Genomic DNA, 56,440 nt, shown 5'->3' with positions numbered 1-56,440 from the left:
CGCCGCTCCGGGCACATCATCAACGTCGCCTCGACCGCCGGGCACCGCGTGGACCCGACCGGGGTCGTGTACTGCGCGACGAAGTTCGCCGTACGGGCGGTGTCCGACGGGCTGCGCCAGGAGACCACCGACCTCCGCGTCACCGTCGTCAGCCCGGGCCTGACCAAGACCGAGCTCACCCACTCCGGTGGCAATGACGAGCAGCAGGGCGCGGTGCGCTCCGCGCTCGAAGCGGTCGGTATCGACGCCTCGGCCATCGCCCACGCCATCGGCTACGCCATCGCCCAGCCGGACGACGTCAACGTCAACGAGGTCATCGTCCAGGGCACGGGACAGGCCTGACGCCGCGTCGGGCGGACTGGCCGCTCGTGCGGCCACCGGCCTTGGCCCAAGCGCCACCGCTGAACCAAACCACCTCACCACAGGTCGCCGGCTGAACGGACTCGCTCCCGTCGCCATCGGCGGCACCTCGCCTCCCTCCGGTGCGAGGTGCCGCCGGTGCCCCGGCCGCCGGACCCGTGTCTGCGGGTGACCGGCGTGCTGCGGCGCTCCCGGCCGACCGCCACGCACAAAACGACATTCCACAGCGACAGCCCAGCCCGCGCCGCCCGGCGTGAGGCCGGCAGGGTGAACGCGCGTGAGCGCGGCCGACCGGGGAGGAAGCCGGGGCCGCGCTCACGTGTCACACGGGGAACCGGCAGGGCTCCCCGGGTGCGCTGCTGGGGCTGGATCAGGCGTTGACGCAGGTGTTGCCGAAGGACGGGTTGAGCAGAGCGATGATGTTGACGGTGTTGCCACAGACGTTGACGGGAACGTGGACCGGGACCTGGAGGAGGTTCCCGGACAGAACACCCGGCGAGCCGATGGCCGCACCGTGGGCACCGGCGTCGGCGGAGGCCATGCCCGCAGCGCCGAGGAGGATGGCTCCGGTCGCGGTGATGACGGCCGTGGTCTTCTTCACTGGGGGTCTCCTTCAGGATGTGCGTCGAAACGGTGAGCTGAGCGGGCGCCGGCCGTGGGCCGGGCAGACAGGCCCATGCCGGGCGCTTGTCCCCTCCAACCGCGCCATCGGGTGTATGGACACGGTGGTCGACCCGTTCGGGTGCCGCATTTACGCCGGGCTGCGCAAACCCGACCCGAAAGCCTTCCCCCAAGCCCTTCCCCCAAGCCCTTCCCGCAAGTCCTTCCCCCGCCCGGCTGACGCGACCGCAGCGTCGGCCGAAGCCGCCTGCCAACTTCTGTGGGCCCATGGCAGTGGTCTTCGGCTTCCCGGATAAAGGATTCGTCCGCGGAGAACGGTGTCTCTACCCTGAGTCGCAGCGGGAGTGCGCGCATTCCCGCAGGTTGCGGTGCCGTGGCAGAGCGGCCCATTGCGATCGCCGTGGGCGAGGTCCCTCCCACGGCGACTGACGGAGACGGAGCGGACCTGCTCCCATCTGTCCGCGGGTTCAAATCCCGTCGGCACTGCGGCCGGCCTGGACTTGGTCCAGCGCACCGACCTGCCGCATCGCGCCAGGTCCACAGAAGTCGGGCCAGAGCCGCCGCTACTCGCGCAGAGAGCCAGTGGGATCGCCGGCAAGAACCAGCGGGACCGGCCGTGGCTCCGTGTGAGGCCGCGCGGCTGTTCACGGCGCTCGTCGACGAGCGCGTGCCCCTGGGGCATGGGCCAGGTCACCCGGAGTTCTGCACCGCTGTGGTCGTAGCGGGTGAACTCGCGTGGCCCGTCGGGCTGGGTGTCCGGCGGGCGTACTGGTGGTGCTGGGCGCGGCCCGGGTACTTCGCGAAGAACGCGTTCGCTGTCTCCCGGCTGCCGTTGTCGATGACCCGGCCGGGACGGTCTCCGCCTCGGTCGCTTCAGGCGTCCCCGGCGCAAGGACGCGCAGACACTGACGGTGCTGGGCGATGCTCCGCTCAGCACCGCCAGGCTCGTACGGCATCGTCTCCCGTTGCCGCGTGGGCCGCATCGGGTCCGGCCGGTCATCCGCTCCGCCAGGGGGACTAATTGCCGGAAGCATATGCGCGTTGTGGCCGGTTCCGCCGCTGAGGGTCCCTACCGTGGCCTGCGCAACGCAGGCATGGCTCAAACGCCCGTCCTGCTCTCCGTGTACCGACCACGAGAGGAGTGAGCGTGAAAGCTCGCTTCGGCATGAAGCGGAAAGTCGTGTTGGGGGTGACGGCGCTGATCGCGATCGCCGCCGGCGCTGTCCCGGCCTCCGCCCTGACCGGCGGAGGTCAGGGAAGCTCGCACCACTGGGGCGTCATCACCCGCAACACCATCGGCTCTCCCGTCGCTGCGCTGAGGGACGGCCCGTACGGATCGTTCGGTGTGACGGGGACCGCCGCGAGGCCGCCCTACGGCCGAGGCAGTCTCGGAATCGAGGTTGCGGACCGCTCCACTTCCCTCAATCCGCCCAGTGAGAAGGTCAGCTTCGGCAACGAGGTCGACTTCTACGGCAAGCCGGTCCTTGGCGCCCAGGGTCTGAACCAGGTCGGTTTCCACGTCTTCCAGACCGGCGAGAACATCTCCTACGGCGGTCCGACGAACATGCCGAACGTTACGTTCGAGATCAATCCGAACCTCGCCGCCACGGCCACCACCTACTCGTCGATGGTGTGGCTGCCGCCGGCCTCCCCGGTGACGAACGCCTGGAGTGGCTACCTGGACGCCACCACGACCGGTACGTGGTTCCTCACGGGCAGCGCGGGCACCGCGACCGGCTGCAGCCTGGCGACCCCGTGCCCCTTCCCGCAGCTGAAGATCGCGCTCAACGACGGCGGCGCACAGCCGGCCATCTACACCGCTGCGGTAGGCAAGGGCCGCGACAACATGTGGATCGGCGCTGTCGACGGCCTGCGGATCAACAAGACCATCTACGACTTCGAGGCTTCCGGAGTCAAGACGCGTCGCGCCGGCTGAGTCCTGACCGGCAGGGCGTTGTCGGCCGCAGCCGTGAGGCTGCGGCCGACGTTGCGTGTCCTGCGCGCTCAGGAGCAGGACCAGGGCCTTGGAGCAGGCGGTCCCGAGCCCGGTGGCCACCTCTTCGGCGGACACGCCGCCGTCGCACAGCGCGCCGGCCGCCTCCCGCCCGGCACAGGCGATTCCGTGATGCGTGCGCGGTGAGTGATCTCCGCTGGGGAGCCGGTGGGGCCGGATGTGGGTCTCAGGTGCAAACGGTGGGGCAGCCACGTCGGATCGAGTGCTGGGCAGCGCAGGAACAGTGCGACGAGCCGGCGCCCCCCAGGTACTACCGCTCGAGGGGATCGACGATGTGGATGTCGAGGCGGTGACGGCCGCGTTCGGCACGGTCGAGGTGGTGGCGAGAGGCCGCGCGGCGGGGGCTGAATGTCCGGACTGCGGCCGCGGCTCGGACCGAGTCCACGACCGGTACCAGCGCAGGCTGAACGATCTTCCGCTCGCTGAACAGGGCTCCGTGATCCGGCCGACGGTCCGGCGCTTCATCTGCGGAGGGGCGGACTGCCCGCGCCGGACGTTCGCCGAGCCGTTCTCGCGGCTGGCCGCCCCGCACGCACGGTTCACCACGCGGCTCAACCACGCCCTGGAGCGAGTGGGGCCCGCGCTGGCCGGGCGGGCCGGCGCTCGGCTGGCTGCCCAGCTGGGCTTCGGCGCGGGACGGATGACCTTGTTCCGCAGGGTCATGGCATTGCCTGATCCGCAGTTCAGCACGCCGCGCGTGCTGGGCGTGGACGACTTCGCGATCCGCCGCGGTCAGACCTACTCCACGGTCTTGACCAGCGTCGAAGACCATCGCGTGGTCGATGTGCTCCCGACCCGTGAAGCCGGGCCGCTGGCCGCCTGGCTGATCCGCCACCCCGGCGTGGAGATCATCTGCCGGGACCGGGCCGGCGCCTACGCCGAGGGCGCCCGGCGCGGTGCCCCCGACGCTCTGCAGGTCGCCGACCGGTTTCATTTGTGGCAGGGCCTCGGCCGGGCCGTTGAAACCTGCGTCGCCGCCCATCGCGACTGCCTGCGCAGTCCTTCGCCCAGCGGCATGCTGCCGGAGGCCACCCGACTGGCTTCCGGCCGGCCGCAGGACGACTCGGCGCCCGTCGGCCGCCGGGCCGAGCGAAAGAAGGCAGCACACGCCCTGGTTCACGAGCTCCTTGCCCAGGGCCACTCACGCCGCGCGATCGCCCGGCACCTGGGCTGGGGCCTCAACACCGTCCTCCGGTACGCGAACGCCGCACGCTGGCAGGACACCTTCCGCGAGAACCGGCCCCGGCCCAGCAGACTGGACCCCTACAAGCCCTACTTGGAGCGGCGATTCGCCGCAGGATGCACCAGCGTCACCCGACTGCACGGCGAGCTGGTTGCCGAGCACGCTCCTGTCACCTACGGCATGGTCCGCGCGCACATCGCCACTTTGCGCGGGGCTCCGTCCGAGGCGCCGCCCCGGCCGCCGACGGTGCGACAGCTGACCGGCTGGCTCACCCGGCACCCCACGACCCTGACAGAGGAAGACCGGGCCGGCCTGAAGGAGGTCTTGGCCCGCTGCCCCGAACTGGACAAGGCCGCCGGACACGTCCGCGACTTCGGCGAGATACTCACCGACCGCCTCGGCTCCACACTCCCCACCTGGATCGACGCAGTCGACGCCAGCCAACTACCCGGCCTCACCGGCTTCGCACTCCACCTGCACCGAGACCTCAACGCCGCGACAGCCGGCCTCACTCTCAACTGGAGCTCCGCCAGCATCGAGGGCGCCGTCAACCGCATCAAGAAGATCAAGCGGCAGCTCTACGGGCGAGCCGGATTCGACCTACTCCGCAAGATGATCCTGCTCCAGTAACACTCCGCGACGACTCCCCGAGATCTGTGCCAGAACCGAGTTGCGAGAGCGTCTGTGCCCGGGGACGAGAGCACCCGCTGCCCAGCAGAACGGTATTGCCGAGTTTCAGCAGCACCTGATCGCCTGACTCGGAACGCTGTCGTGTGCCGTTCCGCCGGGGGTGGGCGCCGCGCCTGGCAGTGCGCCGCGTACGGTCGGCGAATGCACGATGAGCGAGAGCACCGGCAGGCCACCCTGCCTGCTGACATCACCGACGGGGCTACGGAGGCCGAAGCGGTGGTGTTCGTGTGCGCAACATGCAGCGCCCCCCCCTGACGGGGCCACTCACACGGCTGCCCGAAGTGCCCGAGGCTCCCTCCTACGCCTGGTGGGACGCAGATGAGCAAGGCCCGTCGCCGGCGACCGTGCCGTCAGGCTGCTTCGCAATCGAGACGGAGCCGTACGGTGGGCCCTTGGTCGTCGCCCAGGCGCCCGGGCCGGTGATGCCGCGCCACGGAGGCCACTGGAACGTGGACGGGAAGCCCTTGGTGTCGCAGGGCCCGCGAGGCAACATCGTCATCAACCCGGACGACGCCTGCGGCCTGGAGCTGCGGCATGCATCCCCCGCCTGCTGCGGAGCGACCCCGGATGGCGGAATGAACCAGCTGTGCGCCTGTGGAACCCTCGTCGCGACGCTCTGCTCCGACTGCTGCCTGCCGTACGAGCTCCATCTCTCAGCCGACCACGTCCGAGCGGTTCGCCCCTGAGTCGGGCACGGGCCGCCGCTCCTTCTCACCGGCATTCCAACGTCGGCCGGGGAACGGTCACCACCCGCCTCACCGAGCTGGCCGGCGTGCCGCCCGGGGCCTTCCTTCCGGTGCCAGGTGGCGGATGCGGTGGCCGACCATGGCCGATGCTGCGGGTACGGCGCGCGATGCGGGGGCGGCGATCCAGGTGGAGGGGATCCCGACGTGCGCGGCGAAGCAGGTCTCAAGACCGGTCAGGAATCGAGAAGCCCCGGCCGCCGCGCAGCCCCTAGCGTGATGGTCATGGCAACCACCAGTTCCACCGCAGCCAACACGTCCCTCGCGTCCGTCACCCTTGAGGTGGCCGACCCCGAGGCCGCTCGCCGCTTCTACAGCGCCTTCGGCGTGGACGCGTACATACGCCTGCGGGCGTCCGAGGCGCACACCACCGGATTCCGCGGCTTCACCCTGGCGCTCACAGTGGCCGGGCCGGCCACCGTCGACGGCTTCGTCGGCGCTGCCGTGGACGCCGGCGCCACGGTGCTGAAGCCCGCCGCGAAGTCGCTGTGGGGCTACGGCGGCGTCGTCCAGGCCCCGGACGGGACGATCTGGAAGATCGCGACGTCGGCGAAGAAGGACACCGGCCCCGCCACCCGCGAGATCGACGAGGTCGTCCTGCTGATCGGCGTCGAGGACGTGAAGGCCACCAAGCAGTTCTACGTCGGCCGGGGCATGGCCGTGGCCAAGAGCTTCGGTGGCAAGTACGCCGAGTTCGCCCCCGGTCAGTCCAGCCCCGTCAAGCTGGCCCTGTACAAGCGCCGTGCCCTTGCCAAGGACCTCGGCGTCCCCGCCGACGGCACCGGCTCGCACCGCATCGTCCTCGGCAGCACCGCCGACGCCTTCACCGACCTGGACGGGTTCGCCTGGAAGGCTGCCGCGTCGCTCGCCCCCACACAGTCCTGACTTCCGGCTCTGTCCTACCGGTTGACCGGCGGCACGCGCCGATGTGACAGCCGGGCCCTGGCCCGGATGTCCGGCACACATACCTCACCAGTGCAAGGAGTCAGGCATGAAAGCGCACGTCAGCTCGATCCTCCTCGGTGTCCGGGACATGGACCGGGCCAGGCGGTTCTACACCGAGGGGCTCGGATGGAAGATCAGGAACGACTACGGCATCTCGGTGTTCTTCGACTCGGACGGCGCCTCGCCGGTCGGCTTCTACGGTCGCGAGGGTCTGGCCGAACAGGTGGGCACGGACCCGGAAGGCAGCGGCTTCAGCGGGCTGGTTCTGACCTACGTCGTCCGCAGTGAGGCACGGGTCGAGGAGATCATGGCGGAGGCCCGGAAGGCCGGTGCCACGATCCTCAAGCCCGCCGGCGCTCTGCCGTGGGGCGGGTACGGCGGCACCTTCGCCGACCCGGATGGCTATGTCTGGAGTCTTGGCTACAGCGCCCCGGGAACCGACCAGCCCTACGCCGAGTAGCCGCGATCCCTTGCCTCGCAGCCGTCCAGGACACGGCGATGGTCCGGGCGGGAAGTGGGAGCGGCTAGCGGGGCCGGACGGGCCGGATCCGCGGCGGACCGGATCCGCGGCGGACCGGATCCGCGGCGGGCCGACAGAACGACAGGAGAAAGATCATGAAGTTTTGGGCCCATGTCGAGCCACCCGAGCCCATGCGGGGCCTGGAGGTTCCGCCCGGGGTGGTAGCAGCGCTCGGCGGGGGCGCGCGGCCGCCAGTGACGATCACGGTCAACGGGCATTCCTGGAAGAGCCGGATCGCCATCATGCGAGGCCGCCACCTGCTCGGCCTCAGCAACGCCAACCGGCAGGCCGCGGGGGCCACGATCGGCGAGGAGGTCGAGGTCGAGGTCGAGCTGGAGCTCGACACCGAGCCGCGCGTCCTGGTCGAGCCTCCGGACTTCGCCCGGGCCCTGGACGACGACCCGGTCGCCCGCTCCGCGTACGACAACCTTGCCCACAGCCGCAGGCACGAGCATGTGCGCGCCATCGAGAGCGCGAAGAGGCCCGAGACGCGCCGACGGCGTATCGAGAAGGCCATCGACACCCTGCGGGGCTGACCCCCGAAAGCAAGGACTCCGGCGGCACTGCAATCGCCGTGCGGAGGCCTGACCCTGCCCAGTTCCCCCTGAAGGGACACGTATGTCGAAGCGATTCATGACCGGTCTGTACTGGTTCCTGGCCTTTGAGTTCGCGCTGGGCGCCGTGACCAAGTACTGGCCGGGCGACACGATGTTCAGCTCGGCGTACTCCGCGAAGTTCGCCGATTGGGGTTACCCGTCCTGGATGCGCTTCGTGGTCGGTGCCCTGGAAGGTGCGGCCGCCGTCCTGCTGGTGATCCGCAGTAGGAGAACACGCTTCCTGGGTGCCACGACGCTGATGTTCGTGCTCACCGGCGCGGTCACCACCCACATCGTCAACCACGACCCGGCGGTGGAGAGCTGGGCCGCGCCGACCCACCTTCTGATCATGGGCATGCTCGCGCTGGCCAATTGGCCTGCCGACTGGCGAGACCTCCTGCGGGCTCCTGCCGCGCCGGCAGTCCGAACACCACGTCCGTCCGACGAAGTGACAAGGGCGCAGCACCTTGGACGGAATCCCTGACCGGCGACCAGGCGGGGCTGCACCCCGGCTAACCTGCCTTGTGGGGGGCGAGGGAGGAGTGTCTGGTGGGGTGGGTCAGAGGATTAGCGGTCGGGGCGGCCGTGGTGCTGACGGTGGCAGGAGCCGCCGGGTGTACGGGCGGCAGCGCCAGTGGCGGGCCGTCGGATGCGGGGGCCGAGCCATCGGTCGCTGCGCCGCCCCCGCTGGTGATCACGCAGGCGGAAGCCGAGAAGGTCTTCAGCCGGTTTGAGTGGGAGCGCCGCACCCCGTCGGGGTGGAAGGATGCCGATGCCGTGGCCAAGGTCGCGACCGGTCCACTGGCGACGGAGTGGAGAGCGAGCGCCGCCGTACGCGCGGTGTGGAAGGCCCCGAACCCGTGGTGGCCGGGCTGGTGGATCCGGCGTTCGTGATTCCCGCGGAGCGGGACCAGTCGGCCTACCCGAGGTTTTTCGTCACGCTCAGCAAGGCGAACGGACGGGAGGACGGGCCGGCCACGGCGCTCCACTACTTCATGCAGGAAGCGCCCGGCGGCGAGTGGAAGGCAGCTGTGGAGACGTGGGTGGCCACAGCGGCGTCGGTGCCGCTGGACAGCGAGAACGTCTGGTTCTCGGCGACGACGGTGCAGCTGCGGAAGATTCCGGTGGCAGCCGTCAGTCGCGATGCGGGGGCGGCGGTACTGTCACCGACCGCGGCAACGGACCGGGAAGTGTGCGGGCGTTTCGCGGAGTACATGAGCTTCACGACCCCGGACAAGCCGACGAGTGAACCGTTCGCACCGGGGCCCCTGACCGACGAACTGGTCGGGAGACTAAGTGAAAAGGCGAAGCAGCCGACGTTCAATGGGAAGATCACGTACGAGCACGAGGTGACCGGTCCGCAGCTGCCCGTGCTGAAACTGGACGACGGGAGCTCACTGGTCGCCTGCCCGCTCGTGCGTGCAGAGGAGGTGAGAGGCAGGAACGCGGCAGTCTCGTTCACGTTCGACAACACCTCTGCCCGGGGTGCGTTGCTGGATGCCGACGGCACGTGGTGGCGCAGCACGGACGCGCGACTCAGTCTGACCGCCCTGATCGAACTCCCGCCCGCCGGCGCCCCCGGCCCGGCCCAGGTGGCGGCCTGCAACTGCGTTGACCCGCAGCTGCTGGGGGTGACGGGGAAACGCGCCGACTGAACCGTGCCGACCCCCACTGGGCGCCGCGGCGCGGGCCTGGCGCCGGTGGGCGGTGTCCTTCGCGTGCGATGCGGATGGATCGATCCGGCGGGCAGCTCGTCGGCGAAGGCTCCCGCCCGGCCGCGAGCGTCCCCGGAGTGACCCGGCACGGCGAGGACGTCGGACGGTGGCTCGGGCTTGTGCGCCGCGGTGGGTCGACGCCGGTGCGCGGAGGGGGTCGAGCGGCGTAGCGTGGCGCGGTATGAGCGAGGTCGTGGAAGCCAAGGGTCCGATGGTTCCGCCGAGTTTCCCCCCGAAGTCGCCGCCGCCGCAGAAGAAGCCGGTGGAGCCGCCGCGGCCGCAGCCGGCGACGAAGCCGAAATCGCTCACCGGGTCGCCTGCGCGGCTGGTCGTCACCAGTCGGCGGGCAAGGGTGCTGGCCTTCCGCGCGGACCAGTGGGCGGCCAAGAAGGCCGCCGGACAGGCCGCGCTCGCCATCGCCGAGTGGAACTACCCGCTGCTCGACGAGCACGACTTCCTCAAGACAGTCCACGGCCTGGTCCACACGGCCGTGGCAGCCGGAGGCAAACGCGTCAGCGTCCACCTCGCCGACCAGGACTCGAAAATCCTCGTCATGGTCCTCAACCACCAGACCGACGACCAGAAGGACGCGGGGCCGGTGCCGGCGGACGTGGTGGTACTGCGCACCGTCGACGCCTGCGGCACCCACACCGACCACGACGGCCACGCCTGGTGGGCACTCCTGGACGCCGCACCCCGGCCGAAGAAGCGCCTGGCATAGCACCACAGGCCGAGCTCAGGGGAGAACCCGGCCCGCCCCCGCCTGTCATGGGGACCAGTCGGCGACGCGACGGGACGCCGCCCCGCCAGGGTGCAGCCCGAGTACCGGGCGGAACCCGCTTGCCGGCCACAGCCGCCCTGGCGGACGAGCACACTCAGCGCACTCCCAGTGGCGCCAGGGCGTGTCTTCCGGATCTTGCCGGGCCCCGCGCTGCCCGGCAGGCACCGCACGTCGCTGCGTTGTCGGGCGCGCCGCCGATCCGGAGGGTACCCGTCAGTAGGGTCTCAAATGAGCCTGGCTACAGTGGTTTTGACTGACCGCCGGCGGCGTTCGAGGCTGGCGGAGAGCGTGCGTGCGGCGGTGTGCTGTCATGCGCGGGAACGAAGGAAATCACGAGTCCGATACACAAGCGCATCGGTGCGGTCCTCGGTTCGTCCGCCCTGTTCGGGTGACCTCGCGCCCGACATCGACGTCTCGGTGTCCACGACCGGGGTCTCGGGTCATGCTGCGATGTCGGCGGACGGATCGCTCACAGTCCACATCACCAGCCCCCGGGACGGCCACGACATGGGCTTCGTCCGGTGGAACGCGGACCCGCAGCCCGCGCCGGACATCCCGGGCGACTCCCTTGTCGCCAAGGACATCAGCCCCGACGGCTGGGCGGTCGAGGCCGAGCTGAGCAACGGCCGCATCGCCTCCACGCGCGGCCACAAGGCGATCTGCATGAAGGTCGTATCCGGCAACTTGCCCGAGGGTCACCCCTACAAGCTGCGTGGGTGCGTCGTGAAGGGCAGCGAGCGCCAGCGCACCCCTTGGCGCCCGGTGCACGCCTGATCTCCTGATCCGCCGAAGGGCCGGGCCGGGCCGCTCAGCGGCCCGGCCCGCACCCCGGGCAAAGGCTTCCGACGAGGGGCCTTGGGGACCATGCAGATCGTTGCCCTCGACACCTCGGCCCCGTACGGCCTCCGGCCGACCACGCGCGCAGTCCTGGCGGAACGCCGGGGCGGGCCGTCGTCGCGCGGCTTGCCCCACAGCACCGAACACCGCACCGGGATCTGGATCGGCAACCAGAAAGCCCGCCGCGACCGGCCCGACCGGGCGCAGCTCGCCGAGCTCGGCCGGGCCAGGGTCGGGTTCCGCGGCAGCGGTCAGGCGACAACGGATCAGATGGGGCGGACCTGCTGCGCCTGGGGACCCTTGGGGCCCTGGCCAGTGGTGAACTCCACCCGCTGGTTCTCCTCAAGCGACCGGAACCCGGACGCATCGATCTCGGAGAAATGCACGAACACGTCCGGAGTACCGTCATCCGGCGAAATGAACCCGAACCCCTTCTCCGCGTTGAACCACTTCACAGTCCCCTGAGCCATGACACGCCTTTCCGATCCGCCCCAGCCCGCGAACACCGCGGCCGGCAGCAACCCGTTACTCCCCCACCCCGCACAGGCGAAACACCACCGGAGAGTGAAAGAGACGGGACCGGGCACGACACGGCCGGGCCAGCTCCGCAGGCACTGCGCGGGTCCTGCTCGCGTTCCTTCGCCCTGCCGTTGACGCACTTGACCGCCGCGGCACGGAAAGCCTGCTCGGCAGCCGGGTCCCGGGTGGGCCTCACGCGCCTCCGAAAAAACTGCGTACTCCGAGGGAACGTTTCGCTCGGAAGGCTCCTCACCAGGGCGACGGAATCCCCTCGCCGACGTAGGAGAACCCATGCCGTACCGGCCCGCTGCCCCCGCCCCGACCCGCGCCGCCGCGCTCGTCGCCTCGGTGCTCACCATGGACGCCGTACTCCACCTGTACTGGACGACGGGAGCCACATGGCCCGCGGCCGACGACAAGAGCCTGTCCCACGCAGTTCTCGGGACGGAAGTTCCGTTCACCCCACCGATCCTGCTTCCTCTGGTCGCCCTGCTCCTCACCGCCGCCGCCTTCGTCCTCGCCCTCGCCCACTCGCGCCGGCCCCGCCCTCTGATACTCCGCGTCGGTACCCTGGCCGTGGCCGCGGGCCTCTCACTGCGGGCTTTGGCGGGCATCTACTGGCTGTTCGCCAAGGAGACCGGCACCGCCTTCCACTGGCTCAACCTCGTTCTCTACACCCCGCTGTGTGCCGTCCTGGCCGTCGCCGCTCTGCGCGTGGCGCGGTGGAAGGATACGGCCCGTGTCTGATCAACAACCCGATGACCGGACGGTCCGGCTCGTGCGAGCCGCCCAGCGTGGCGACACTCTCGCCATGGCCGAACTCCTCGACGTCCTCGCCCCGTACGTGAGCCGCGTCTGCGCGCCCATAGCCCTGGGCCAGGGCGCGGACGCTGCGCAGGAAGCCCTGGTGGCGGTCTTCAAGTCGCTGCGCACACTGAAGGAGCCGGCCGCACTGCACGGCTGGGTCCGTGCCATCGCGGTACGGGAGGCGATTCGCACCGCGCACCGCGCCGCCCGCACCGTACCGGCCGATCTCAGCGCGCTCCCCGCCCGCGGCGACCCGCAACTCTCCGCCGACATCAGGGACGTACTGGGCCGGCTCTCCCCCGAACACCGCGCGGTACTGATGCTGCGTGACATCGAGGGCCTCGACGAGCGCACCGCCGCCGCCCTGCTGGGCGTGCGCACCGGCACCCTCAAGTCGCGGCTGCACCGGGCCCGCAACACCTTTCGGAAGGCGTGGACGTCATGAACGAGCCCTGGCTCATCACCGACCTTGACCCCGTACGCCGCCTGCACGCCTTGGCCGGCGGTATTCGCGGCGCCTACGTCACCGAGGCGCACATCGAGGCCCCCTTCGAACGGGTCTGGTCCCTGCTGGGCGACCTGGAAGGCACCTTCGGGCAGGTCGTGCCCGACATGGAGCGGCTGCGCGTCGTCCGTCGGCAGGGCAAGCATGTAGAGGCGCTGGCGCGCAGCAGGTACGGAATGCGGGCACGACTGCGCGGGGTGCAGCAGCCCGGCTGGTGCTGGTTGCAGAGCCGGTTCCTGCTGCTCGGCGTGGCGGCGGCGCCGGAAGGCCCGGGCACGCGGGTGGCGTTCACCGGCGGCGTGCGCCTGCCGGCCCACGCCGCTCTGATCCCCCTGGGCGTACGCCGTGAGGGCAGCCGCAGCGTTCAGCGCCTGACGGCCTTGCTGTGACTGTGGAGCCACCGAGTCGGCGGTGATGCGGTCGAGGCGGCTTGTCCATGGCCCGCGCCCGCAACGGCACCCTGTACGCGGCCCCGCGCCCGACTCCCCGGACCCTTCACCGCAAGGCGGTCAGAGCAGGGCGACCACGCCGTGCCCGGAGGCTCGGAGCGTCGGGGTCGCCGTAGTACCGGTCGCCGCCCGGACAGCTGCGGGTGACGGGGGTCCTGTCGTCGGCAGGGGCGGCGGGCGCGGCGGGCACGGCGAGCGCGGACGTGTGATGTGTGGTGCGGATGGGCACGATCAGGACCGGCCGCACACCGCGGCCCGTGCGGCACGTCGACAAGGGACACCGATGGCAACAGGCATTGTGAAGTGGTTCAACGCGGAGAAGGGGTTCGGCTTCATTCAGCAGGACGACGGCGGACCCGACGTGTTCGTCCACTTCTCCGCCATCCAGACCACCGGGTTCAAGGAACTCGCCGAAGGCGCCAAGGTCGAATACGACGTCACCCAGGGACCCAAGGGACCCCAGGCCGAAAACGTGGTGCCGCTCCGCTGACCGACACCGCACCCCACCCGCCCCGCCCCGCCCCGCTCATGACAGGAGCCCCCGGCCGGAACACATCCGGCCGGGGGCTCCCGCACGAGGACCCCACCCCGGCGATGGCTGTCGCGGAACGCGGCCTCCGGATCGCCGGATCGCCGGATCGCCCGGCAGCCTGTGGTCGGACGCCCGCCGTCGGGCCGTCTCAGGCCAGGACGTTCACGGCCCTGGCGACGACGAGTCCGAGGATCATGAGGGAGAGGACGGACTGGAGGGTCATGACGCTCTTGGCCCAGGGGGCGAGTGGCATGACGTCGGTGGGGCTCAGCGCGGTGGAGTTGGTGAACCCGAGGTAGAGGTAGTCGACGTAGTGGGGGCGCCAGTGCGGGGCGTTCAGTTCGGGGCTGAGCTGTTGGGGGAAGGCGAGCGCCGGAGTGGGGAGCATGTGGTGGGCCCGCGCGGCCGGTCCGCCGCTGTCCAGTTCGAAGTACAGCAGGGAGAAGGCGAGAACGGTGGAGGCCCAGACGCTGCCGCCGGCCAGCAGGAGGGCGTTGGCGGAGCTGGTCTCGTGCCCGCCGTGGATGAGATCGTCGATCAGCCGGACGGTCGACCAGATGGCGCTGCCCACGAGCACGACGACCAGAGCGACCGCCACCGAGCGCAGGACGGTGGAGCGCCGGCTGATCCGCCCGGGGTCTCCCGAGATCAGCGCCACCAGCAGGAGGCCTTCGGCCAGGGGAAGCGCCCATCGCGGTCCAAGACGCAGGTCGTCGGGCAGAAGCAGGGTGAGGACCGCAGAAGCGATGACCGCCGCGGCCATCGGCCAGCGGCTCTCGGTGCGGACAGCAGATCTCGGCCCCGGCTCGCGCGGGCTCATACGGTCCGTTTCGGAGGGGTTCTGTCGGGTCACGGCCGATTGCCTCCCGGGCCCGGCGGCAGCTCAGATCGCATGTGCCGCCGAGCTCATACGGCGTCGGCGTTGGGGATGCTGCCGGTCGTCCTCGGTGTCGGATCCATGTGCCGCTCCTCGCAGGTGAAGGCGTACGGGGCGGGCGCCCCGACGGCCTCGACGACCGCTCCTGGGACGCTCGCCCGAAATGACGCGGCGCCGGACCTCGGTTCCACCGTAGACCGGGGTGATCAAGGCCTGCGGCCGACACGCTCCGCAACGCCCCGCTCCTGCCGACGAGGCGGACTCCGTGGTGCGTGCGGTTACCCGTCCTGCGCGGTCAGGAGCAGGAGCAGGACCAGGGCCTTGGAGTAGGTGCTGCCGAGCGCGGTGGCCACCGTCTCGGCGGACATGCCGTCGTCGCGCAGCGCACCGGCTGTCTCCCGGCCGACGCGGCCGGCGATCCGCTCCGGCACACCGGCGGCGCGCAGCGCGGCCAGTGGCGAGGCCGCGGCGGTGGCGGCCAGGAGCGCGGCCAGTGGCTCGGGCAGCGGTACGGCGGTGCCGCGCCATCCGCACGTGCACACCGCCCGGAGGGCCTCGGCGCGCGGGCGGCGGGCCCGGCCGTCGTAGGCGCCACGGTGATCAGAGTGCTGGTGAGAGCGTTGTCGCCGAGCGGGGAGCCGGTCACGACGGCCGTGGCCAACAGGACGGCGGCGGTGCCCTCAAGGGTGGTCGCGGCGCGACACCGAAACCCCGCTCCAGCGCCTGGTCAACAGCAGCACGAACTGCTCGGTGGTGCCCACCGTCCTCGCCGCGCCCGGCGAACAGGAGCGGCGGCCCATCCATCGGCCGGGGTTCAGCGAGGGCGGCTTCGAGGCCCTCGACGTGCTCGCCCGGCACCCCGCGTGTCCGCCGCCGCCCGTGTCCGGGACCCGTTCCTCCTCAGCGACCGGCCACCCCACCCGAAGCTCGCCGAAGTCGTGGGCAGCGCCGCGCGCCTGTGGGACACCGCGTGGCCGGCTCCCGCCGTGCGGTACCTGCTCGCCCTCGAATCCCGCCTCCACCCGGCCCGGAACGCCCGGGAAGGGTGAAGGCGGGAAGGACGGATCAGTCCTTCAGCAGCTCGTCGCGCACCGCAATCCAGTCCAGGGCGGACCGGATGCCCTCTTCCACGGACAGCTTCGGCGTCCACCCCAGCAGCTCGGCCGCCCGGTCGCTCTTGGTGTAGCCGCCGGCGACGTCACCGGGGCGGGGCTCGGTGTCGACGGTGGCCAGGGGGGTGCTGACGACGTTGTTGAACGCCGCGCACAGCTCCCGGACGGTGGTACCGGAGCCGGTGCCCAGGTTGATCGCGATCGAGCGCTTCGACTCCGTGAGGATGGAGTCGAAGCGCTCGATCGCCGCGACGTGGGCGGCGGCGAGGTCCCAGACGTGTACGTAGTCCCGGATGCCCGTACCGTCGCGCGTCGGGTAGTTCGTACCGGTGATCGGGAACGGGCGACCTTCCCGGTGCGCCTGGATGAGCACGCCCAGGGCGTGGCTGGGACGCCTGAGCTGCAGGCCCGTGCGCAGCTCCGGGTCGGCCCCGACCGGGTTGAAGTACCGCAACGACAGCACACGCGGCCCGGCCACAGCGATGTCGGCGAACATGCCCTCGCACACGGCCTTGGTCCGCGCGTAGGGGCTCTGCGGCGCCAGCGGCGAGTCCTCGTTGACGGGCGAGCCGTCCTCGGCCTGGTAGATGGAGGCCGAGGAGCTGAAGATGATGCGGTCGCAGCCGTTGCGGTGCAGGTGGCTGACGAAGGACAAGCTCTTGCTGACGTTCGCTTCGTAGTAGCCGATCGGGTCCGCGACGGACTCGGGCACCACGATGAGTGCCGCGCAGTGCACCACGGTGGAGATGTCCGGGTGTTCCGAGAAGATCCGGTCGATCAGCGTGCCGTCCGCGATGTCGCCCTCGTAGAAGGTGCGGCCCTCGGTGAACTCTCTGCGGCCTCGGACCAAGTTGTCGAGGATCACGGGGGTCATGCCCGCGTCCAGGCAAGCCGAGGCGACCGTGCTGCCGATGTAGCCGGCACCTCCGGCAATGAGGACGGTTGTCACGATGATCTCTTCCCGATCGTTCGGACCTGACTGGCCAGGCTAACCGATCGTTTCAGGATGAGTTGAGTGTGGATCTTGTGCCCGATCTTGGTCGGCAGGGTGTTCGGAGCGGCTTACGTCACCGGCACGGCAGCGAAGTCGGGTTCCTGCCCTTGGGGGCTGCACTCAGGTGAGGTCGAAGGTGCCGTTCGCGGAGCCGTCTCGGTCCGGTGCCTCCGTGAGCGAGAGGGTGCCGTTCTCCGCCTCGACGACTCGCACCATGATCCCGCCGCGATCCTCGCCGGGAAACGCGATGGAGAAGTAGGGATCCATCTCCATGAGGAAGTCCCAGCCCTCGCGCTGGGTCGTGTCGAGGGCGTTGGCATGCCGACCGGTTGCCCGCAACGTGCCGACCGCGTCGACAGTGACGGTGATGTCGATGTCGTACATCTCAAGGCAAGTCGACTGATTGGCCCACCATTCGAGGCGGGCCTGACCCACGAATCGATCCATGAGCACACTATGCACGGTGCCTGGTGCTGTGACCGGACGGGCGAATCTGTGAAGCTGCCCGCCGTCCTGGGTCAGGCCCACCCGTTCGTAGCCCAGGCGCTCGTACCATGCGGCGGCCGGTGCCCCGGGGCAGACGGCGCGTTCCATCACGGCGAAGGTGCGGTGCCCGTCCTCGCGGGTGGACTCTTCCGGCAGGTCGGTGTCCAGGAATCCGGACCACCATCCGGTGGTGGACGCGAGGGGAAGGCCGTAGGCGGCTTCCTGCCGTTCCGGGGAACGGCGCAGCCGCGACGCGGCGGCGCGGTGATGCCCGGCTGCCGTGAGCGGCTCGGCCTGTGCCGAGGCGCGTTCGGCGGCCCGCCGGGCACGGTCCGGCCTGGACCGGGGAACGGGTTCACGGGGAGGCTCTACTTCAGCACCTCGTCGGCGCGCATCCAGTGCCCGTCGGCGCTCCACCCGAGCAGCCGACGGGCACGGCCGTGCTCTCCCGTGCCGTCCGCTCCGAAGGAGGCGCCCGCCGCCACCAGGCGCAGCCCGGCGAGGGCCGGGGCCAGCCGCGCCTGGACGAGCGGTGGCCGGCGCACGATGTCCGTCTCGATCCACGCCAGCACGGCCGCCCGCTCGGTCTCCTCGCACAGGGAGAGGTGGAACAGCATCTGTCGCCATGCGTACGCGGTGTCCTTGATGGTGGACAGCATCGGTTGGCCCGCCATCCGGTTCACCAGGCGGCACACCATGTCGAAGCAGTCCCGGGCCAGTGCCGCCCAGCCTGTCGGCGGGGCGATCCTCACCCGGGCGGCCAGGGTGGCCAGGTTGTGGGTCGTGAGGATCTGGGCCTGTTCGATCACCATGCCGTTCACGGCCGGCCACCAGCTCAGCCCGTCGGTCCCGGCACGCTCGGCGCACAGCTTCGCGAACTCCTCGGCGCTGCGGGACGGCCGGCCGCGCTGCGCGGTGTCGGCGGCATGCGCGACCGCCATCCGGCGCAGCCGCGCGTAGTCGATGGCGTAGTACCGCTCGTACAGGCTCCCTTCGAGGAGGTCGGCCGCGATCCGTGCGGCCACGAGGAACTTCGGGCTGAAGGTCCCCATGAAGATGTCGGCGGCGAGCTCCTCCACGAACGGCGTGCCCAGCTCGGCCTGTCGGCCCAGGTGTGACAGCTCCCGCACCAGCGGATTGGGCAGCACGGTCGCGGGGAAGGCGGACACGGCCAGCTCGCCGAGCCGGCGCAGTGCCTCCTCGGCCTGCTCGTGGGCGCCCGCGTCGGCGTTCCGGTGCGCGGAGACCGCCCGCAGCCACGGGAGTTCCTCGATCCGCACCTGGTGCTGGAGGTTCAGCAGCAGCAGGGAGCGGCGGTTGCGGAAGGCGCAGTAGGTGCCCGCCATCAGGTTCCGTAGCGGCTTGTCGGCGTACTGGTCGGCGGTGACAGCGGCGACGAGCTGCGGCACGAGCTCCGCGAGTACCTCGGCGGACGGCACCACTCCGCGCGCCACCAGCTCCTCCAGCGGGGCGCTGAGCGCGGTGCGGACGCAGTTCCCGATCGCCGGGGGCACGGCCGCGCCCACGGGCAGGCCGGTCTCCAGGGACTCCTGCTCGCTCACCGGGGCCAGCGGCGTGTCCACGTCGGCAGTTCCACCGGCCTGGTCGAGCCGGGAAATACGGCGCAGCACCAGCGCGGCCAGCGCGTGGTGCGAGGGCAGCGCCGCCTGATGGGCCTGGATCCGGCGCAGCCGGGTATGCCCGGGAGAGCCGGGTGCGCCGCGCTTGGTGACCATCGAGGTCACGGCCACGCGCAGCAGTCCGGCGAGCCGGGGTGCCAGGACGCGGCCCGCGAGCTCCTCTTCCAGGGCCCGGCGCAGGATGGCGGCGTTCGACTTCGGGTCCAGGTGCTTGGTGCAGCGGGTGTGCGCGGCGGCGAGGGACCCGTAGCGGGCCAGCAGAGCGGCGCCGTCCGCCTGCCAGCGCGGGCGGGGCGTACCCGAAGCGGCCTCCAGCCGGTGGGCGAGCAGCTCGTCCTCGAAGGGCGCCCAGACGGTGAGTGCCTCCCGCTGGGTCTCCACGGCCGCGTTGGGCCGGCGGCGGGCGAGCGCAGCCGCGGCGTCGCCGACGGTCCGGCGGTGCACGGCGCCCGCACCGGGGGTGGGCCGGTCGGTGGGGCGCGGCAGGAAGCGCAGCCGGTCGGCGAACGGGCGCAGCACGGTGACGAGTTCGGTGGCGGCGTCGAAGTCCCCGGCGCGGACCAGCCAGGCCACGGTGGCCAGCGCGGCCTCCTCCGGCACGTGGATCTCGTAGTGCCCGCTGTCCAGCAGGGACCAGAGGCGGACCAGGCCGTCGTCGGTCAGGAAGTGGGCGAAGAGCTCCGACCGGGTCGCCGGTACGCCGGCCAGCCGGGCGGCTTCCTCCTCGTACGGCAGCAGTGGTCCGCCGGCCGTGGCGGAGCCGGTGGCGAAACCGCCGGTGACCACGTCCGGGGTCACCCAGGCGGGCAGGGCAGCCACCGGGGTGCGCGATCCGATGGCCAGGGAGCCCGAGCTGATGCCGGACAGGACCTGACGCCACTGCTGAGCCCGGAAGCGGGCGCGCTCGCGCGTGGCGGTGTCCTCGTGGAGGACGGAGGTCCGCACGGCCTGGGCCAGCCGGCCCGCGGCGTAGGAGGCGGACACGGACACCGGTGCGGCCTCGGACACCGCCTCGGCGGTTGCCTTCGAAGCGGACCGGTTCGGGAGCTGCTTGTCAGCGTGTGCGTTCATGGCCGACGCGGCAGGTTCTGCCCCTGCGCCCTCCGGGTAGGAAGCCCGGCGCTCTGCTGCTGAGCTACACGTCGTGGTCGTGGTGTGAACCTATGCGGTGGACCGGCGCCTGCACAAAGGCTTTGTCGTGTGTCCCGCCGGGGGTCCCGGTCGGCCCCGGCGTCCCCGCACGTTCCGTTGGCGCGGGCGGGCCCACGCGGACTCGCTGCCGTGACGGCCGTGCCCCCCTCAGCGTGTACATGGTGTCCGGGATGGCGGGTGTGGTCGGGGAAGTTGCGAGCCCGCGGATCTCAGCGGGCGACAACATGGGGCGGCCCGCTGCGGTCCGGAAGCCGGGACAGCCGTGGGCGCGGGGGAGCCGGGGGGGGTGCCCACAGGTCGGGGGACGGGGCCACGAGCGGCTCGATCGCCGCCCCGGCCTGATCAGCCGCCCAGCTCTTGGCCAATCTGCCGACCTGTCGGACTGTTCCAGCCCATGGGGACTAGCGTCTGGGTATGGCTCTCACTGCGGCTCGCCTGAACCAGTCACGTGTCGTACTTCAGCACATAGTCGAGACAACCGGGCTTTCGGCGGCAGGCGCGAAACCCTTGCGGTTGGAGGAGAACGATGTCTGGCTCCTGCCATCGGTGGGAGTCGTACGGATCGCCCGGCCTGGCCGTGAACGGGCTGCCGCTCGTGAGGTTGCCGTCGCACGCTGGTTGGCCGATCAGGGCTTTCCGGCGGTTCGCCCGCTATCGCTTGAGCAGCCCGTCCACGCAGGAGGGCGCGCGGCGACGTTCTGGGAGGTCCTTCCACCTCACCGCCCGGATACTGCAGGTGAACTGGCACCCCTCCTGCGCGATCTCCACCGGCTTCCGGTACCGGACATTGAACTTGGGACCCTCGACCCCTTCTTCCGTATCGCTGAGCGGCTGGAAGCGACACAGCTGCCGACCCCGGCCGAACGTGCCTTTCTCCATGACCGTCTCGACAAGCTCCGCGCAGATTGGCGCCGGCTCCCCGAAGGTCTACCCAGGTCTGTCATTCACGGCGATGCCTGGGGCGGCAACTGCGCGATCACCGCTGACGGGCCGGTCCTCTTGGATTTCGAGTGGACCTGCATAGGCCCCCCGGAGTGGGACTTGACGTACACGGCCGCCGCGCAAGACACCTTCGGCAGCGTCATCGAGGCAACCTACAGGCGATTTGTGACGGCGTACGGCCACGATGTCCGGTCTTGGGAGGGCTACTCCACCCTCCGCGCCATCCGTGAGTTGCAGCTGGTTTCCTTCGCCCTGCAGATCGCCGAGCAGGACCCGGCCGCCCGCACTGAGGCCAGGCATCGAATCGACTGCGTAAGGGGCCGGGGAGGGGCCCGGCCATGGGGGTGGACAGCAGTCGGCTGACGACCTCGCACATGGTTTCCAGGGAGACTCCGAGAGCCCCGGGAGCTGGGCATCCATCACCAGAGATCGTTCTTCGCTCACCAGGCCGCCTCGTCCTCTGCACCGTTCAAACCTCAATCTCAACCTCAGCCTCACGATCCGTGACCTTTTCGACGACACCCCCTGGCGATACTTGGGCATCGTCGGTCTCGTGAACTCGACGCCCGTCTCGCGCTGTCGGTCAGACCCGCTGCATGGCCTTGAGGTCGTGCAGCGTCAGCTCATTCGTGGCACGGTGGGCCGGGCCGCTCTGTGTCCAGGACAGGATCGCGGGATGCGCCTTCTCGTAGAGGGCACCGGCTGCCGTGTTCCGTCCGTCAGTCTCGGCGACCTGGCTGAGGTAGGCAGCCAGGGCGTGCGGCCCTCCGCCGCGGTATCCGATGCCGTAACCAAGAGCGCGGCGTTGCGGCAGGATCGACAGGAGTCCCTTCGCGGTTCGGGCCCAGAACAGGCCGCGGCTGACGATGAAACGGCTGAAGGTGTCATCGGGGCGGAGATCAAGGGGGGCGTACGTCCGGTAGGTCCACTGGTCCACGCCATCTTCGCCCGGGCGTTCGAAATGCTCGCCCACGACGGGCAGTCCGAACGCGGGGTCGTAGAGGGTCCGACGGCACGCGCAGCCCGGGTCGCGGACGGCAGACGGGCTGTTCTTGTCCTCTTCGACGCACGGGTGGAAGAGGGCCGGGATTTTCTCTGGCTCCACGAGCATGCAGTGCATTGCGTTGGGCTCACAGCGGACCAGCCTGCTCACCCACTCCTCAGCATGAGGTGTCCGGGGCTCGATGGACACCTCGCCATTCTGCGATGCCGAGGCGATGCCCAGCCGTGCCTCGGTGATGAGGACGAAGTTCAGATAGCCATTCGTCGGATCGGTCAGGTTCAAGTCGGGAGCCTGGTAGGTCAACGTGGCGCTCCAATGCAAAGTGTTCCTGATGGTTCGGGAATGGATACGGGGTCAGATCGTGTCGTGCTCCAAGCGTGGGGTGAAGCAGGATCCAGGAACTGTTCGCTGTCGGCCGGCTCAAGCCCGATCTCTTGCAAGACGGCGGCCGGGTCCCGGTTCGACCCGGTAGTGGGCGGAGGCCCCGGCTACGGGTGTGGGGCCTGGTCCGGTGGTGCCGGTCCCGCACTGCGGTGTCAGGTCCGCCGTACGGGACCGGCGGCTTTGGGGGGTGTCTTGCCGATCGGGCCGGGCTCGCGGGGGCTGGTGGAGGGCGGCCCGCTGGGAGTACCAGGTGGCCGTGGAAGCAACAACCACACTGGCCGGCGCCACGTCGTTCAGGACTGCCATGCCGGCTCCTCACGGACGAAGAAGGAAAGCGAAGACACCCGACGCGTCATCCGCCCACCATGCTCTCCGCGGAGAGCATGGTGGAGAAGCCTCCGGTTGCTGATCACCGTGCGGCTCACGGCCACGATGCCCTCGGCCGTCACGTTGGCCAGGGCTCGCCGTGCACGGGCGAGCGCCGCCTCGGCGAGTGGGCTGACCGTCTCCTGGTCCGGGCGGACCAGTGCGTACGGGGAGTACGCGACTGCCGCGGCCCGAGCGGCCGCCTGGCGGCTCTCTGCTTCCCACGGCGGTGTCGTCAAGGGACCGGACGACCGGTGTCCGGAGCGCGTAAACCGGCTGGGGCACGCGGCGACGGGCGCATTGGCGATGGTGTTCGCGGTCACCGCACGTGCGGTGACGACCGACAACCCTCGTCGGCAACAGCTTCACTGCGAAGGTCCTTCCGTTCTGGTGCGGGCGATGCGAGGGGGTTTCACCGCGATGCCGGCGTAGGCCGACGACAGGTGGACGGGGTCCTGGTACCGGCTGTGCTCGCGGTGGTAGCGGGCGGCCGGGGCCAACGCCACACGAGCGCCGCCGCGCAAGTCCGGCCATGCGCCGAAGAGCGGCCGCAGAGTGCTCAGGCGGCGCTGCCGGTAGGCAATCCCGTGGGCCCGGTACACGGTGGGTACCCGCCGGACTCCCGGGGCGCGAAGCCGCGCCGTGGCGTGGCTGACGGACACGGCGCTGTCGGCCGGAAGCAGGTCCCGCAGGTCGGCCATCAGTTCCTGTACGGGGCCGTCCTCGATCCACGGCAGGACGTCGTGCAGCAGGACGGCAACCGGCGAGGCGAAGTCCAGGAGCCGGCCGCTGGTCAGTCTGCCGATCAGGGATCGCATGTGGGTGATGTCGGCGAGGACGGCCGCCGGTTCCGGACCGCTCGTGCGCCCGACGTACAGAACGCGGGAATGAGCGATCACGTCGTGATCTACGTCGACGTATACGACGCGTGCTTCCGGCTGAACGCGGTGGGCGATCTCGTGCGTACTCAAGGACAGAATCGCCGGTACATCCTGACGCCGGGACGGCGGGAAGCCGGATCCCAGGTCCAGGAACTGGGTAAAGCCACGCTCGGCAAGGCAGTGCACGCTCCACGCCCCGTACTCGCGGGTGATGTCGACCGCGGTCTGCTGGAGCGGGAACGCCTCACCGATCGCGGTGGCGGCGAGCACGTCCGCCTCGTAGAAGTCCTTGCCACGTGCCCACACGTCGTGAACCCGCGAGGGCCGGACCGACCGGAGGGCGTCTTCCGTCGGGGCGGGGATGCCGACGGCAAGCCCTTCCTCGATGAGATTCACGACCACTCCTGCTCACGGGTGAGTGCGGGATCCGGCGGTACAGCCGGCAGAAACTGCTGTGCGCAGAGGACACTTCGCCTGGACCTCAGGCGGCCACTGCATCAGCGGCGAGGATGCCGGGGGCGGTACTGATGATGACCACGATGTCCTTTCCGCCCCCCGGGCTCGGCGTGATGGCTACGCTGGCGGCCAGTTCCCGCACGATGTGAAGACCGCGATCGCCGAGCACCGTCACCACCAGGCCGAGGTCCGGGGCCAGCTCGTCGAGGCCCCACATCCGCACGCCCTCCACCAGCAGGCGCCCGGCGTGGTGGATCGAGCGCTCTGTCAGGTCGAGGTCCAGATCCATGTGACCCGGCCGGGCGTGAAGGCTGCTCCGCGTCCGTTCGAGGCGGGTGAGATCGAGGGGTGTCGTCGCCATGTCTGGTCCGGTTCCGTTGACCTGAAACCCCGTTACGGGGCCCTGGTTGCGGTGGTTGCGGTGTGTACTGGGTGTGCGCCGGTCAGAAACCATTGAGGCAGTGCGCCCGGCGCATGGGCAGAGGTCGATGCGGATACCTCGCGAAATCCGCATGAGGAGGTCGGGTCTGCGATGCCGCAGCCGGAGAAGGTCCTCGACCCGGCCAGCTCTCCTGAGGCCTGGTTCGGCCACGAGATCATACACCGCCGCAAGGAAGCCGGCTACCACAACGCCGGTCCTTTGGCGGCAGACCTGCAGGTCAGCGTGGACGTGATCCTCAAGGTCGAAAGGGGCGTCTACCGCTGCCCCAGGGACCTGGCCCGCCGGCTCGACGACCTCCTCGAAACCGGCGGCCTCTTCACAAGGGCCTGGGCCATGGCCTTCGGCGATGCGGATAAACGGGGCCCTGATGCGGATGGAAGGCCTCGGCACCCTGCCGATCCCATCGCAGGGCAGGCCGCACGGAGCATCCTGGAGGGAGGTAGCGCATCCGTAGCAACGAGGAGTTCTGACCCTGTGCCCGTGGACCGTCGAACTCTCCTCGCCCTCGGCGGCCTGGCCATCGCCGCGCCGCTGGACCTGGCCCGCCTCCTCACCCCCACCACCGCTCCGCCTCTGCCCGTACGGATCACCCCGACCGAGATCCGCCGCCTGCAGGACATCGCTCATGGCCTTCACGGCTGGGACAACCGGCACGGTGGCGGCGGCCTGATCAGCCAGCTGTCCGGCGCCTGCGTCCAGTGGGCGATCAGGCTGCTGTCGGTTGACTGCCCACCGCAGCTGCGCCTCGACTTCCTTGCCGCCGTCGCCCGCCTCGGGCTCGTCGCCGGTGCAAGCCAGTTCGATGTCCACCAGCACGAGGAAGCCCGGCTCGCCTTCAAGGTCGCGGTCGAGTGCGCGGAAGAGGGCAAGCACTGGCACCTGCGTGCCAAGGGCTACAGCTTCCTCGCCCGTCAAGCCGCCTGGACCGGTGACGCCGACGACGCTCTCACCCACGCCGAGAAGGGCCTCGTCCGATCCGACCGCTTGACCGCCACCGAGCGCGCGATGCTCCACACCGCGCGGGCGAGGGCCTTCGGAAAGCTCCGCGACGTACAAGGGACCTTGGCCGCGATCGGCGCGGCCGACGACGCCTTTTCCCGGCGTCGCCCGGAGGAGGACCCACCCTGGATGGCCTACTACGACGAGGCCCAGCACAACGGCGACACCGCCCACGCGCTCTTCGATCTTGCCGTCGGCATCGACACCCACGACCCGGCCGAGGCGGTCACCCGGTTCCAGCGCGCGGTACACGGGCACAGCCCGGGGTTTGAGCGCTCCAGGGCGATGTCCTGCACCAAGCTGGCGTCTTTGGTCATGTACCGGGGTGACCCGAGCGAAGCCGTCGCGCTCGGGAACACGGCCCTGGACCTCGGGGCCGGACTCACGTCGCTCCGTGCAGCGGACGACCTCCGTGAACTCGGCCGCGTCGCCGGCCGTCATCCTCGACTCCCGGGGACGGCCATCCTCCGCGAGCGGATCGCCGCTACCGTGCACGCATGATGATCCCGGCCCAGCCCTTGGCCGTCGTCGTACGCGAAGCGTGCGCCGCCGCAGGCATCGATCCCCGCGGTGCAGAACCTATACGCATCGCCGAAAACGAGATCTGGCGCCTCCCCACCGGCGTCATCGTGCGGATCGCCCGCCCGGGCCAGGGCTACGCAGCGTCGCGCGAAGTCCGCGTCGCGCGCTGGCTCTTGGACGCCGGCATCCCGACGGTCAACCCGTTGTCCGTCTACCAGCCCGTTCTCGCGGCGGGCCGGCCGGTGACCTTCTGGGAAGAGTTGCCGCCGCACGAGCACGGGAACTTCTCGGATGTCGCCAAGGCCCTGAAGGCACTGCACGCGCTGCCCGCCCCCGACTTCGACATCGGTCGACTCAACCCGTTCGCGCGCATTCCGGAGCGCCTCTCCGCAGCAGGGACGCTTACCGAGCGAGACCGGATGTGGCTTCTCGACCTCCACGACGAACTCATCCAGCACTGGACCGGAGGTCTTGCGGAAGGGCTTCCTCACCGTGCCGTCCACGGCGACGCCTGGCCCGGCAACATCGTGCGCGCCGGACGCCAGACCGTACTCATGGACCTGGAGCGGTTCTCCGTAGGGCCACCCGAATGGGATCTGGTCTCCACCGCTGTCCGCGCGCACACCACTGGCGCCGTCACCGCAACCGAGTACGCGAAATTCTGCGAGCTGTACGGCTACGACGTCACCTTATGGCAGGGATACGACATCCTGGCCGGAGCCCGTGAATTGCGCATGGTCTCCTACGCCGCGCAGCACGCGGCCAGTCACCCGGCCTGGCGAGAGCAAGCGCAGTACCGCGTGGATTGCCTCCGCGGCCACCATGGCCCCCGGCCCTGGAAGTGGAAGGGCATCATGTAGCCGAGCGCCTCCATCGGTGTCACAAACAGCGATCAGGAGACCGGCTTCGCCTGGCGCGCCCTGGACGCCGGATGGGACATCCACCGGCACGAAGCCCTGCACCCGTCACCGGAGGCTGCCTCAGAGAGGCAGTCAAAGGGACTTTCTCGTCCTTTTCATGGCCCATTTCATGCCTTCATAGCGCCAAGCTCTACTGCCGCTTACTCTCAACATGGCCACGAAGTGGCCATGTTTTGATACCGCTGCCACGATGAGGCGCTCACGCTTGCTACCAGACGAACCTCACCCTGCAGGGCCATGTTCCACCACGGCCTTCTACCGGTGGGGATTCGCGGATTTCCCCTCACAGGAACGGACAACCTGGCCAAAGAACGGCAGGCGGCCTCCACTCCTCTGAGCTCGACTCGACTCGAGGAGACAGGCCATGGAAGTTGGCTCCGCTGCGCCCCTGCCGGCAGCGGTACAGCCCAGCTGCTTATGCGGTGGCATCGCGCCCGCCCGGCTGCGCCCTCTCCCGGAAACGCCGCTTCGGCGGCCGAGACCGTCGCTCATGTGCTGGCCGGTCGACACGTTCGCCGGCGAACCGGACGAGGCCACCGCTCTGTTCGAGTGGCTGCTGATCCTGGTACCCGGTTCCGGTGACCGCACGCATGGCCCGTGGCCCGTGCGCCGCCTCCGCGCCGGCGTCCGCTCCGTGCCCCCGCCGAGTTCCAGCCCGGGCTTGCGCCCAGACCGGTTCGGCAACAACGGGAGCCGGGTCTTCAACGATCCTCTGCCCCTGCTCACAGCGCCTCGGCCGCAGCCCGACGCAGCTGGATTCCACCGTCAGCCCGTGAGGATTTGATGACCACATTAATAGAGGCCGCGACTGTCGTCGTGCCGTCGGCGCTGGCTCTGGCGGGCGGAGGCGCGGCCTGGCACCTGAGGGGAAGTCTTCGTGCGGAACGCCGCAGGGCCGAGAGGCTCCACCGGCACGCCGAGACCCTCGCTGCGCAGCTGCGGGATACCGAACTGCTCCTGGGGCAGGTAGCAGATGACATCGTGCCCTCACTGCAGGCCGCCGTTGTCCGGCGCGGGTCCGGACAGGGTTTCACCCTTGAGATGCCCAACGGGCTGACGGGCGCGCTGGTGGCCGAGCGGGTGAGAGCCGTCGTCGACTCCGTGGCGTGGGCTCTGCGGCAGGTGCAGTACGACGCGGAGACGGCAACGGGTGTCCAGATATCCAAGGTCACGCAGGCCGCCGACCGCAAGACCGCCGAAGCACGGCACGCAGCTGAGGAGGCCGCCCAAGCGGCGGTGCGCAGCTTCGCCGCCTCCCTGGTGGCAACCACATCCCGGGTGAGCCGGCAGATCAGCGAGGGCGTCCGGCAGCACGCGAACGATGACGCGTACGCCACGCTCGTCACCATCGACCGTCTTGTGCAGCAGCTGCTGCTGGCCGCGCAGAGCTATGTGATCCTCGGCGGGGGGAAGCTGTCGCGCCGCTGGCCGGCCACCTCGCTCACCGACGTGATCCACGCCGCCATGGGCCACCTTGACGGCTTCGAGCGGATCAAGTGCGAGGAGTCCGACGTCGGCGTGGTCAGCCGGGCCGTCGGCCCGGCCGTCCATACCCTTGCCGTGCTTCTCGACAACGCCCTGAAGTACTCGCCCAAGTCCGCCGCTGTGGAAGTGCGGCTGCTGGAGGGCCATCACGGCGTGACGGTGAGGATCGACGACTGCGGTCTGCAGATGAACCGGGAGGCACTGGTCCTGGCCCGCAGGATCCTGGGGGGCGAGAAAACGGAGACCGTCACCCGCCTCGGCGCGCACCCGCGGACCGGCTTCCCCGTGGCCGCGAGGCTGGCTCGCGAGTACGGCTTCAGCGTCGACCTGGAAGCCCCCAACCGGTACAGGGGTACCTCCGCGCAGGTCTTCCTCCCGCGGGCTCTGCTGACCAGTGTCCCCGTGGGCACGATCGAGGCCGCCACGCCCGCGGCGAAGGCGCCGGCACCTGCGACCACCTCCACCGGTCTGACGGTGAGGCAGCGCAACACGGCTGTCGGCCCTCGGCACGCGGCCGACCCCGGACCGTCGCTCCCCGGCCGTGCGGGCGTGGCCGCCGCATGGGCGACCGGCACCCGGCGTGCACGTCAGTCCCCCACCTCCGGCGAAGGAGCCTGATCATGTTCACCGACACGCACGCAAACACGCTCGGCTGGCTGCTCGACAAGCAGCTCGGCACCCTCGATGGAGTCAGGTGCGCGGTCCTGATCAGCGCTGACGGCCTGCTGCACTCCCGCACGTCCTCCATCACCCAGGAGCAGGGGGAGCGGCACGCCGCCATCACCTCCAGCCTGCGCGGGGCGGCGCGGACGTACAGCGAGGAGTTCGACGGCGGTGGGGTGCGGCAGGTTCTGCTGGAGATGCATGAATACGTGTGCCTGATCACGCAGGCCGGTGAGAACATGCTGCTCCTGGTGCAGACCACCGGCCCGGACGCCGACATCGCAACGATCGCCCACCAGATGGGCGAGCTCGCCGGGAGCGTAGGCGCCCAGATGGCGGTTGAAGCGCGGAATACCGGCCCGGAAGCGCAGGCAGCAGGGTGACCGGGCCGCGGCGGGACCCGGACATGGTCAGGCCCTTCGTGCGGACCGGCGGGCGCGTCCGCCCCACTCGTCCGGACGTGCGCCTGGAGTCTCTGGTGCTCGCCGCGACCGGCCCTGCCGACAGGCTCAGGCCGGATCACCGCCGGGTGCTGGCCCTGGCCCACGGTGTCCGGGGCGGCCTGGCGGTGGCCGACATCGCCGCCGTCCTGAACCTGCCCCCGTCCACGGTCCTCATCCTTGTCTGCGACCTGATGGACAGCGGTCACCTGACCATCCCCAAGCGTGCTCGTGACGGTCAGCCTGAGATCGACATCCTGAGGGAGGTGCTCCGTGGTCTACAAGCCAAGATCTGAGTTGTCCCCCACCACCGCGGTCCACTCTGCGAAAATCGTCATCGCGGGCGGGTTCGGTGTCGGCAAGACCACCTTCGTCAGTGCTGTCTCCGAGGTGCCGACATTGCATATGGACGAGCTGATCACCGAGGCCAGCGCCGGAGTGGACAACCTGGCCCGCGCCCCGCAGAAGAAGACGACCACCGTCGGCGTCGACTTCGGCCGTATCCACATCAACGATGCGCTGGTGCTCTACCTGTTCGGCACCCCCGGCCAGACCAGGTTCCGGCCCCTGTGGCGGAATCTGACCGAGGGCGCGCTCGGTGCTCTGGTCCTGGCCGACACCCGCGACCTGGACGCCTCCCACGAGCACCTCTCCCTCCTGGAAGACCAGGGCACCCCGTACGCGGTGGCGATCAACAACTTCGACGGATCCCCCAGCCATCCGCCCGAAGAGATTCGCCAGGCCCTGGCCCTGGACGGGAGCACACCGCTGACCGAATGCGACGCCCGGGTGGGCCGTTCCGGCTACCTGGCACTGATCGAACTCGTCAACTACCTGACCTCCCGCTCCCTGCGCCCCCTGGAGTGCCGCTCGTGACCACAGCCGCCCTCGGCATCGCACCACCGCCGCGCATCGCGCTCTACGAGGCGGAGTTCGCCGCCGACCCGCACGCCGCCTATGCCCGGATGCGTGCCGCGCACGGTCCGCTCGTCCCCGTCGACTTGGCTCCCGGTGTGCCGGCGACCCTCGTCATCGGCTACGAGCAGGCCCGGCACATCCTCAACGACGAGCTCCGCTTCCCCGCCGACCCCCGCATGTGGGAGCGGGCGATCCCCGACACCTGCCCCGTGCGGCCGATGATGGAGTGGCGGCCCAACGCGCTGCGATCGGACGGTGCCGTGCACTCCCGCTACCGGGCTGCGAACACGGCCGCCCTCGACGCCGTCGACCAGCACCACCTGCACGCCCTGGTCGAACAGGTTGCTGCCGACACCATTGCCGAGTTCCGCCCTTCGGGCCGAGCCGACCTGCTGTCGCAGTTCGCGTGGCCGATCGCCTTCCGTGTTCTGAGTGCGCTGCTGGGCTGCCCGGACGAGATCGGGCACCGGATCGCCGACGGCATGGCGAAGATCTTCGACGGCGTGAACGCGGCGGCCGGCAATCGGATCCTCGCCCAAGCGGTGTCCGACCTGGTCTCCCTGCGTCGTCAGCGGCCCGGCCACGACATCACTTCCCGGCTCGTCGGGCACTCCGCGCGTCTTGACGATGGCGAGATGGCACACCAGCTCGTCACGCTGTACGGCGCGGGCATCGAGCCTCTGACCAACCTGATCGCCAACGCGGTCCTCAAGCTCCTCACCGACGAGGAGTTGTCCGCGGACGTGCACGCCGGCGGGTCTTCCGTACGGGAAGCCCTGGACACGGTCCTCTATCGTGACCCGCCGTTGGCGAACTACTGCGTCTCGTACCCGGCCCAGCCCGTCAACGTCGACGGGGTCGTACTGCCCGCCCACCAGCCGGTCGTCATCTCGATGACGGCGTGCAACAACGACCCCGCTCTCGGCGAGACGGGCGGCTCCGGCGACCGGGCCCACCTGTCGTGGAGCACCGGCCCGCACGCCTGCCCGGCGCGCTCGCATGCCTACCTCATCGCCGAGACGGCCATCACCCACCTGCTCGATGCCCTGCCCGAGATGGACCTCGCCTGCCCGCCCGATGCCCTGACGTGGCGTCCGGGCCCGTTCCACCGTGCCCTGGCCCATCTGCCGGTCCTCTTCCCCGCCCCCATCGCAGCCTGAAGGAGTACCGATGGCACCGCAGTCCACCGCTCCGATCGTCCTCGACCCCACCGGCGCCGACCACCACGGCGAGCACCAGCAGCTGCGCGGCCACGGATCCGCGGTCCGCGTGGACGTCCTCGGGGTGTCCGCCTGGTCCGTCACCGACCCAGCCCTCCTGAAGAACCTGCTGACCAGCCCCGACGTGTCCAAGGACGCCCGTGCCCACTGGCCGACGTTCAGCGAGGTCGTACAGACATGGCCTCTGGCCCTGTGGGTGGGCGTGAGCAACATGTTCACCGCGTACGGTTCCGATCACAGGCGGCTGCGCCGGATGATCGCACCGGCGTTCTCCGCTCGCCGCGTCGCCGAGCTCGCCGGCGTCGTCGAGAACATCGTCACGGCCATCCTCGACGACCTCGACACCCTGCCCGCCGGGGAGACCATCGAGCTGCGCGAGCGCCTCGCCTACCCGCTCCCGATCGCCGTCATCGGCCACCTCATGGGCGTGCCCGCCGACCAGCGCACAGGCTTCCGTGCCGTCGTCGACGGCGTTTTCGACACCACCCGGAGCTCCGACGAGCAGGCCGCCAACACCGCCCGCCTCTACCAGGCCCTGGACGGGCTCATCGCCGCCAAGCGCGCCGAGCCGGGCGAGGACATGACCTCCCTGCTCATCGCCGCCCGCGACGACGACGGGGACGGGCGCGGCCTGTCCGACGCCGAGCTCCGCGACACCCTCCTGTTGATGATCAGCGCCGGATACGAAACCACCGTGAACGTCATCGACCAGGCCATCAGCCTGCTGCTGACCCACCCCGAGCAGCTCGCCCACGTCCTCGCCGGCCGTGCCGACTGGAACGACGTCGTCGAGGAGACCCTGCGCCTCGAGCCGGCCGTCAAGCACCTCCCGATGCGCTTCGCCGTCACCGACATCACGTTGCCCGACGGGCAGACCATCGCCCAGGGGGAGGCGATCCTCGCCTCCTACGCCGCGGCCAACCGCCATCCGGGCTGGCACGGCGAGACCGCCGACACCTTCGACATCAGCCGCGTCGGCAAAGACCACCTGGCGTTCGGGCACGGCATCCACTTCTGCCTCGGAGCGCCGCTCGCCCGACTGGAGATCGCCACGAGCCTGCGGTTGCTCTTCGGCCGCTTCCCACAGCTTGAACTCGCAGTCCCCGCCGATCAGCTCCGGCCGCTGGGCTCGCTGATCAGCAACGGCCACCAGGTTCTGCCCGTCCGACTCCGCCCGGCCGCTGCCTGACTACCCGTCCCGGTGAACGCGCGGCGGCCGCGGACGCAGCACTCCCGATCCGGCCCGCACGCATGAACTCCTCACGGCTTCCCCTCTTTGGTTGCCGACTCCGGTTGTCCGCAGCTCAGCGCCGCACAGGTGTCTGGGGCAGCAGGGTACGCAGGAGTTGGGCCGTCTCGAACTCCATGTCGACGCCGCCGCCGAGTTGCTCGTTGATGCGCACAAGGCGCGCTGCGGCTTCGCGCAGGGCGGCGAAGTCACCGGCGGCATGGTGGGCCAGGAAGACCTGCCGGTGGAGGAGTTCGTTCTCTTCGGCGGCAAGCAGCCCTTGGTGGGCTGCCCAGAGTGCGCCGGGGGGATCGCCTGCCTCTCGGCGTCGGGTCGAGAGTTCGTACGCGATGTCGGCGACGGCCGAGACCATCTCCTGGATCGCAGGCTCGGCCCAGGCGTAGCGCTGGGGGTCGATGGCTGCGAAGGGCCGTCCGCGGACAAGGGTGAGGGCCCTGCGCAGTGCAAGGTCGCCGTCCTCGTCGTGGTGGGCGAGGCCCGTGCGGGCGTAGCCCTGGAAGGCTGCCCAGTCGCTGGTGACGGCAGGGCCGAGGCGGTAACGGTTGTCTCCGGTGTCCTGGACACGTGGCAGGTGGGCCTTGCCGTCCGTGTCCTTGCCGAGCCAGGATCGGGTGCGTGAGATCGTCGCGTTGCGCATCTCCTTGTTGACCCGGCGGCCGGGCCAGAGGGCGTCGTCGATGGCGTGGTGGTCGACGCCGGGGGCCAGCGCGAGGTACGCGACGAGTTCCGTGCCGATCTTGAGCCGGTTGGAGTCGATGCGGCCGGTGGCTCCGGTGATGCCGACGGGGCCGAGCAGGAGCACTCTCGGCGCGGTGGCGACCGGTTCGGGGGCAAGGCCGACGGTGCCTGGGGGAAGGGGAAGGGTGGGGGCGAGCGAAGCGTCCACCGACCAGGGGCCGCCGGGCAGATCGGCGGAGGATGTCCGGGTGGCGGCCGCTTCGGGTGCCGGCCGTGCGGGAACCGGTTCCGGGTGGTCGGCGGCACGGAGTGGGCCTGCGCCGACCTCCGCGAAGAGGTCCGCGAGCGTGGGGCCGGCGGCCGGCTCCGGCTCCACCGGCGGCTGGGGGGCGATCTTGGCCATGTCGACGGCAGGGGGCGCGGGATCCCCGTCGCTTGCCGGGTCCTCTGCTGCCTCCGGTTCGCCGCCGGCGTTCACCACGTCCTCGAAGGTGACGGCCTCTGCTGGTCCGTCGGTCCGCTCCCCGTCTGCCTGGCCCTCCGTGGAGCCGTTCTCGCCGAGGACGGCGTCCAGCCATTCGGGTGCTTGCGCGTCGGCGTCGCCGGCGGCGAGGGTCAACAGCTCGATCGCGTCGGCGAAGTGCTGATCGCTGAGCCCTTGCAGCTTGACAGGGAGACGGGAGCCCGGCAGGAGCACCGTTTCGTTCCGGCTCTGGCAGTTGAGCGACCAGCCCCCCGACGGTGACCGGAGCCGGGTGCTGGAGGTGATGACTGCGCCGGCCACCCGGGGTTCGGTGGCCAGGGCGGTCAAGAGTGCCTCGACGTCGGCGTCATCGGGAAGATCTTGGGCCAAGAGGATGTGGGGGGTCCACGCGCCGCCCGCGTCGTCCAGGAGGCGTGCGGTCCGCATGCCGGAGGCCCCGATGGCGGCCAGAGCGCGTCGCTGATCCTCGATGTGGCCGGTCAGCTCGGCGGTGGCCTCCTCGGTCTCCTGGATGCGGACAACCCGTTCGGGGGCGGCTGCGTCGAGCCCTGGTGCGGTACCGGCGAGGGCAGTGATCTCCAGGTGTCCGGGAAGCGGGGTGCTGGCGAGCTCGACGGCTACGGCCTGCAACACGTGGCGCGCATGGTCCGGGTCTCCGTCGAGGTGGAGGGTGCCGACGTGTTCGAGGTCGACCAGCACCAGGTGCCCGGCGCTGTCCCAGCCCAGGGAGACGAGAGCCGGATAGGGAGCTTCGGCCCCCTGGAGGGCCTCCTGTCCGGCGAGGTCGGGGCTGGATGCGGAGCATGTCCACAGGTCTGTGCGGCCCGCTGCGCCCGTGAACGGCTTCACTGGCACCGAGTCGCCCTCAAGGTGGAGTTCGACCTTGCTCTCGTGCAAGACCACCGCGGTGACGATGGGCAGTTCGCGGTGGACGGCGGCAAGGTTGAGGGCGAGGCTGCGCAGTGCGACGTCGAGGAGTTCAAAGCCGCTGGGGTGCTGGGCGGCGCGCAGGCCCTGTTCGGTGGCGGCTGCTCGGCCTTCGGGCATCGGAATTCGGCGGCCTGGGCGACGGCGGCGCTGTTGGAGGATACGCCGGGTGGCGAGCGTGCCGACCAGGGCGGCGGCCAGCGCTCCTGCTCCTGCCCATACAGCGGCCGGGGCCAAGGCCTGGTCGGTCTCCGGCACCTGCTCGACGCCGGACGGCGTCCGGTGGGACGCCGCGGGGGCCGACGGTGTGGTGGACGGGGCGGGGGCGACCGGGCCCGGTACGGTCGGCGGGGCCGGCACAGGGGCGGGGTCGGCAGGTTTCCCGGCCGGTTTCTCGGGAGTCGCCGGGGGAGACGGGTGCGGGACCCTGGCCCTGGGCAGGTCGAGTTCCTGGCCCGGAATGATCAAGTCGGGGTCGTCGAAGTTGCCGCCCCCCGGGAGGGCTTCGCCCCGGTTGGCCTCGAAGATCTCGGGCCAGTCCTCGGGGTCGCCGTGGGCATCGGCAATGGACCAGAGGCTGTCGCCAGGTCGTACGGTGACGTGCTCGGGCTGATCCGGTGCGGCCGGGGTGCCGGCCGTGCCGTCGTTCCCGGTGCCGGTCCGCTGCACGGGCGGGCTCGCGTCCGAAGGGGGCGGGGCGGTCGTAGGTGCGGCGGCGGGCGGGGCGAGGCGGGCGTCCGCGGGGAGCCTGATGACGGCGCCCTTGGGCAGGAATTGGTCTCCGGCGACCAGCTGCGAGATGTCGGGGTTGAGCGCCGCGATGTCCTTCCACCTCTGCCCTTTGCCGAGGTACTCCTCCGCCAAGTCCCAAGGGAGTTCGGAGGTGCTGGTGACGGTGTGCGTGGGCCAGGTCTCTTTCGGGGTGACGGCGGAGTCCGGGGTCGGTGCCTGGCTGTCGGCGGTGTGCGCGGTCTGCAGGGCGGTGGCGGTGACGGCGGGTCCGGTGGTTGCGGCCGAGGCAGCGGTGGGGGCGAGCAGCACGATCCCGCCGAGGAGGAGTCCGGCGAGGGACTGGAGGCCTCCCAGGCCCTTGATCCGGCGTGCCTTGCGCCCACGCAGCAGCGCGATGGCCTCCATCGCGGCCGAGAGTGTGAATGCGGCCCAGGCTGCCCAGCCGATACAAGTGAGCACGGTGAGGAAGAACTGACCGTCGTCCTGCTGGGTGAGCAGGTCCAGGCCGCCGGTCAGGCGAGTGGGTTGGTGGCCGATGGCGAGCAGCACAACCGGGATGCCGGCCACCAGCGCGGCCAGGACGACGAGGCCGACCAGGGCGCGGAGCAGGCGGCCGGCGGTGCGCAGAGGTGTCGGGCTCATGGGTCGGTTCAGCCTTCGGCTCGGGTGTGCAGTCGGGCGTGTGCCGTACCGGACACACTGATCCTCGACGTACCCACGAACTGGGCGAACAGCGTCGAGTAGCTGTCGTGGACGGTGACCTCAAGGCGCCGTCCGCCGTCGGTCACGGTTGCCGAGCCGGTCACGTTCCGGGCGGCGAGGTAGCCCTGCGCGGCGGCGACGGCGGCATCCGGGTCCACCGTGATCGCGCTGCCCTCGACAGCTGCGGGGATGTTGAGCTGCTGGCCGGCGGCACGGGCGGCCTCCTGTGCGAGGCCGGTCGCCTTGTTGGTGGCGTTGAGGGCTCCGCCACCGTCCACGAGGAGCCCCATGATCATGATGATGCCGAGGGCGCTGAGTGCGTAGAACGGTGACAGCGATCCTCGGTCGGAACGAGTCCGGCCGGGCAGCAGGTGGGCCCTGCGGCTGGGGGGGGTGATGATCACTGGCGGCCTCGGTAGCTGTCGATCGGACTGGTCCAGGAGGCCCTGAGGGTTCGGGATCCGGGCAGGCCCGGCAGTCCGATCTCGCCGAGCGGTGCGGTGCAGGCGACGGTGACCTGGACCGTGGCTTCCTGGCCGAGGTCGAGGGAATAGCCGGAGGTGTCGACCGAGACGCTGGAGGAGGTGCAGCGGACCCCTTCTCCGGTGAGGCTGAGTTCGGCCGCGGCTGCCCCGGCGGCCTGAGCGGTTCCGGCGTCGCGTTCGAGGGAGGCGGCGCGCGCGGCCGCGCGCGCGGCGGAGTCGACGGCGCCGGCGGCGTCTGTGACCCGGCCGAAGGCGATCATGAGGAGCATCAGGGCGATGACGGCCGGCGCGAGGATGACGGTCTCGACGGAGTAGCTGCCCCGGTCGGATCTCCAGTTCCGGCGCGACGGCCTTGTCACGGGGTGCTCCAGCGTTCGACGGGCGCCTCGGCGTGCTGGACGACGTCGAGTTCGAGGCCGGGGACAAGGGTGGCGACGGTGCCGCGGACCGTGATGCGGATCCGCTCCGCGCCGCTTCCGTCCGCGGACACACTCGCCCCGCGCACGCTGTTGTACTTCGCAAGGAGCTGCTCGGCCTGGGCGACGCCGTCTCCAGGGCCGGTGCCGATCTGACGTCCGGCCTCCACCCCCTGGGTGGCCGCCGAGCGTGCCACGCTGCGGGCGTGGAAGTACATGCCGGTCTGGATCGTGGCGAAGACCAGGAACAGCACGACGACAGCGAGGACGGCGAGCTCGACGCTTCCCGAGCCGCGGTCCCCTTCGAGCCACGGGCACGGGCGCGCCCATGGGCGCCGCCACCGGCTGCCGGCCTGGCCTCTCACTCTGTTCCCTCCTCGCCGGTAGTCGGTTCAGCCGCTGATGAGCGGAATCCTGGCGTCGGTGAACGTCTTGATCGCGGCGACCACGGCGATGGCAACGGCGATGACGACACCGGCGATCACCGCGAGCTCGGCCGAGGTCTGCCCGACGTCGCCGGCGTTCTTCAGGCGCTCCCAGCGGGCGGCGAGCAGGGTGGTGAGGGCGCGGAGGTCCATGATTGTTCTCCCTTTTGGTTCTAGCCGTTGAACATGCTGACGACGGGCGGCAGGACGACGAAGACGAGCATGAGCAGCACGGCGAAGGTCACGGGTAGCACCATCGCGGTGCTCGCTTCGTTGGCTTGGGCTTTGGCGTCGGCGAGGATCGCGACGCGCAGCTGGCGGGCCTGGGCCTGGAGGGTGGTGTAGACGGCCGCGCCGTCGCCTGCGAGGGCGAGGGTGTCGGCGGGCCGGGTGAGTTCGGGGATGTCGAGTTCCTCGCCGAGCTGTTTGAGCGCGTCCCAGACGGTGACCCCGGCGAGGTCGGCCTCGTAGAAGGCCTGCCGCATCCGCTCGAAGATGAAGCCGTCGCCCACCGCTGCCGTATCGGTCAGAGCCTGGGCGGCGCCGCTGTTGGCGATACGGGCGAGGGCCACACGGTCGAGGTAGGAGGCTGCGGCGTGCCGGACCACGAGGCGGGCGGCTGCGGCCTCCTTGCGGACCTCTTGGCCTGCCCACAGCCAGAACAGCCCCGCGAGTCCGAGCGATGCTCCGACGGGCATCACGAAGGGCAGGGTGACGCCGAGCACCGCGAGGAGTGCGGTGGCGAGCTGGGGCAGGACGAGCCCGTAGAGGGCGAACAGGAACCGCTTGCCCAGGTGCTCGGCCGGGCTGATCCGCAGGAGGTTCAGGTCCCGCACCGGTAGCGTGATCCGCTCGCCGAACGCCGGGAGGAGGCGTGTGCCGACCTTCTCCGGCAGGGAACCTGTGGTGGCGGCGGTGGACTTGGGCAGGCCTGCGATGTGGTCGGCGTCGAGCCGGTCCAGGGCCGAGGCCAGGTCGGGGCGACCTGGGTGCAGGGCGCGAACGGCCAGCCCGGCGAGGGCGCCGGCGGCCGCAGCGGGCAGGATCGCTTCGATGGGGATCACCGGATGCCTCCGAGGAGGGGTGTGGTGTCGGCCGCGGGGAGGGGGTTGAGGAGGCGCGGGTCGGGCTTGCTCGCAGCGGCCCGGCGCAGCCATGACAGCGTCCACGCGAACAGGCCGCCGAGGACGGCGAGGGCGATCTGGCCCATGGGGGACTGGTACCAGGCGGACCAGGCCTCGTTGAGCATGCAGCCGACGAACACGATGCAGATGACGACGGACACGATCCGTGAGCTCTTACGGATCTTGGCGCGGTCGGACTCGATGTCGCGGGCGTCGGCGGCCTGCTGGTGGATCGTCACGGCGAGTGCCTCCAGCGCGGTGGACAGGCCGGGGCCCATGTTCACGGCGTGGGACTGGAAGAGCAGGACGACGTGGTCGGCCACGCCGTCGCCGAGCTCGTCGGCGAGGTGCGCGAACGCGGCCTTGGCATCCATGCCGGAGCGCAGCCGCTCATCCAGTGCCCGTACGTGGGGGGCGATGGGTGCGGGTGCATGGCGGGTGCTGGCACGGATGGTCTGTACGAGGCTGATCCCCGCGGTGTGGATGCCTGCCAGGCCGTTGAGCCACTGGCCGACTGCTTCCAGGCGCTCGATGCGCTGTTCAGCGGCCGTGCCGGGGTTGAGGAGGAAAGGAAAGCCGAGGACGGCGGCGCCGGCCAGGACGCCGTGGACGGGCCATCCCGTCCAGGCCCACACGGCGAGGGCGGTGATGCCGGCCGTGGTGACCAGGGCGCGCCAGCGGTGCTGCCAGGTCTCGGGGAGGCCGGCCTTCACGGCACGGATGCGGCCGGCCCTGCGGGGTAGGGGTCTGACCGGGTCCACGGTCCGGCCGCGGAACTCGCGTACGGCGGCCAGGCCGGCGAGGACCGTGACGACCGCGCAGAGGGCTGCGACGAGAGTGAGCTGGGCGGAGTTCACCGGGCCTCCCTGGTGTGTGCGGTCATCGGTTCCCCCGTAGCGTGTGGGCAGGTCCCGCCATGGGCCGGGGCAACGCCACGGTGGCGGCGACGGTGGCGGGCGTGTCGCGTCTCGCTGTGGGTCCCGGGCGTAAGGGGGATCACCGTGAGCCTGCCAGTCGGAGGGCCGGGCCCCAGGCACCCTCGGGGTTGTGGGTCAGCCACCGGCGGTCGAAAGAGCCGGTGCGCTCCAGGGCGTCGATGAACGAGGGCATGGTGCGGTAGACGGCACGCGGCTCGCTGCCGTGGGGGGCGAAGATTTCGCTGGTGGTGGGGCGGCCGCCTTCGCCCACGGCGTCGTGAACTTCGTAGAGGTGGGAGACGAAGCGGTGGCGGCGGCCGCCGATGGCGGTCTCGTCGCGGTAGGTGAGGTAGACGACGACGTCGATCGAGGAGGCGATCAGGTGGTGGGCGGCCTCGGTCTGCATTCCGGCCTCGGTGCACAGTTGCACCAGGCGGGAGACGATCGCGTGGGGGCGGCGAACGTGCAGGGTGCACATCGATCCGGAGCCGCCGGCGGACATGGCCTGGAGCATGGGCAGGACCTCGTCGGAGCGGACCTCTCCCACGATCACCCTGCTGGCGTTGAAGCGCAGGGCGGTCGGGAACATGTCGCTGATGGTGACCTCGCCCGCTGCTCCCCCGCCGCGGACCTCGCCGTTGGACTGGCGTGCCTCGAAGGCGAATGTGACCGGCCCCGGCTTGTCGGCGGGTCCCGGTTCGTCGAGGTAGAGCTCCCGGTCCGATTCCAGGGTGACGATCCGCTCCGAGGCAGGAATCTCCCTGCCCAGAGCACGCAGCAGGCTGGTCTTGCCGGCGCCCATGTCGCCGACGACCAGGATGTTCAGCTTGGCCTGGACGCAGGAGACCAGGAAGGCCTTGAGGAGGGGGTTGATCGAGCCCCATTGGACGAGCTCGTCGATGCCGTGCTGCCTGATGCGGTGCTTGCGGATCACCACTGAGGGGCGGGTGGTCAGCAGGCTCGCGGTGACGCGGGATCCGTCGGGCATGCGGAAACCGACCATGGGGGTCGACTGGGTCAGGGCGCGTTCGCCGTGACCGGACAGGCCGGCCATGCGGTTGACCCAGGTGATCAGCTCCTCGTGGGAGTCGGCGACCCGCTCGATGCTGCGGCGCGGCCGGTCGTAGTACTCGATGTGCGCGCGCAGCCCGTCGACCATGACGTCTTCGACGCCCGGCTCGTCCAGTAGCCCTTGAAGGCGACCGCCGCGGAACATCGCGTCGAAGACCGCCGTCCCGACGGCGTGCTCCTCCTCCGCCGTGAGCGGGGTGGCACCGTGGGCGTACTTGGTGGCCCAGTCCGCGACCGCCCGCGTGACCAGGGAACGGGCGCGGGCGCGGCGGTCGTCCTCCTCCAGCAGTCGGCTCGGGTCCTCGGCGGACAGGGTGGCGGAGACTTCCGCCTGCAGGGCCTCGACCACCTCCCAGCCCACCGGGAGCCGGCCGGGCAGCCCGGCCAGTTTCGGCACGGCGACCGGGCCGGCTGTGGCCGTCGGCGTTGCCGGCACGGGAGGCAGCGGACCGGATGCCGGGGCGTCCTCGGGCCGGGGAGCGCGCGCAGGTCCGATCCGACCGGTGAGCAGGCCGGTGATGTCGGCGGGCCCTCGCACGGCCGGGCCGCCGGGGCTGGGGCGCTGCTGGGTGTCAGCCACCTGTCATCGCCTCTTGGTTGAGGCGCTGGAGCACCCCGGCCAGGCGGGCGGTGGTGGCTCCGGGAGCCGCGGGCGGGTACCTCCGGTGCAGGGTGCGGCGGGAAGCAGCCGCCTGAAGTTGGTCGATGGCGCTTCGGGCGTTGCGCAGCAGTGCGGACTTCTTCACCGCGCGCGGCGCCCGGCCGGTGCCTGCCAGGTGGGCAGCGGTGTGCGGATCCCAGGGCAGTGCGGCCATGACGGAGAGCCGCAGCGCGTCGCCGACCTCGTGCGCACGGCGGGGGCCCTCCTCGATGAGGAGGATGCCGAGGGCGTCGGCACCGGAGCCGCGCTCGATGAGTTCGGTGCGCAGTGGGTCGGTCACCTGCCGGGCCAGGGCGAGGGACTGGTCGGTGGCGCGTACGACGAGCAGGACCAGGTCGGCGCCGTGGAGCAGGGGGGCGGGGGTCAGAGTGGGGTGGAGGTGTCCGGATTCCAGAGCGAGGCGGCCGGCGTCGATGACGACGTCGTATCCGCCTTCGTCGGACAGGACGCGCATGACCTGGGCCAGGGTGGGCCAGGTTCGGCCCATCGCGGGTGCCTGGCCGGGATCGGTCAGGCCGGGCAGGAGCTGGCGGTGGCCGGACTCGTCCAGACGGACGAGGTGGCCGGCGAAAGCCTGCGCGAGGGCGTCTTCGCCTGCGCGCGCGGCGGCGGCGAGATGGTAGAGGCCGGTCCCGGCGGAGATCTGCCCCTGGAAGAGGCCGGCCCTGATGGTCCCCCCGGCCGGATCGCACTCGGCCAGGAGAGAGGGGCGGCTGGAGGAGAGCGTCAGCGCGAGGGCGCTGGTGGTGACCCCGCTGGACTTGGCGCTGACCAGCGCGGTGACGGTCATGATGGGCTCCGGACGTCGCGGATCAGGGCGATCCGTCCGGCCGAGGCCCGGGTCGCCAGGAGCGGGCCGTCGGAGGGGGCGACCGCGAGGTTGACCACGACGGCGCCGGAGGCGTCCGGGCGGCTCACCGCGACCACGACGGCCTTCACCGACGTGGGCGGTGCTTCCGCGTCCTTGCCCGCAGGCTGCTCGCCCTGAGCGGGAACGGTGACGGCGAGGACCTTGTCGCCGGGTACGAGAGTTCCGGCCGGGGCCTGGCCGCGCTTGACCTGAACGCCGACCTGCTGCTTGTTGTCGCCGAGGCCGGTGCCGGGCTGGAGCTGGCCGGCCACGAGGAGGCCGCCCTTGCGGAGGTCGACGGCGGGGCGCTTACCGATGACCGAGGCCCTGTCGGCCGCCGGCATCGGGGTGAGGGCGGCGTCGGCCGAGACCTCGGCCACCTTGATGTCGGCATCGGTCAGCGGCTGTCCGGCGGGGACGTCATTGGCGATGGCCAGTACCTTCGCGCGCTCGCCGACGGCGGAGACCGCCGCGGCGGCGCCGAGCGCCGCCGCAATGGCCAGGACCGTGCACAGGGCGGCCGCTGTGTAGCGGCGCTGCTTCTTCACGGGAGCGGTCGTGGTGATGGGGAGTTCGGCGCGCGGACCGGCCGTGCGCGGCGCCGGCGGGGCGACAGGGGATTGCATGTCGGGAGACTGCCTCTCGGGGAAGTGCAATCGGTACTTAGTTGAGGACCTGGACCTCGGCGACGGTGATGTCCACGGCGCTGGTGCGGACCTCGGTGAGCTGGCCGGCCTGGGCGCCGCCGGTGACCTGCCAGTCGATCGACCAGGTGGACGTCGCGGTGACGTGGTACCGGCCGGAGCCGGTGGTGGACGACGGCCGGTCGTAGCGGTGCCCGCAGTCCGGGGACGGTGTCTTGCCGTATTCCGCCTTGTAGGGGGTACCGGCCGTGGTGCAGGTGACGGTGTGGCCGTCGCCCATGTTCCAGACGATCTTCGACACCCGGGCCGTGGCCGTCACCGAAACGGGACCGATCGCTGCCGAGGCCACATTGGGCCCGTACGTCTCGGGGCCCGTCGCCGTCCACATGTAGACCGGCATCCCGACCACACCCGTACCTTCCGGCTTCGGCGTGATACCGATCTGCGGACCACGCAGGAGCATCCGGTCCACCGCCTGCTGAGCGACCACCGCAGGGTCGATCACAGGACCGCCACCCGGAGGCGCGGTGGTGAAGATGTTCTTGACGTCGCTCCACCCGGTCTCGTTGTCGAGGCAGTCCTCGATGTACATCGAGACACCGGGCTGCCGACCGCCGGAGCCCCACAGCACACTGTCGTCCGAGGGCTGCGGATCCGCCAGCGTGTAGGTGCAGGTGTAGCGGCTGTTCCCGCCACCGGTGCCCCCGCCACCATCACCGCCACCGGGCGGACGGACTCCGCCCGGGTCTGCGGGCGTTTCGACGATCGGACAGATCTGGCCGATGTCGCACAGGGGCTGTGCCGCAGCTGCGGCCGGGAACGCGAGCGAGGCCACGAAGGGCACGGCGAGCACGGCGTGACGGGCAGTCAGCACGGCTGGTCCGCGCGCAGGTCGTCCTTGAGCACCTTCCACGCGCCGTCCCAACGCTCCATGAGACTGACGACGACGTACCTGCTCACCGGGCTGGAAGCCCCGGGGGCAGGCTCTCCGGTCTGCTTGTCGACGATCTTCCACTTCGAAATGTCCAGGCAGCTGGAGACCGAGACGTTCGGGGTCTTCTTCTCCAGCTCCGCAGCGGTCACGGTGGAATTGGTGACTACCGGCTCCCCGGTCGTGATCCGCCCGTTCCTCTTCAGGTTGCCGACGCTCACCTCGGCCTTGCTGAGCGCCTCGGCAGCGGCATATCGCTTCAGGTCCGTACCTTCGATCGCCCGGACCGAAAGGGCCTTCGGCATCTCCGTCCAGTACCCCTTGTAGGCGGAAAGGGCTTCCGCCTTCGCGGTCTCGGCCGGATCCGGCGGTGTCGCCGTGCTGGGCCTGGCCGAGGCCGGGGGCGTCGCCGGCCCGGCCTTCTCCTTTTCGCCGCCGCTCGACGACGTGCACGCGGAGGTGAGGACCATGCAGAGAGTGAGGAATAACGGGACCGTTCGGCTGCGGTTCCAGCCGGACTGATCAAGTCGTGCCATGGGTACCACTGCCTCCCCTTTGCAAAAAGCGATCATCGATCGACACGGGCGCACCCCTGCCCTGCAACAACGGCACAAACCCCATCCGCAACGATCGGCCGGACTGTTCCCATACGTTACGCAGAGTTCGGCCAACATCGAAAGGGGTTAGTGAAGTACACACGCACACGCTGCGTACAAACCGGCATTTTCCGTCCCCCGATGAAGGAAATTCGAATGGAGTCCTACGAGTTACCCCGCTCGTGTCCGGATTTCCGACGCCGACCCTTCACGCGGTTCCGGACATGTCGATTCATCCATCCTTGCGATTCCCGCCCCGCACGGGCGAGGGCGGAGCGCGGGTGGCTGAAGACCGAATGCATCCGCTTGTCAAAAATTCACGTATCTCGATGAGCTCGGGGAGGTCCGTCGGGGCCGGGGGAGCCGGACCGCCGGACCGCATCACACCGGAGGAGCGGCAGGTCGCGGTCGGCGGCTTGAGGAAGCCGGCCAGCTCGGGCACCGTCATCCACTGCCGCTTGGCCGGGGAGAATTCGCCCGTGGTGAAGCGCCGCTCGAACCGTGCGACGGCCCACCGGGTACGCGGGCGGTGAACCTCCAGGTGGTTCTCTGCCGAGGTGATGGCCATCGCAGCGAGCAACTGGTGCATGCGGGCCGGCGCCGTCCGAGGGTGAGCGGCTTCGGTGCGCAGCAGGATCTGCACGGCGAAGACGGCACCGGTGTCGGGGCCGAACTTGCCGGCACCCTCACGCGGGTCGCTCTTTCCGGATGGCCCCTCGCCGCGGCTCCCGCCCGCACCGGCTCCGCCGCTCCACGCCGAGGCCGCCGATCGCCGCAACGCTGCCCAGACCGGGCCGCCGGTGGGCGACCTGCCGTACGCGGAGGGGGCCCGGCCCGTGGAACCGGCCCTCAGGCGACGCCGTTTCCGGTCCAGGCTCCGCTCCGAGACGGGGACCAGGTCGAGAACGGCGTCGGCCCGTTCGCCCTCGTTCGTACGGACCGAGGCCATGGCCGTGGCCAGTTGCCGAAGCGGATCGGGGCTCAGGCCGAGCGAGGCGAGCGGCTTCTCGTCGGACCGCGCGAGCACCAGCTCGACCTGCTCCACGTGGCGGCGGGAGCGGCCTGAGCCCGCGGTCCGGGAAGAAGCCTGCGGCTTCGTGAGGGGCACCGAGGGGCTCACGGCACCGCCACCGCCCCGGTGGGACCCGTGAAGATGACCGGCTCCCTGCCCGACCGGGCGGTCCTGCCGGTCCGGGCGGTCCTGCCGGTCCGGGCGGTCCGGGTGCGACGGGCCGCGGATCTCGACTTCGGCGAACCCGGGCATCGCCAGCACGGCGGCCGCGGCCGCCGGCCCCTCAAGGAAGCACCGCATCTTGCCGTCGACAGCGGTGTAGCGCACCCTCACCGCGGATCCACGGGCCGGGACACCGCCAGCGGCGTGGTGGACACTGCCGAGTTGGCGCGCCCACCTGCCGACCTCCACCTCGCCCGGGTCGAAGGCGACCGTCGGTACGGTCTCCACCAGCACCCGGTCGGCCAGCGCCTCCTGTACCTGCCGCGCGCGTCGGAAGGCCAGCCGGATCCAGCAGGCCGCCGCCGCAGGGGTGACGGCGGCGACGTACGGGATGGCGGGGGTGAGCGCCTCAAGGGCTCGGGCGAGCATCTCGTTCATGCCGGCCGGCCGGCGGCGGCACTGCGGGGTACGGCGGTGTCGTGCACAGTGCCTCCTGGTCTGCGGAAAGAGCCCCTTCACCAGGGCCAAGTGAGGTCCGGCGGCCGAACCAGACACCCGGGCACCGGATTTTGCGATGCCTTTACCACCTGCACCGCCGTGCGGCCCGCCGACGGCACGGGGCTCAGCCGACGACACGCCGCACGGCGAGGATCGGGCCGATGTCTCTGATGAGGTCGCCTTCCTTGACGATCTTGACCGGTTTGCCCGTCCCTGGTGCGTGCACCACGTACCCGTACCCGATGGCCATAGCCACGTGCTCGGGCACGGCAGCCGTGCCGCGGAAGAAGAGCAGGTCGCCGGGGGCGATGGCGCTCGCCGGGACACCGCGCCCGTCGTGTACCTGCGTATAGGTGGTGCGGGTGATCTCCACGCCCGCGACGCCGTAGGCCCGCTGGGTCAGAGACGAACAGTCGCACCGCTCTGCAGGGTTGGTTCCGTGCGGGTTCGTGCAGCTGCCACCCCACTGGTACATGGTGCCGACCTGGTCGAGCGCCCAGCGGATCGCGTTCTGAACCTGAGGCGGGGCGGTCGCGGGGATCTGATAGCCATCAGGCACGGTCCCAGGCGGGACGTCTCCGAAGTCGGCGGTCTGCCGGCTGGTGCACCCGGCTGGGACGATGCCGCCGCCGATGCCGGGGAAAGCCGGAGCGACCCCGCCGGGTGCAGCGCCGAGGGTAGGGCCGATGGCCTGCTGCAGCGCGGTGGCGAGCGGCTCGTGCTTGGCGTAGGCCTCCGGGAAGGCGGACTTCTGCACCTTCTGGGCAGCCACCGTCAGAGGCATCTGCTCCCAGTTCTTCAACGAGGTCAGGCCGTTGTAGAACTTCGTGGACGCGTACACAGGGTCCATGATCTGCTCGCGGGTCCCCCAGCCTTGGGATGGCCGCTGCTGGAACAGGCCGAGCGAATCGCGGTCGCCGTGATCGAGGTTGATCAGGGTGGACTCCTGCAGGGCGGTGGCCAGCGCAATGATCTGTCCGCGGGGCGGGATCCCCTTCTGCGCGCCCGTCGCGACGATCACCTTGGCGTTGGCTATCTGCTCTTGGGGCGAGGACAGCCCGGAGACCTTGACGTCCGTACTGCCGTCGACCATGGCCTTGACCTGGCGGGCGATCTGGGCGGTGTCGGAGTCCGTACCGGGCCGGCCGGTCCCGCACCGGGCGGCGGCAGCAGCCGCCTCCGCCTCCGCCTCGCTCTGGCGGAGAGCGAAAGCCTGAGCGACGAACGCGCAGAACAGGATGAGCCCGAACCCGACCAGGCAGGCCCCGCCGGCCATCAACCGTTTGATCGGCTTCGTCACGGGGCGCCCTTGGGCTTGAGCCGCTTCATCAGATCGGCCGTGGGGTTGACTTTGGTAGAGGCGGCGTAGGCGACGGCGGCGGCCGGGTTGGTGGGGAGGGAGATGCCGACCATCGCGGTGCGTACGGCACCGCGCGCTGTAGTGCGGACGATGGTGCGGTTCTTGGGAATCGGGGTGGCGGCGGGGGTGAAGATGGATCCGTCGGTACCGCCGATGCGGCTGGCGGACAGCTTGGCGAGAAGGTTGTTGGCGACCCGCTGGGAACGGGCGGCGAGAGCTTTTCGCTTCATGACGGCGCCGATGCAGAGGATGTCCACCACGAGGAACCGGAAGGTGAGGTCGCCCGGGCGTGCCATGCAGCCCGCGTCCGCCAGGTCCTTGCAGGCCTCGTCCTGCTGTCCGGGATCGAGGACGGCCTGGATGATCAGGATGAGGACGGCGAGCCCGATCACGGAGACGAACAGCTTGCCGAGTGAGTGAAGGATGGACGTACACACGTTCCACAAGAACGCGCGGCCGGCGCCGGGGACGAGGCCTGCCACGAGGGCGGGTTCGGCGCGTACGGCGTCCCAGGCGATGCGGCACTGGGCAAGGAGGAAGCTGCCGGACAGGCCGCAGATCAGCACGGTGACGATGAGGGCTGCGATGAGGAGGAAGAGGGCGCCGCCGACCTTGTCGATGGTGGCCCGCTTGACAGCTTCGGCGTCGCCCGAGACGCACTCCTTTTCGAAGCGAGCCACTGGTGAGATGCCGAGCCGGGCGGCCGCCAACTTCTCGGCCTTGGCCCACAGGACCGCTTCGGTCATCACAGCGCCGAACGGGTTCCAGGCCGCCTGCAGCTGGTTGGCTTTCCTGAGCTTGTCGACGAACTTGGCGACCTGCCGGTCGTAGGCGATCTGGGAGATCTTCGTGTCGGCATACTTCTTCGCACAGTCGCCCTTGAAAACCCTTCCGTACTGCAACAGCATCGCGGGTTTGACCACGAAGGCATCGGTCAGCTCGTTCTTGAACGGGCGGGAGAGCGACGTGGGGCTGACCGAATCCTCTTTGGCCGCGTCCCTTCGGTCGTCCTCCGTCTTGTGGGGCTTGGCGTCCAGGATGATGTCGGCGACTTCGAGGGCCATGCCCCTGGTGACGGCAAGTGCGCTGTCCTCCGGACCGATCAGCGTATCCGGAGGTGACGCCAGCAGGGTGGTGGTGAGGGCGGCGAGGAGGAGGGAGAGGGCGGCATCGCCCCATCCCTTGGCCCGGTCACCGAACAGGATGCGGGCCACGGTGATCAGCCCGCACACGGCCAGGAAGAGGCTGGGCAACCCCATCTGCAGGATGACCTGGACGTGAAGCCCGCTGGCGGCGGACGCCACGGGGGTCAGGAGGAGTTTGGCGAGGCCGAAACTCAGGCTCCAGCCGATGAGCCAGCAGCAGAAGGCGATGGCCCACTTGACGCACATGAAGAACATGTCGGCGAAGTAGTCACTGATGCCGGGACCCCAATCCGTCCAGGTGCCGGTGCCGGTGCCGGTCTTGGCCGAGTACACCGAAATCGGGACGCCGTTGCGGTCGGTCACGTCGAAGACGGCCATGATGCCGCCCTCGTTGGGCAGCTGCTTGCGGATCTGCTCCGCTCCGGCATTGAGGAACGCATCCTGCAGGTCTTCGGAGATCCGCTCGTTGAGCTCGGCGAGCAGCTCCTCCATCTCCTTGATCTCTTCCGGCGTCGGAGTGCGTTCCCCCACGACGGGCGGCAGGCCCGTGCCGGTCGACGGGCTCGGGGAAGGCGTGGGCTCGGCGATCGAGGAGCTCGGGGAGGGCGTGGGCTCGGCGAGTGCCGGCAGTGACGTGAGCATCGTGATGGCGGTCGCCGCGATCGCTGCCATGACGAGTGCGAGGCGTAGCCGGGCAGTGCCCAGCAGCCGCAGTCGGCGCCAGCCCGGAACTCCTCTTCTCATGCCGCGATCCGGTCGTCGTTGGGGGTCGTGTGGATGACCTTCTCGATGGCCTTGTCCATGGGGATGACGACCTTCATGAGACCGATGCGGCCTGCGAGGTCGCGGTAGAGGCACTCCCCCGCGCGGGCGATCCGCTGGTCCTCGGGCAGGCCGAGGGGCGAGAGACCGGTGGTGACGAGGTCGAGCAGGTCGGCGTCGGAGGAATCGACGCCGAGAAAGTCCAGGCCGCGGGTCGCCAGGGTGCGGCTGGTCTGCCGGAACAGGAGCCGGTGCGGGATCAGGCCGCGGACGATGGCGCCCTTCTCGGAGTCGGCCGGGCCGATGTCGTCCGCGTCGTGACTGCCGACGTACGCGGCCGAGTTGCGCTTGCGGCCGTCACGGGCGAGCTCCAGCAGCAGCTCCAGACCCTCGTCCGAGCTCGTCAGCCACCAGCACTCGTCGAAGACGGTGACAGCGAACTCGTCCCTGCTCCGCATCGCCGTCTCACGGGAGACCGCGGCGATCAGGTACATCAGCGCCCGGCCCAGCACCTTCTCGAACTCCAGCCGCTCGATGCGGTGCTCACTTGCGAGCTCGGACTTCTTGGGCAGGCCGAGGGAATTGACAAGGAAGACGACCGTGTCCGCGCGGGCGGTGTCCACTGTCGGCAGCCGGTCGTCGAAGACCACCTTCGCCAGGTCCTTGCGGGCGACGGCAGCGAGCTTGCGGGCCAGGCCGTGTGCGGCCGGGTCGCCCGCGCCGCGTGTGGCGAGCTCCTCCATCAGGGCGCGCATCGAGGGCTCGGGACGTTCCAGGACGGCCTGAACGGCCTCCGAGAGCGCCACGCCTTCGAGGTCCATCGGGCGTACGCCGAGCAGGAGGGTGAGGAAGGACTCGCAGAAGCGGGCGGCGACCTCGGGGCTGTCCTTGACGTACAGGCGGAGCGGGTCGAGGGAGACCTCGGCCTTCTGGTCGATGCGGATGAGCTGGGTGGTGCCGGGGCAGGCCTGCGCGAAGCGGGCCCACTCCTCGTCCTTGGTGCGGTCGACGATGACGGCTCTTCCCCGGCTGCCGGGCCGGCCCAGGACCTGGCCGCGGGCCAGGACGTTGTAGACGGCCGACTTCATCGCCACGGACTTGCCGGCGCCGAGCTCGCCGATGAACGCCATGGACGCGGAGGCGTTCTCGCGGGGACCGCGGGCGGGGTCGATGAGGACCGGGCGGGCGCCGCCGGAGGCGACCTGCAGCCCGTACAGGCCACCGCGTTCGTCTCCGAGCTGGGAGCCGCACCAGGGCATGGCCATGGCGAAGTCCCGGGCCAGGAGGATCTGGGCGTAGCCGGTCATGACACGAGGGGTACGGGTGCCGGGCAGCATGGCCTGCCACAGGCCGGCCTGTTCGCCGACGGGCCGGGAGAAGGTGTAGTCGGTGGAGCCGAAGTCGCTCGCCAGGGCGGCCGCGCGGTCCATGGCGTCGTCCGGGCTGCTCCCCCAGACGGCGAGGGTGACCATGGCGTGGATCTCCACCTCGCGCCGGTTGGAGGTGAGCCGGTCGTGGTATTCCTCGTTGTCGGCCTGGTTTCGGGCCACGACGGCGGGTGGACCGGCCGGATCGCCTTCGTACTCGGCAGCCTGGGCCTTCAGGTGACGGGCCCGCTTGCGGACCTTCGGCTCCGCCTTCGCGCCGGGGACGACGACCAGGCGGGCGGTCCAGTCGACCGGATAGGCGAGGTCGTCCAGCTGCTGCAGGTAGGCCGCGCCGGGCAGGGCGAACGCCTCCGGCATCTCCGAGAGGGCCAGAAGCGCCTGGTAGGAGTCGCCCCACTCGCTGGAGATCTGCAGAAAGCGGCGGGTGAAGGGGTTGCCCGGCAGCGGCTTGCGCTCGGTGAAGTCGGCGCCGCCCTCGGCCACGAGGATCTCGCCCAGTGCCGCGACGGTACGGCCGCGGCCGCGGACCGGCGTCTCGGTGCCGTCCGGCAGGAACGGCTCCGAGAGTCCCCGACGGGCAGAGTGCCCGTAGATCCACAGGATCTCCGCCTCGGTCGCCGGCTGCATGGCGACCCCTGTCGGCCACTGCGCCTGAAGGCGTTGCGCCTGTTCGCTGCGCCGCTCCACCTCGGCGCGGGTGACGACGGCGGGCATCAGGCCCAGCTGCACGGCGACTTCCGCCTTCGCCGCGTGGAACGCGGAGCGGACGGCATCCTGCTTGGACAGGGGCGGCAGCGGGATCGCGAGCCAGTCGCTGCGACCCGTCAGCTCCATCGCTTCCAGCTGGTCGAGAACGGCGTGGCCCAGGCGCTCGTAGCGCGGTGCCCGGGCCAGGTCGACGTCGGCCACCATCGCGCGGACGACGGCGATCGGATCGACCTGGGGGCACAAGGACATGAGCATGGGCTCGCCGGTCAGAGACTTGAACAGGCCTTCGAGTGCCTGAAGCCGGCGCTTCTTCGCGACTGCGGGCGCATGGCTGTAGTTGGTGGCGGCCACCCGCCAGATCGCCCAGGCGGTGCCGTGGGTGGTGAAGACGAGGTTCCCCTCTACGTGCCGAATGGGCAGTCGCATCGTCTTAGTTCTCCAGTCTGGATCGGGTGGCCGCTCGGCGGGCGAGCAGGGCCTGGGCCCCTGAGGCCACGGGCGCGCCGGAGCCTGCGAAGGGGAGGGCTGCGGCCGGCTGTCGAGTGCGGGGCCGGCGGACCTCTTCGGGTTCGGCCGGGACCGCTGTGTCGGGGAGGGGGCGGGCTGCCGGGGTGGGCACGAGGTGGACGAGGGCCTCTGCCTGAAGAGGGCCGACGGAGCGGTAAGGGCGGCCGCGGAAGGTGCCCCAGCGGGGGCTGCCCAGCATCACCGCGACGCTCACCAGGGCGGCCGCCGGGTTGCGGCCGTCGACGTGGAGGTGGCGCAGCCCAAAGGCGACTGCGAACGGCAGGATGATCACGACGGCGGCATCGAGGGCGCCGTGGCCACCCCACAGCGGCCGGGTCAGCACGAGCACGACGACGGTGGAGACGATCCCGGCGAGCTGGGTGAGGGTGTAGGGGCCACCGGGCAGGCGGATCCCGCGCCCCCCGTTGACGTCGCGGATCACACCGTGGACCAGGGGTGCGCGGCGGGCCTTGGTGTAGCAGCGGCCGATCGCCTCGGAGCCCTCGGAGTCGTCCGGGTATGCGGTCACTTGTCGCCCTTCGGGGCGGGCGGAGTGTCGTACTTCTTGATGTCCTGAACGGTCTTGTCCTTGAGCACTCCCTCCATGTTCGCGGCGCCGCCCCAGACGATCGAAGCGAAGATCACGGCCATGATCGTCGGGCCGGGAGCCTTGGTCTTCCATCCGATGAACACGACGAACGCCCCGCACAGGCAGGGGATCGCGATGTCGAAGATGAGGTCCTTGATGTCGCCGCCGATGCCTCCGCCGGTCTGGAGCCATCCGGCGGCGAGCAACAGGGTGTCGTTCATGTTGCGGGTCTCCTTCAGTTGGTCGGGGTCACAGGGCCGGGTGAAGCCGGGGCAGGGGCCGCGGCTTCGGATGCGGTGGTCGGGGCACCGTCGAGGCTGGTGATCTCCCACCGGCCGGCGCGGGCGTTGAGGGTCAGGGCGTAGGCCAGTGGGACGCGCACGTCGTCGTGCTCGGTGGCGCGCAGGACAGCCAGGACGCGGAGCGTGGTGCCGTCGCCGGGGACCGTGACGCCCGGCTCGCTGCCCTGCTCGCCTTCGATGGCGAGCTGGTCGAGGGCGATGCCCTTGTACGGGGCCGGGGTGATCGGAGCCAGCTGGGTGCCGGGGGCGAGGTAGCGGTCGAGTTCGGCGGCGCCGACGCCGGTGAGGTAGGCGGTCAGGAAGCTGGTGACGGCCTGGGTGCGGGGGTCGGAGGGGAGGGCGGGGCGCATGGGCCCGTAGATGAGATCCGGCGTCGCGGCCCGCTCGGGGGCCGTGACCTCGCCGGGCAGGGCCAGCGCCGTGTATGCGGTGGCTCCTTGTGTTCCGGCCGCTGTGGCGACGGGGACCTGGAAGTACCGCACGCCGTCGGAGACCTTCTCTGAACCGGCGGTGCCCGGCTCCGTGGACGGCTTGGCAGAGGCGGGCCGGACCGGGACGACGCGGGCCGCGACGGTCACCGACCACACGGTGTGGTCGGTCTGCCGCAGGCGTACCACGGTCAGCTGCTCGCCGTGCCGGCGGCCTGAGGGGCCTTCGAAGCGGAGACTGGCTGCGGGCGGGTAGTAGGCGGCGAGCTTGTTCTGGTCGCCTTCTCCCGCCGACAGCCAGGAGGCCACGAACAGGGTGGCGAACCCGGCGGCTCCCTGACCGCCGGCGGCCGGCGCCGCTGAGGACGTCGGCTCGGGCTCGGCCGGGCCGGCCTGTGACGGTGGCGCGAGGTAGGCCATCGTGCCGATGAACGGGCCGAGGACGAGCAGGCCCCAGGCCGCCCAGCGCAGCAGGTTCGTGGTGTTGGCCTGGGCGCCCGTCGACCAGCCGCCCACCGGTTCCTTGTCCGGGCGGACAGGTGGCCGCTTGCCCTGCTCGTGCGCCGTGGCCGTGGCCGTGGTGCCGGGTGTCCGGCGCCGGCCGGATCGCAGGATTCTCATGCCGCGCCTCCGGCCGGGTGGAGGCTGTGGCCGGCAAGCTCGGCGATCCGGCGCCGGAGTTCCGACTCGGGCCGCTGCTGAAGCGTGGCCAGGGAGGCGCGGACCGCGTCGACGTCGTGGGAGAGGAAGGTCAGTAGCTGGTCGTGGGTGCGCGTGTCGAAGGGGTGCAGGACGAGGGCTGCGCCGAGCCGGACAAGCAGCTGCTGGGCGCGGGTGACGCGTTCCTCGTCAGTGTCCAGGGGTTGCGGGGCGGATGCGGGCACGGTGCATCTCCAGGGGAGGCGTGAACGGTGGCCGGGACAGAGTCAGGGGGTCATGCCGCGGCCCGGAGCAGCGAAGTGCGCAGGCGGGTCACGGCGCGGGAGCGGCGGCGCTGCCAAGCACCGGCCGTGGTGCCGGAACGGGCGGCCTCTAGCGTGTCCGGCGCACCGGCGAGGTAGCGGCCGCCCAGAATCCGTGCGTCGGCAACGGAGATGGCGCCGTCCTGCATCGCGTCGAGCAGGAGCTCCAGCAGCTCCATCCGGGCCCCGTACACCTCGTGCTCGTCGGCCGGTCCGCCGGTGGGCAGGCCTGCGGCAGCGGCTGCGGCGCGCATCGCGCGGGCATGGGCGATCCGGTACGGGCCCGGTGTGGGGTCGACGAACACCGCGGCTGCGGACAGGTCCTCGGTTCCGCTCCCCTGTTCGGCAGCGAGTTCGGCCAGGACCAGGCGCAGGGTGTCCAGTGCGAGGTTCGCGGCGGGCCGGCCAGGCCGGTGGTGGATGCGGCCGGAGCGGCAGACCTCGTAGAGGGCGGCCACCGTCATGTGCCCGACCGTGTCGCGGCTACGACCGTAGGTCGGGCGGATCTGACTGCGGGTGATACGGATGGCGGCCGGGATCATCGCCTGGACGACGACGCGGGCGGCGACGTTGGCCGATTGGTCACGGCCGGCCGCGCGGCGCAGGAGGACCCGCAGGACGGAGTCGGTCAGTGGATCGGGCACGCGTCCGGTCACCGGGCGGAGTGCGGCGAGCAGTTGGTCGGGAGCCAGGGGGCGCGTCCGGACACCGGTGGCTGCCGCGATGCCGTCGGCGAGGTGGTCGGCTGTCAGCCAGTCGGTCACGGCCGCCTGGATCGCCGGGTCGGCGCACAGTGCGGCCCAGTCCGCGTCCAGACGGTCGAAGATTCCGCCACTGGCGGCGGGATGCTGCGCATCGTGCACGGCACGTTCCTTTCGGATCTCGTGCCGTAGACGATCCTCGGACCGGCTTGCCCGAAAGCTTGCCCGAACGTCGAAGAGCCAGGTCGAGGGGCTTGCCCATTTCCTGCTCGACCTCGGGGTAAGCCATGGGCAAGCGTGCCCGCTCCATGGCAAGCGTCATCATGACCGGTGGCCGACGGGCTCCTGACCGGTCTCCTGGTACCGGAGCTTGACCGGTCATGCGGCGGCCGGTGGCCGATGTGTTCGTGACCGGTCGCGCGGAGTCGGCAGGGCAGCATCGGTCACGCCGAGGACGCGGATGCGGGGGCGGCCATCGGCCCAGGAGGGTGAGCGGCCACAAGGAAAGGGGGCGGTCGGTCAGCCGCCGACCGACCTCAGGCGCGCGCGTCCCTGCTGCTGCCCGCGCTCCTTCAGGTACTTGGCCGCTTCGAGGACGCGGCGCTGGCCCGTCTTGGGCGATACCCCCAGACGTCGCGCCGTCTCAGCTCCGGAGAGCCTCACCCCGGTGCCCTCAGCCTCGGCCAGCCATCCGGCGACCAACTCGATCTGCTGCTGAATCGAGTCGGCCCCGGGCTCGGTGTTCTGCTGTGGGGGAACCCGGGGGGTGACATCACCGCTGTCGGCCACCTCCGTGGGCCATGGCTGGTCCTCGCTGGTAGGAGCGGGCACTGCAGACCGCTTCCCGTCCGCGACTACGCGCATCGGCGCGTCGCCGTTCGCCGACGCGGAGGGCGCGGGAAGCGGATCCGTCACGCCCGCGGTGGCGGGCGCCGGTTCTGTCGCAGGACCAGGCGCCGCAGTCGTCTCCCCGGGGAAGGGGTACGCCTCGCCGTCTGCCGACGCCACCGGCATGAACTCCGGATCGACGGCGGCTTCGGCGTCGGCCTGATCTTCGACGGGAAGGTCTCGTGGCGTGGGATCCAAGAGGCCTTTCGTGGGCTGCTCCGCAGCTGTGTACTCGTCCGGGTCCCGACCCGTCGCCGGAAGGGATGACGTGAGGGCCTCGGGCGGGGTGAAGGCCGGCCGTTGCACGGCCAGGTCGATCCCGGTCGCCGCGAGCGCCTCCGCGGTCGTCTCCGCGAGCGGCACACCGATCTTGGCCAGCTTCAGCGGCATCAGCGCCTCCACCGGAGCCTTCCGCCG

Annotated in this window: 57 protein-coding genes and 2 tRNA genes (1 of these 59 cut by a window edge); 26 read left to right on the top strand and 33 right to left on the bottom strand. The window is 70.6% G+C overall.

Translation table 11 applies throughout. The features are described 5' to 3' along the window. Positions 1-342: the 3' portion of an SDR family oxidoreductase gene (locus tag ACFY0D_RS35170; RefSeq protein ID WP_390801980.1), read on the top strand. It extends 405 nt beyond the left edge of the window; 342 of the gene's 747 nt are visible here — the last part of the coding sequence; the start codon falls outside the window, past its left edge; its stop codon occupies positions 340-342. Positions 343-730: 388 nt separating this feature from the next. On the opposite strand, the gene ACFY0D_RS35165 is transcribed toward ACFY0D_RS35170, so the two are convergent. Beyond that, the gene (locus tag ACFY0D_RS35165) at positions 731-901 is read right to left on the bottom strand and encodes a chaplin (protein ID WP_390802025.1); all 171 of its coding nucleotides are present in this window, start codon (positions 899-901) and stop codon (positions 731-733) included. A 447-nt stretch (positions 902-1,348) separates the two neighbouring features. Between ACFY0D_RS35165 and ACFY0D_RS35160 the strand changes: the two genes are divergently transcribed. The 11 genes from ACFY0D_RS35160 (at position 1,349) to ACFY0D_RS35110 (ending at position 10,942) form a co-directional block, all read left to right on the top strand. Then, a tRNA-Gly gene (locus ACFY0D_RS35160) sits at positions 1,349-1,467 on the top strand. 661 nt (positions 1,468-2,128) lie between these two features. Beyond that, a complete protein-coding gene (locus ACFY0D_RS35155) occupies positions 2,129-2,917 on the top strand; it encodes a hypothetical protein (protein ID WP_390801979.1) in 789 nt (262 codons plus the stop codon). 352 nt (positions 2,918-3,269) lie between these two features. Then, positions 3,270-4,808 carry an ISL3 family transposase gene (locus tag ACFY0D_RS35150; RefSeq protein ID WP_390801978.1) on the top strand — a complete coding sequence of 513 codons (1,539 nt, stop codon included), beginning with the start codon at positions 3,270-3,272 and terminating at the stop codon, positions 4,806-4,808. Between the two features lie 452 nt (positions 4,809-5,260). Then, positions 5,261-5,554: a hypothetical protein gene (locus ACFY0D_RS35145; RefSeq protein WP_390801977.1), complete on the top strand. Its 294-nt coding sequence runs from the start codon at positions 5,261-5,263 to the stop codon at positions 5,552-5,554. 276 nt (positions 5,555-5,830) lie between these two features. Then, positions 5,831-6,496 (top strand): glyoxalase, encoded by a 666-nt coding sequence (locus tag ACFY0D_RS35140; protein WP_390801976.1) that lies wholly within the window; start codon positions 5,831-5,833, stop codon positions 6,494-6,496. Between the two features lie 106 nt (positions 6,497-6,602). Beyond that, positions 6,603-7,016 carry a VOC family protein gene (locus tag ACFY0D_RS35135; RefSeq protein WP_390801975.1) on the top strand — a complete coding sequence of 138 codons (414 nt, stop codon included), beginning with the start codon at positions 6,603-6,605 and terminating at the stop codon, positions 7,014-7,016. Positions 7,017-7,171: 155 nt separating this feature from the next. Next, complete coding sequence (locus tag ACFY0D_RS35130) at positions 7,172-7,612, top strand: YdeI/OmpD-associated family protein (RefSeq protein ID WP_390801974.1); 441 nt, start codon at positions 7,172-7,174, stop codon at positions 7,610-7,612. 82 nt (positions 7,613-7,694) lie between these two features. Beyond that, on the top strand, positions 7,695-8,156 hold the full coding sequence (locus tag ACFY0D_RS35125; RefSeq protein WP_390801973.1) for a DoxX family protein: 462 nt from the start codon (positions 7,695-7,697) through the stop codon (positions 8,154-8,156). Positions 8,157-8,484: 328 nt separating this feature from the next. Beyond that, positions 8,485-9,327: a hypothetical protein gene (locus ACFY0D_RS35120; protein ID WP_390801972.1), complete on the top strand. Its 843-nt coding sequence runs from the start codon at positions 8,485-8,487 to the stop codon at positions 9,325-9,327. A 241-nt stretch (positions 9,328-9,568) separates the two neighbouring features. After that, complete coding sequence (locus tag ACFY0D_RS35115) at positions 9,569-10,108, top strand: hypothetical protein (RefSeq protein ID WP_390801971.1); 540 nt, start codon at positions 9,569-9,571, stop codon at positions 10,106-10,108. 510 nt (positions 10,109-10,618) lie between these two features. Further along, the gene (locus ACFY0D_RS35110) at positions 10,619-10,942 is read left to right on the top strand and encodes a hypothetical protein (RefSeq protein WP_390801970.1); all 324 of its coding nucleotides are present in this window, start codon (positions 10,619-10,621) and stop codon (positions 10,940-10,942) included. Positions 10,943-11,271: 329 nt separating this feature from the next. Here the strand turns inward: ACFY0D_RS35110 and ACFY0D_RS35105 are convergent, their stop codons facing one another. After that, on the bottom strand, positions 11,272-11,475 hold the full coding sequence (locus tag ACFY0D_RS35105; RefSeq protein WP_030832902.1) for a cold-shock protein: 204 nt from the start codon (positions 11,473-11,475) through the stop codon (positions 11,272-11,274). Between the two features lie 340 nt (positions 11,476-11,815). Here ACFY0D_RS35105 and ACFY0D_RS35100 point away from each other — a divergent pair, with 340 nt between their 5' ends. The 4 genes from ACFY0D_RS35100 to ACFY0D_RS35085 all read left to right on the top strand — a co-directional run bounded on the left by ACFY0D_RS35100 (position 11,816) and on the right by ACFY0D_RS35085 (position 13,775). Next, on the top strand, positions 11,816-12,271 hold the full coding sequence (locus tag ACFY0D_RS35100) for a DUF3995 domain-containing protein (RefSeq protein ID WP_390801969.1): 456 nt from the start codon (positions 11,816-11,818) through the stop codon (positions 12,269-12,271). After that, the gene (locus tag ACFY0D_RS35095; RefSeq protein ID WP_390801968.1) at positions 12,264-12,776 is read left to right on the top strand and encodes an RNA polymerase sigma factor; all 513 of its coding nucleotides are present in this window, start codon (positions 12,264-12,266) and stop codon (positions 12,774-12,776) included. The genes ACFY0D_RS35100 and ACFY0D_RS35095 overlap by 8 nt, the downstream gene beginning before the upstream one ends. Beyond that, positions 12,773-13,225: a hypothetical protein gene (locus ACFY0D_RS35090; RefSeq protein ID WP_390801967.1), complete on the top strand. Its 453-nt coding sequence runs from the start codon at positions 12,773-12,775 to the stop codon at positions 13,223-13,225. The genes ACFY0D_RS35095 and ACFY0D_RS35090 overlap by 4 nt, the downstream gene beginning before the upstream one ends. 343 nt (positions 13,226-13,568) lie before the next feature. Beyond that, positions 13,569-13,775, top strand: coding sequence for a cold-shock protein (locus ACFY0D_RS35085; protein ID WP_390801966.1), 207 nt, complete (start codon positions 13,569-13,571; stop codon positions 13,773-13,775). Positions 13,776-13,965: 190 nt separating this feature from the next. On the opposite strand, the gene ACFY0D_RS35080 is transcribed toward ACFY0D_RS35085, so the two are convergent. Continuing rightward, on the bottom strand, positions 13,966-14,670 hold the full coding sequence (locus ACFY0D_RS35080; RefSeq protein ID WP_390801965.1) for a hypothetical protein: 705 nt from the start codon (positions 14,668-14,670) through the stop codon (positions 13,966-13,968). Positions 14,671-14,972: 302 nt separating this feature from the next. After that, positions 14,973-15,236, bottom strand: coding sequence for a hypothetical protein (locus ACFY0D_RS35075; RefSeq protein WP_390801964.1), 264 nt, complete (start codon positions 15,234-15,236; stop codon positions 14,973-14,975). A 321-nt stretch (positions 15,237-15,557) separates the two neighbouring features. Between ACFY0D_RS35075 and ACFY0D_RS35070 the strand changes: the two genes are divergently transcribed. Further along, positions 15,558-15,743 carry a hypothetical protein gene (locus tag ACFY0D_RS35070; RefSeq protein WP_390801963.1) on the top strand — a complete coding sequence of 62 codons (186 nt, stop codon included), beginning with the start codon at positions 15,558-15,560 and terminating at the stop codon, positions 15,741-15,743. 16 nt (positions 15,744-15,759) lie between these two features. On the opposite strand, the gene galE is transcribed toward ACFY0D_RS35070, so the two are convergent. From galE to ACFY0D_RS35050, 4 genes are all read right to left on the bottom strand, one after another. Beyond that, a complete protein-coding gene (gene galE, locus ACFY0D_RS35065) occupies positions 15,760-16,755 on the bottom strand; it encodes a UDP-glucose 4-epimerase GalE (protein ID WP_390801962.1) in 996 nt (331 codons plus the stop codon). Between the two features lie 165 nt (positions 16,756-16,920). Further along, a complete protein-coding gene (locus tag ACFY0D_RS35060) occupies positions 16,921-17,394 on the bottom strand; it encodes a hypothetical protein (RefSeq protein ID WP_390801961.1) in 474 nt (157 codons plus the stop codon). A 260-nt stretch (positions 17,395-17,654) separates the two neighbouring features. Continuing rightward, entirely contained in the window at positions 17,655-19,997 is a 2,343-nt protein-coding gene (locus tag ACFY0D_RS35055) for a hypothetical protein (protein WP_390801960.1), read from the bottom strand. Then, positions 19,997-20,071, bottom strand: a tRNA-Gly gene (locus tag ACFY0D_RS35050). The genes ACFY0D_RS35055 and ACFY0D_RS35050 overlap by 1 nt, the downstream gene beginning before the upstream one ends. A gap of 421 nt (positions 20,072-20,492) precedes the next feature. Here ACFY0D_RS35050 and ACFY0D_RS35045 point away from each other — a divergent pair. Next, positions 20,493-21,383: a phosphotransferase enzyme family protein gene (locus ACFY0D_RS35045; protein WP_390801959.1), complete on the top strand. Its 891-nt coding sequence runs from the start codon at positions 20,493-20,495 to the stop codon at positions 21,381-21,383. 220 nt (positions 21,384-21,603) lie between these two features. On the opposite strand, the gene ACFY0D_RS35040 is transcribed toward ACFY0D_RS35045, so the two are convergent. The 3 genes from ACFY0D_RS35040 to ACFY0D_RS35030 form a co-directional block, all read right to left on the bottom strand. Continuing rightward, positions 21,604-22,305, bottom strand: coding sequence for a hypothetical protein (locus tag ACFY0D_RS35040; RefSeq protein ID WP_390801958.1), 702 nt, complete (start codon positions 22,303-22,305; stop codon positions 21,604-21,606). A gap of 833 nt (positions 22,306-23,138) precedes the next feature. Continuing rightward, positions 23,139-24,050 carry an SAM-dependent methyltransferase gene (locus ACFY0D_RS35035; protein WP_390801957.1) on the bottom strand — a complete coding sequence of 304 codons (912 nt, stop codon included), beginning with the start codon at positions 24,048-24,050 and terminating at the stop codon, positions 23,139-23,141. 85 nt (positions 24,051-24,135) lie between these two features. Then, on the bottom strand, positions 24,136-24,399 hold the full coding sequence (locus ACFY0D_RS35030) for a hypothetical protein (protein ID WP_390801956.1): 264 nt from the start codon (positions 24,397-24,399) through the stop codon (positions 24,136-24,138). 633 nt (positions 24,400-25,032) lie between these two features. On the opposite strand from ACFY0D_RS35030, the gene ACFY0D_RS35025 reads away from it, so the two are divergent. The 8 genes from ACFY0D_RS35025 (at position 25,033) to ACFY0D_RS34990 (ending at position 32,908) form a co-directional block, all read left to right on the top strand. Further along, positions 25,033-26,052 (top strand): hypothetical protein, encoded by a 1,020-nt coding sequence (locus tag ACFY0D_RS35025; RefSeq protein ID WP_390801955.1) that lies wholly within the window; start codon positions 25,033-25,035, stop codon positions 26,050-26,052. Next, positions 26,049-26,933 (top strand): aminoglycoside phosphotransferase family protein, encoded by an 885-nt coding sequence (locus tag ACFY0D_RS35020; protein WP_390801954.1) that lies wholly within the window; start codon positions 26,049-26,051, stop codon positions 26,931-26,933. The genes ACFY0D_RS35025 and ACFY0D_RS35020 overlap by 4 nt, the downstream gene beginning before the upstream one ends. An 843-nt stretch (positions 26,934-27,776) precedes the next feature. Then, the gene (locus ACFY0D_RS35015) at positions 27,777-29,096 is read left to right on the top strand and encodes an ATP-binding protein (RefSeq protein WP_390801953.1); all 1,320 of its coding nucleotides are present in this window, start codon (positions 27,777-27,779) and stop codon (positions 29,094-29,096) included. 2 nt (positions 29,097-29,098) lie between these two features. Next, positions 29,099-29,524 (top strand): roadblock/LC7 domain-containing protein, encoded by a 426-nt coding sequence (locus ACFY0D_RS35010; RefSeq protein WP_390801952.1) that lies wholly within the window; start codon positions 29,099-29,101, stop codon positions 29,522-29,524. A 23-nt stretch (positions 29,525-29,547) separates the two neighbouring features. Further along, on the top strand, positions 29,548-29,877 hold the full coding sequence (locus tag ACFY0D_RS35005) for a DUF742 domain-containing protein (protein WP_390801951.1): 330 nt from the start codon (positions 29,548-29,550) through the stop codon (positions 29,875-29,877). Then, positions 29,855-30,457, top strand: coding sequence for an ATP/GTP-binding protein (locus ACFY0D_RS35000; protein ID WP_390801950.1), 603 nt, complete (start codon positions 29,855-29,857; stop codon positions 30,455-30,457). Before ACFY0D_RS35005 ends, ACFY0D_RS35000 begins: the two co-directional genes overlap by 23 nt. After that, positions 30,454-31,659, top strand: a complete 1,206-nt coding sequence (locus ACFY0D_RS34995) for a cytochrome P450 (protein ID WP_390801949.1) — start codon at positions 30,454-30,456, stop codon at positions 31,657-31,659. The genes ACFY0D_RS35000 and ACFY0D_RS34995 overlap by 4 nt, the downstream gene beginning before the upstream one ends. A gap of 10 nt (positions 31,660-31,669) precedes the next feature. After that, positions 31,670-32,908 carry a cytochrome P450 gene (locus ACFY0D_RS34990; protein ID WP_390801948.1) on the top strand — a complete coding sequence of 413 codons (1,239 nt, stop codon included), beginning with the start codon at positions 31,670-31,672 and terminating at the stop codon, positions 32,906-32,908. Between the two features lie 115 nt (positions 32,909-33,023). Here ACFY0D_RS34990 and ACFY0D_RS34985 read toward each other — a convergent pair whose 3' ends face one another. From ACFY0D_RS34985 to ACFY0D_RS34880, 22 genes are all read right to left on the bottom strand, one after another. Beyond that, positions 33,024-36,431, bottom strand: coding sequence for a LysM peptidoglycan-binding domain-containing protein (locus ACFY0D_RS34985; RefSeq protein ID WP_390801947.1), 3,408 nt, complete (start codon positions 36,429-36,431; stop codon positions 33,024-33,026). An 8-nt stretch (positions 36,432-36,439) separates the two neighbouring features. Further along, entirely contained in the window at positions 36,440-36,895 is a 456-nt protein-coding gene (locus tag ACFY0D_RS34980) for a TadE/TadG family type IV pilus assembly protein (RefSeq protein WP_390801946.1), read from the bottom strand. Further along, positions 36,892-37,335 (bottom strand): TadE family protein, encoded by a 444-nt coding sequence (locus tag ACFY0D_RS34975; protein WP_390801945.1) that lies wholly within the window; start codon positions 37,333-37,335, stop codon positions 36,892-36,894. The genes ACFY0D_RS34980 and ACFY0D_RS34975 overlap by 4 nt, the downstream gene beginning before the upstream one ends. Then, complete coding sequence (locus ACFY0D_RS34970; RefSeq protein ID WP_390801944.1) at positions 37,332-37,757, bottom strand: TadE/TadG family type IV pilus assembly protein; 426 nt, start codon at positions 37,755-37,757, stop codon at positions 37,332-37,334. The genes ACFY0D_RS34975 and ACFY0D_RS34970 overlap by 4 nt, the downstream gene beginning before the upstream one ends. Before the next feature lie 27 nt (positions 37,758-37,784). Further along, positions 37,785-37,970: a hypothetical protein gene (locus ACFY0D_RS34965; protein ID WP_390801943.1), complete on the bottom strand. Its 186-nt coding sequence runs from the start codon at positions 37,968-37,970 to the stop codon at positions 37,785-37,787. 20 nt (positions 37,971-37,990) lie between these two features. Further along, the gene (locus ACFY0D_RS34960; protein WP_390801942.1) at positions 37,991-38,881 is read right to left on the bottom strand and encodes a hypothetical protein; all 891 of its coding nucleotides are present in this window, start codon (positions 38,879-38,881) and stop codon (positions 37,991-37,993) included. Then, entirely contained in the window at positions 38,878-39,798 is a 921-nt protein-coding gene (locus ACFY0D_RS34955) for a type II secretion system F family protein (protein ID WP_390801941.1), read from the bottom strand. The genes ACFY0D_RS34960 and ACFY0D_RS34955 overlap by 4 nt, the downstream gene beginning before the upstream one ends. A gap of 139 nt (positions 39,799-39,937) precedes the next feature. Beyond that, entirely contained in the window at positions 39,938-41,509 is a 1,572-nt protein-coding gene (locus ACFY0D_RS34950; protein WP_390801940.1) for an ATPase, T2SS/T4P/T4SS family, read from the bottom strand. After that, the gene (locus ACFY0D_RS34945; RefSeq protein WP_390801939.1) at positions 41,502-42,380 is read right to left on the bottom strand and encodes a hypothetical protein; all 879 of its coding nucleotides are present in this window, start codon (positions 42,378-42,380) and stop codon (positions 41,502-41,504) included. The genes ACFY0D_RS34950 and ACFY0D_RS34945 overlap by 8 nt, the downstream gene beginning before the upstream one ends. After that, positions 42,377-43,066: an SAF domain-containing protein gene (locus ACFY0D_RS34940; RefSeq protein WP_390801938.1), complete on the bottom strand. Its 690-nt coding sequence runs from the start codon at positions 43,064-43,066 to the stop codon at positions 42,377-42,379. The genes ACFY0D_RS34945 and ACFY0D_RS34940 overlap by 4 nt, the downstream gene beginning before the upstream one ends. A 37-nt stretch (positions 43,067-43,103) precedes the next feature. Further along, positions 43,104-43,958, bottom strand: coding sequence for an ATP/GTP-binding protein (locus tag ACFY0D_RS34935; RefSeq protein ID WP_390801937.1), 855 nt, complete (start codon positions 43,956-43,958; stop codon positions 43,104-43,106). Next, positions 43,952-44,485 carry a hypothetical protein gene (locus ACFY0D_RS34930; RefSeq protein WP_390801936.1) on the bottom strand — a complete coding sequence of 178 codons (534 nt, stop codon included), beginning with the start codon at positions 44,483-44,485 and terminating at the stop codon, positions 43,952-43,954. Before ACFY0D_RS34930 ends, ACFY0D_RS34935 begins: the two co-directional genes overlap by 7 nt. A 358-nt stretch (positions 44,486-44,843) precedes the next feature. Continuing rightward, complete coding sequence (locus ACFY0D_RS34925) at positions 44,844-46,223, bottom strand: hypothetical protein (protein ID WP_390801935.1); 1,380 nt, start codon at positions 46,221-46,223, stop codon at positions 44,844-44,846. A gap of 184 nt (positions 46,224-46,407) precedes the next feature. Beyond that, the gene (locus ACFY0D_RS34920) at positions 46,408-47,559 is read right to left on the bottom strand and encodes a C40 family peptidase (protein WP_390802024.1); all 1,152 of its coding nucleotides are present in this window, start codon (positions 47,557-47,559) and stop codon (positions 46,408-46,410) included. 20 nt (positions 47,560-47,579) lie between these two features. Next, on the bottom strand, positions 47,580-49,532 hold the full coding sequence (locus tag ACFY0D_RS34915) for a hypothetical protein (RefSeq protein ID WP_390801934.1): 1,953 nt from the start codon (positions 49,530-49,532) through the stop codon (positions 47,580-47,582). Beyond that, on the bottom strand, positions 49,529-52,072 hold the full coding sequence (locus tag ACFY0D_RS34910; RefSeq protein ID WP_390801933.1) for an ATP-binding protein: 2,544 nt from the start codon (positions 52,070-52,072) through the stop codon (positions 49,529-49,531). The genes ACFY0D_RS34915 and ACFY0D_RS34910 overlap by 4 nt, the downstream gene beginning before the upstream one ends. Before the next feature lie 4 nt (positions 52,073-52,076). Continuing rightward, a complete protein-coding gene (locus ACFY0D_RS34905; protein ID WP_390801932.1) occupies positions 52,077-52,682 on the bottom strand; it encodes a hypothetical protein in 606 nt (201 codons plus the stop codon). Next, positions 52,679-52,963 (bottom strand): hypothetical protein, encoded by a 285-nt coding sequence (locus ACFY0D_RS34900; protein WP_390801931.1) that lies wholly within the window; start codon positions 52,961-52,963, stop codon positions 52,679-52,681. The genes ACFY0D_RS34905 and ACFY0D_RS34900 overlap by 4 nt, the downstream gene beginning before the upstream one ends. 14 nt (positions 52,964-52,977) lie before the next feature. Next, a complete protein-coding gene (locus ACFY0D_RS34895; protein WP_390801930.1) occupies positions 52,978-54,093 on the bottom strand; it encodes a conjugal transfer protein in 1,116 nt (371 codons plus the stop codon). Beyond that, a complete protein-coding gene (locus ACFY0D_RS34890; protein ID WP_390801929.1) occupies positions 54,090-54,356 on the bottom strand; it encodes a hypothetical protein in 267 nt (88 codons plus the stop codon). Before ACFY0D_RS34890 ends, ACFY0D_RS34895 begins: the two co-directional genes overlap by 4 nt. A 50-nt stretch (positions 54,357-54,406) precedes the next feature. Next, complete coding sequence (locus tag ACFY0D_RS34885) at positions 54,407-55,297, bottom strand: hypothetical protein (RefSeq protein ID WP_390801928.1); 891 nt, start codon at positions 55,295-55,297, stop codon at positions 54,407-54,409. A gap of 357 nt (positions 55,298-55,654) precedes the next feature. After that, the gene (locus ACFY0D_RS34880) at positions 55,655-56,413 is read right to left on the bottom strand and encodes a hypothetical protein (protein ID WP_390801927.1); all 759 of its coding nucleotides are present in this window, start codon (positions 56,411-56,413) and stop codon (positions 55,655-55,657) included. Positions 56,414-56,440 lie beyond the last annotated feature (27 nt).

The sequence above is a fragment of the Streptomyces sp. NPDC001502 genome (genome assembly GCF_042894785.1).
Lineage (GTDB): Bacteria > Actinomycetota > Actinomycetes > Streptomycetales > Streptomycetaceae > Streptomyces > Streptomyces kutzneri.
This window is presented reverse-complemented; position numbering and strand designations above follow the sequence as displayed.

Coding starts and splice junctions, on each gene's coding strand:
- ACFY0D_RS34930 (WP_390801936.1), bottom strand. CDS start 44,485: ATGGTCCTCACCTCCGCGTGCACGTCGTCGAGCGGCGGCGAAAAGGAG.
- ACFY0D_RS35125 (WP_390801973.1), top strand. CDS start 7,695: ATGTCGAAGCGATTCATGACCGGTCTGTACTGGTTCCTGGCCTTTGAG.
- ACFY0D_RS35060 (WP_390801961.1), bottom strand. CDS start 17,394: ATGGAACGCGCCGTCTGCCCCGGGGCACCGGCCGCCGCATGGTACGAG.
- ACFY0D_RS35110 (WP_390801970.1), top strand. CDS start 10,619: ATGTCGGCGGACGGATCGCTCACAGTCCACATCACCAGCCCCCGGGAC.
- ACFY0D_RS34925 (WP_390801935.1), bottom strand. CDS start 46,223: ATGAACGAGATGCTCGCCCGAGCCCTTGAGGCGCTCACCCCCGCCATC.
- ACFY0D_RS34910 (WP_390801933.1), bottom strand. CDS start 52,072: ATGCGACTGCCCATTCGGCACGTAGAGGGGAACCTCGTCTTCACCACC.
- ACFY0D_RS35090 (WP_390801967.1), top strand. CDS start 12,773: ATGAACGAGCCCTGGCTCATCACCGACCTTGACCCCGTACGCCGCCTG.
- ACFY0D_RS35055 (WP_390801960.1), bottom strand. CDS start 19,997: ATGAACGCACACGCTGACAAGCAGCTCCCGAACCGGTCCGCTTCGAAG.
- ACFY0D_RS34880 (WP_390801927.1), bottom strand. CDS start 56,413: ATGCCGCTGAAGCTGGCCAAGATCGGTGTGCCGCTCGCGGAGACGACC.
- ACFY0D_RS35045 (WP_390801959.1), top strand. CDS start 20,493: ATGGCTCTCACTGCGGCTCGCCTGAACCAGTCACGTGTCGTACTTCAG.
- ACFY0D_RS35140 (WP_390801976.1), top strand. CDS start 5,831: ATGGTCATGGCAACCACCAGTTCCACCGCAGCCAACACGTCCCTCGCG.
- ACFY0D_RS34990 (WP_390801948.1), top strand. CDS start 31,670: ATGGCACCGCAGTCCACCGCTCCGATCGTCCTCGACCCCACCGGCGCC.
- ACFY0D_RS35130 (WP_390801974.1), top strand. CDS start 7,172: ATGAAGTTTTGGGCCCATGTCGAGCCACCCGAGCCCATGCGGGGCCTG.
- ACFY0D_RS35030 (WP_390801956.1), bottom strand. CDS start 24,399: ATGGATCTGGACCTCGACCTGACAGAGCGCTCGATCCACCACGCCGGG.
- ACFY0D_RS34920 (WP_390802024.1), bottom strand. CDS start 47,559: ATGGCCGGCGGGGCCTGCCTGGTCGGGTTCGGGCTCATCCTGTTCTGC.
- ACFY0D_RS35085 (WP_390801966.1), top strand. CDS start 13,569: ATGGCAACAGGCATTGTGAAGTGGTTCAACGCGGAGAAGGGGTTCGGC.
- ACFY0D_RS35105 (WP_030832902.1), bottom strand. CDS start 11,475: ATGGCTCAGGGGACTGTGAAGTGGTTCAACGCGGAGAAGGGGTTCGGG.
- ACFY0D_RS34940 (WP_390801938.1), bottom strand. CDS start 43,066: ATGCAATCCCCTGTCGCCCCGCCGGCGCCGCGCACGGCCGGTCCGCGC.
- ACFY0D_RS35005 (WP_390801951.1), top strand. CDS start 29,548: ATGGTCAGGCCCTTCGTGCGGACCGGCGGGCGCGTCCGCCCCACTCGT.
- ACFY0D_RS34915 (WP_390801934.1), bottom strand. CDS start 49,532: ATGAGAAGAGGAGTTCCGGGCTGGCGCCGACTGCGGCTGCTGGGCACT.
- ACFY0D_RS34965 (WP_390801943.1), bottom strand. CDS start 37,970: ATGGACCTCCGCGCCCTCACCACCCTGCTCGCCGCCCGCTGGGAGCGC.
- ACFY0D_RS34945 (WP_390801939.1), bottom strand. CDS start 42,380: ATGACCGTCACCGCGCTGGTCAGCGCCAAGTCCAGCGGGGTCACCACC.
- ACFY0D_RS35165 (WP_390802025.1), bottom strand. CDS start 901: ATGGCCTCCGCCGACGCCGGTGCCCACGGTGCGGCCATCGGCTCGCCG.
- ACFY0D_RS34895 (WP_390801930.1), bottom strand. CDS start 54,093: ATGAGAATCCTGCGATCCGGCCGGCGCCGGACACCCGGCACCACGGCC.
- ACFY0D_RS35010 (WP_390801952.1), top strand. CDS start 29,099: ATGTTCACCGACACGCACGCAAACACGCTCGGCTGGCTGCTCGACAAG.
- ACFY0D_RS35100 (WP_390801969.1), top strand. CDS start 11,816: ATGCCGTACCGGCCCGCTGCCCCCGCCCCGACCCGCGCCGCCGCGCTC.
- ACFY0D_RS34900 (WP_390801931.1), bottom strand. CDS start 52,963: ATGAACGACACCCTGTTGCTCGCCGCCGGATGGCTCCAGACCGGCGGA.
- ACFY0D_RS35020 (WP_390801954.1), top strand. CDS start 26,049: ATGATGATCCCGGCCCAGCCCTTGGCCGTCGTCGTACGCGAAGCGTGC.
- ACFY0D_RS35015 (WP_390801953.1), top strand. CDS start 27,777: ATGACCACATTAATAGAGGCCGCGACTGTCGTCGTGCCGTCGGCGCTG.
- ACFY0D_RS34985 (WP_390801947.1), bottom strand. CDS start 36,431: ATGAGCCCGACACCTCTGCGCACCGCCGGCCGCCTGCTCCGCGCCCTG.
- ACFY0D_RS35135 (WP_390801975.1), top strand. CDS start 6,603: ATGAAAGCGCACGTCAGCTCGATCCTCCTCGGTGTCCGGGACATGGAC.
- ACFY0D_RS35115 (WP_390801971.1), top strand. CDS start 9,569: ATGAGCGAGGTCGTGGAAGCCAAGGGTCCGATGGTTCCGCCGAGTTTC.